Source organism: Microvirga sp. KLBC 81 (genome assembly GCF_003075415.1).
Classification (GTDB): domain Bacteria; phylum Pseudomonadota; class Alphaproteobacteria; order Rhizobiales; family Beijerinckiaceae; genus Microvirga.
In genome coordinates, this window is sequence record NZ_QDAH01000036.1 from 1 (window position 1) to 57,671 (window position 57,671).

Here is a 57,671-nt window from a genome sequence, read left to right on the forward strand (position 1 = left end):
CGAAGCCTCGTATTTCGCGCGGTAGCCGGCATCGTCCAGATAGGCGCGGTGGCTCCACTCGGACGGTACGTCGTAGATCTTCTCTTCCATGACGCTTCTCCCAGACTCGTCGTTATCGAGTAATTAGGTCTAGGTTTACGGAAAGAGAGAGGGTCCGGGCAAGCGGGGCAGGGATCGGACTTTGGTCTTTGCTACTTTTGGGTGCCTGCGCCCTGTCATCCCCGGCGGCCCGCAGGGCCGAGAAGGGAATCCATGGAGTCACAGCGCGAGTGAATGGCTTCCTCCCCCTCCGCTACGCTCCGGCCGGGAATGACACCGGGACTAAACCCCGCCCATCCGGCAGATGATGGCCCATTCCTCGTCCGTCACCGGCTGCACCGAGAGACGGGAATTGTTGACGAGGATCATCTTTTCGAGGCCCGGCTGCTTCTTGATCTCGTCGAGCGTGACCGGGCGCTTGAGGGCCTTGACGGCCTTGATATCGACCATGCCGAACTTGCCGGTCTCGTCGGTGTGGTCGGGGTAGTATTCCCTGATCACCTCCACGATGCCGACGACGGCCTTGCCCTCGTTGGAGTGATAGAAGAAGCCCTGCTCGCCTTTCTTCATCGCCATCAGGTTCTGCTTGGCGACGTGGTTGCGCACGCCGTTCCAGAACGTGCCCTTGTCGCCTTGTGCGACTTGGGCATCCCAGGACCAGACGGAGGGTTCTGACTTGTAGAGCCACTTGGCCATCGTTTGCTAACTCAATGCTCGGACTTGATGGGACGGTTCATGAGCGCATCGACCGCCTGATCGAGGGTCCATGCGCCGGACAGGATCTGCTCGACGGCTTCCGCAATCGGCATGTCGATGTGTTTTGCTTTCGCCAAGGCGACGAGAGCGCTCGCGGTGGCAGCACCCTCCACCAACTTGCCGCCGGAGGCGGCCTCGACGCTCAGGCCCTGGCCGAGATGCAGGCCGAAGGAGAAGTTGCGCGATTGCGCGGAGGAGCAGGTGAGCACGAGGTCCCCGAGGCCGGACAAGCCCATCAGCGTCTCCGCCTTAGCCCCATGGGCGCGCGCGAAACGCAACAGCTCCGCGAAGCCGCGCGCAATCAGCGCTGCCTTTGCGCTCTCGCCAAGACCGCGCCCAACCACAGCGCCGCAGGCGATGGCGAGCACGTTCTTAGCAGCGCCGCCGATCTCGACGCCGCGCACATCGGTGCGGTGATAGACGCGAAGGGTGGGGCCGGAGAGGGCCGTCGCGAGATCTTCGGCCAGTGCGGCATCGCGGCAGGCGAGCGTCACGGCGGTGGGCAGGCCGCGCGCCACATCGTGAGCAAAGCTCGGGCCCGACAGCACGGCGACCGGTGCGCCGGGTCGAACCTCTTCCACCACATCGCAGAGGAACGAGCCGGTGCTGCGCTCGATGCCCTTCGCACAGAGAACGAGCGGCGTCTCGTTGGGAAGAATGGGCGCGAGCGCCGCCGTCATCTCCCGCGTGGTCTGCGCGGGCGTGACGAGAAGCACGGCGCGGCATGCGGCAAGCTGGTTCCGATCGGCAGTCGGCGTGATGCGATCCTGCAGGCGCACGCCAGGCAGGAAGCGCTCGTTCGTGCGGGTCCTGGCAAGATCCTCTGCCTGCTCGGGCGAGCGCATCCAGAGGATGACGTCATTGCCTGCGATGGCGGCCGCATTGGCGAGCGCCGTCCCCCAGGCTCCGGCTCCGGCAATGCCGATGGGCTTCACCATCAGGCCTTCACTCCCACCGCCTGGCCGCTGGTGTCGAGCGGCCAGCGGGCGCGGGCGGGCGCATTGATGTCGTCGATCAGGCCAAGGCGCATGCGCTCGAGGCCCGCCCAGGCGATCATCGCAGCATTGTCGCCGCAGAGCGCCAGGGGCGGGGCGACGAGCTTGAGGCCGGTCTCGACGGCCAGACGCTGGAGGGCCTGGCGCATGGTCTGGTTCGCGGCCACGCCGCCCGCCACCACGAGCGCCTTCGGCGTGCCGGCGATCGCGCGGAACTGGCGCAGGCCCACGCGGGTGCGGTCCACCACCACGTCGACGATGGCGGCCTGGAAGCTGGCGCAGAGGTCGGCGATGTCAGTTTGGGTGAGTGGTGCGATCTTTTCCGCTTCGAGCCGCACGGCAGTCTTGAGGCCGGAGAGCGAGAAATTCGGCTCAGGTCTGCCCTGCATGGGACGCGGCAATGCAAAGCGCTCCGGATTGCCTCGTGCTGCCTCGCGCTCCACATGAGGCCCGCCGGGGTAAGGCAGCCCCAGCATCTTCGCCACCTTGTCGAAGGCCTCGCCGATGGCGTCGTCGATGGTCGTGCCGATGCGCACGTAATCGCCCACGCCCTTCACCGCCACAAGCTGCGTGTGGCCGCCGGAGGCGAGAAGCAGAAGGTAGGGAAAACCGATGCCGTCGGTGAGCCGGGCGGTGAGTGCATGGGCTTCGAGGTGATTGACCGCCATCAGGGGCTTGCGGGTCACGAGCGCGATGGCCTTGGCCGTGGTGAGGCCGACCAGAACCCCGCCGATGAGGCCGGGGCCTGCGGCTACCGCAATGCCGTCGATGTCCCTGATCGTGCAGTTGGATGCTTTAAGGGCGCGGGCGATCAGGCGGTCGAGCACCTCCACATGGGCGCGGGCCGCGATCTCCGGCACCACGCCGCCATAGGCCGCATGCTCGGCGATCTGGCTCAGGACCTCGCTGGAGAGGATTTCGCCCCGTCCGTCGAAGCCGACGCCCACCACGGCGGCCGCGGTTTCGTCGCAGGTGGTTTCGATACCTAGGATGCGCATGGTCTGTCGGGTGCCGTCGCTACGTGATCTTTCGGGCTTTCGGCCCGGCTGTCCTCCCCCTATAGTCCGCCCCGCCGCACAAGATCAAACGCGGATGTTGTTTAGCAGGAGTACGCAGCGGGAATGATCTCTTCACCGACCCTGGTCATCGGCACGCGCGGCAGCCCCCTGGCGCTGGCGCAGGCCCACGAGACGCAAGACAGGCTGGTCGCCGCCCATGGCTGGACTGTGGAGCATCTGCCCCTGTCGATCATCAAGACCACGGGCGATACCATTCAGGACCGGCCGCTCTCGGAAGCCGGCGGCAAGGGGCTCTTCACCAAGGAGCTCGACATCGCGCTGCTGGAGGGCTCCATCGATCTCGCCGTTCATTCTGCGAAAGATCTGCCGACCACCCTGCCGGAGGGCATCGTGATCGCGGGGTTCCTGCCGCGTGAGGATGTGCGCGACGCCTTTATCAGCCAGCGCTACAAGAGCCTGGCCGATCTGCCGCCCGGCGCCGTCGTGGGCTCCGCGTCCCTGCGCCGCCAGGCGCAGATCCGCCGCCTGCGCCCGGATCTGAAGGTTACGCTGCTGCGTGGCAACGTGCAGACGCGGCTTGCCAAGCTGGAGCGCGGCGAAGTGGATGCCACGCTCCTTGCCATGGCGGGCCTGCGCCGTCTCGGCCTCACCGATCACGTGACCACCACGCTCGAGACGGATGATTTTCTTCCCGCCGTGGGGCAGGGGGCGATCGCGATCGCTATCCGCGCCGAGGATGACCGGGTGCGTGACGCCATGCAGCCGATCCTCGATGCCGCTACCGGCCATGCGCTCGCCGCCGAGCGCGCCTTCCTGACCATTCTCGACGGCTCCTGCCGCACGCCGATTGCAGGCCATGCGCGCATGGTAGGCGATGAACTCGAAATCCGCGGCCTCGTGCTGCGCCCGGATGGGTCGGAATGCCTGGAGGCCATCCGGCGCGGCTCGCCGGAGGATGCGGTCACGCTCGGACGGGAAGCCGGAACCGAGCTGCGCACCCGCATGCCGGCCGGATTTTTAGGCACCTGATGCGGGTTCTCGTCACACGGGCGAAGGAGGATGCCGAGCGCACGGAGCAGAAGCTCGCGGCCCTCGGCCACGAGGCGCTGATCGCGCCGGTGCTGCGGATCACGCCGACAGACGATCCCGCGCCTGCGGGTTCCTGTGACGCGGTTGTCGTCACCAGCGCCCATGCAGTGGAGGCGCTCTCCTCACATGCCGATAAGAGCGTCCCCATCTTCGCTGTCGGCGAACGCACGGCGGAGGTGCTGCGGGCTGAGGGCTTCGCCTCGGTCATGGCGGCGGAGGGCGATGCAGCGTCATTGTCCAGGCTGATTCGAGAGACGCTTCAGCCCCCTCTCACGCTTCTTCATGTCACTGGTCGCCATCACAAGGAGGAGCCGGCTTCCTCCCTTCGCGCAGCGAGATTCAAGGTGCTGACCTGGGAGGCCTATGAAGCGCAGGCCGTCGAGAGCTTGCCTGACGAGGCCGTGGAGGCCTTTCGGACTGGCGAAATCGGCGCTGCGCTCCATTATTCTCGAAGGAGCGCGGATCTTCTCGTCCGGCTGGCCGAGAGGGCGGGTCTCCACACCGCAATCCGTGAGTGTCCGCATCTTTGCCTGTCGGCGGATGTGGCAGCCCCTCTTAGAGCGGCGGGCGCAGCCATTCGCGTCGCCGATCAGCCTGACGAAGATGCGCTTCTCAAACTGGTGATGAGCCTTTCGTGACCTGCGCTACGGCTTCGTTTAGGATATTCGATTAGGGATCTTTGCCGAAGGAAAGGATCGTGGTCCGATGAATCCAGTCTCTCCTTTCAGGCTCCAGCCTCACGGGGGAACCGAAACGCTGCGCTCAAGCTTGCCTCAATTGCATTCCATTCTGACCTTTCCTGTTTGCCTCGCCACGAGTGACCTGTGACCGATCCATCCGATCCCAAAGCTCCCAAGAACTCCCGCAAGAAATCCGCCCGCGAGCCGGCCACCATCGATCTGAAGGCGACCGTGATCGATGATGGCGCGCAGCAAGACAAAGCCTGGGACGACGTGAAGCCCGAGGAGACGATTCTGCCGGAGCCCGATGTGCGGGCGGAAGACACGGTCGGCTCGCCGGAAGCGACGCTCGATTCCGGCACCAATGCCGATTCGATCGAATCGGGCGCATCCGCTGATGGGCTGCCGCCGCAGAGCGAAGAGCCGAGCCAAGAGCCGAGCCAAGAGCCGAGCCAAGAGCCAGGCGTCGTGCCTCCCGGTCCGCCCCCCGCTCCCGAGCGCCGCACCTCGTCGGCTGCCCTTGTCGGCTCCAGCCTTCTCGGCGGCTTGATCGGCGCCGGTCTCGTCTATGGTCTTCAGGTCTGGCAGCGGCCGACATCGACGCAGGAAGATCAGCGCCTTGCCCAGTTGGAGCAGCGCGTGAACGCGCTGGGCCAGTCTCGGCCACAGGGTGTGGACCTGTCTGCCGTCGAGAGGCGGTTGCAGGCGCTCGAATCCGCGCGGGGCCCGCTCGACCAGCGGCTTCAGGACATCCAGGCGGCAGCCGATCGCGCCGCTGCCCGGGCGGAGGAAGCGTTCAACAGGCCGCTGCCCCAGCCGCCTGCGCCGCAGAACGAGGCGGCGATCAATGATCTTTCGCAGCGCCTCTCTGCTCTCGAGAGCGAGGTGCGGACGAATGCGCAGAATGCCGCCAATGCTTCGAATGCGGTTCAGGGCCTGGATCGCCGCCTGGCTGAGCAGGATCAGCGCTTGGCGGCTCTCTCCCAGCAGGTCACTCAGAGCAGCAAGAGCGCGGAGGCGGCGGGCCAGACCGGAACCCGTGTGGTGCTCGCCGAGCGCCTGAACGATGCGCTGCGCAGCGGCACACCCTTCGCGAATGTGCTGGAGGGGCTGAAAAAGACCGGAACCGACCCCGAGAAGGTGAAGGCTCTGGAGCCCTTCGCCGACAAGGGCGCGCCGACAGCCTCCACGATGCTCGACAGCTTCGAGCCGCTGGAAGCGCAGATCCTGCGCGACGAGCGTGCCGCCTCCGGCGAATGGTCCGACCGGCTGCTTCGCATGATGGACAAGGTGGTCACCGTGCGGCCCGTGAACGAACCGGGCGCGACGGGCGTTTCCGCGACGCTCGCCCGCATCCGGCAGGCTCTTTCTCAGGGCGACATGGGCGGAGCGGCCGCGGCCTGGGCATCCCTGCCCGAGCCGGCACGACGGATATCGGAGGAATGGGGACGGCAGATCACGGCTTTGGCCGGAGCGCAGCGGGCCTCCCGCGAGATCTCCGAAGAATCTCTCGCCACCCTCAACCGTTCGACGCAATAAAAGGAACAGCCCAGAATGTGGCGCGCTCTCGTTTTCATTGGTCTTCTCTGCGTCGCAGCCTTCGGGGCGGTTTGGCTTGCCGACCGGCCAGGCACGGTCCTGGTCACCTTCGGCGGCTATGAGGTGCAGACCTCCGTCGCCGTGGCGGCAGTCGCTCTTGTCGGCCTTGCACTGGCGCTCGCTCTCCTCTGGTCGGCGGTGAGCACGATCCTGCGCCTGCCTTCGCGCCTCACCTTCGCCTCCCGGGCCCGCCGCCGCTCCCGAGGCTATCAGGCCGTCTCGCGCGGCATGGTGGCCGTGGGGGCGGGTGATACGATCGCCGCCCGCCGCTATGCCAACGAGGCCGAGCGCCTTCTGGGCAGCGAGCCCCTGACGCTTCTTCTGAAAGCCCAGGCCGCCCAGGTCTCCGGCAACCGGGAGGCTGCAGAGGCCGCCTTCAAGCTGATGATGGACGAGGACGAGACCCGGGTGCTGGGCCTGCGCGGTCTCTTCGTGGAAGCCCGCCGCCGGGGCGATGCTCTGGCGGCCCGCGAATTTGCCTCCGAGGCCATCCGCATCGCTCCCGCTGCCGCCTGGGCGAGCGATGCGGTGCTGGAGGCGCGCTGCGCCGAGCGCGACTGGCGCGGAGCACTGGAAGCCATCGAGCGTCGCACCTCGCTGGGCCTTCTCGACAAGGCAACCGCCAAGCGTCATCGCGCGGTGCTCTTGACCGCCGATGCCCTCGATCGGGCCGAGCACGATCCAGAAGGTGCGCTGAGGAGCTCCCAGGATGCGGTGAAGCTCGCTCCCGATCTCGTGCCCGCCGCCGCTCTCGCCGGAAAGCTCCTGTCCCGCCGGGGCGATCTGCGCCGGGCCGCCAGGATCGTGGAAGCCGCCTGGCGGAGCCAGCCGCACCCGAATCTGGCGGAGGTCTATCTCAACCTGCGTCCCGGTGATTCCGGTCTCGATCGCTTGAAGCGCGCCGAGACCCTGTTCAAGCTCTCGAATGGCGCGCCGGAAGGGCGGCTCGCGGTCGCCCGCTCGGCCCTGGAATCACGCGAGTTCGACCGCGCGCGCGATGCGCTCGAGCCGCTTCTGGCGGATCGGCCCACGATGCGCGTGTGCCTCCTCATGTCCGATCTCGAACAGGCGGAGCATGGTTCTACGGGCAAGGGGCGCGAATGGCTCGCCCGCGCCACCCGTGCTCCGCGCGATCCGGCCTGGATTGCGGATGGCGTCGTTTCCGACCAATGGGCGCCGATCTCTCCCGTCACCGGCCGTTTGGACGCCTTCGTCTGGCAGGCCCCGCCGGATGTGCTGATCGCACCCGAAATCACCATGCACGACGACGTGACGGCGGATATCGACGACGAGCCCAAGGCGCTGCCCGTGGCGGCTGCCGAGGAGCCGCAGCCTGCAACGGCTGTCGCCTCCGCACCGGAGCCAGTCCCTGCTCCGGCGGAACCCGTCAGCACGGTGGAAGCCGCTTGGCCTGAGCCTGAGAAGGAAGAAGAGACGCCGCAGCCCAAGCCGGAGCCTGTGGTCTTTCCGGTGACGCCGCCGGATGTTCCCAAACTCGAGGAGCCAGCGTCGGCTCGCCGCAGCGTTTTTTCCATCTGGTAGGCGAAATTCCGCTCGGCCCTGCCCTTGCCAAGCGGCAGGCGAGAGGGTATGACGACGCCCTCTTCGATCGCATGATCGGTAGGCCGCAATAGCTCAGCTGGTAGAGCACCTCATTCGTAATGAGGGGGTCGGGGGTTCGAATCCCTCTTGCGGCACCATTCCCAGGCGATGTAGCAAAGGCGGCCTTCGGGCGGCTCTTGGCTGTCGAGTGGGAGGCAAGGTTAAGGGGCCATAGCTCAGCTGGGAGAGCGCTTGCATGGCATGCAAGAGGTCGGCGGTTCGATCCCGCCTGGCTCCACCATCCTGCCAGAAGAGACGGAGCGTGCGGGTGTAGCTCAGGGGTAGAGCACAACCTTGCCAAGGTTGGGGTCGAGGGTTCGAATCCCTTCGCCCGCTCCAATTTCCAAAAAGGCCGCCTTCGGGCGGCTTTTTTGCTTTTCAGCCCTTCACCCGCAGCACCACCGGCTCGCGAATCCTCTCCACGATGACCGGCGGGCAGGCCTTGCGCAGGCCGCCGAGCGGCACATGGGCCACATAGGGCTTCCTCAAGCCGCCGAGCGGCAGGCGGGAGCATCTCACACACGCATATCGCTTCGTGATCACGCGCTGTGCAGGCCGCACGACAATTAGCTCGTCTACTTCTTCAACGGCGGGAGCGGAGGGCAGCGAGAGATCGGCAGCCCAGGCGCCGGGGATTGCCGTGATTACGAACATTGCAGCTGCCAGAACTCTCATCCCGATACCCTCAATGACATCATGGAAGGTAAGCTAGGCCGATGAGCGGAGGGGAAAAGGCCGATCGGCATGGATGCTTCCTGACAATAAGCCCGCACCCAAGCAAACGGGCCCTTGCCAGGAGAGGGAGGGCCCGTCGTGACCACAAGGGTCATGCATCATTGATGCTCATCCGGTTGAACCGGTTCGTGTGACATTCAGATTGTCGAGCTGGGAGTCCCTCCCCATGCTCAATCCGGCATAATGGAGGGTGCTTTCAGCCCAGGCGGTGTCGCGATGTCAGCCTCCATTCCTTCAAGGCCGGGGCGGGTGCCCGGCCGGCTATCCCACGGTCGGCTGCGGTTTTCAGGAACCCGCACAGCACTATCATGCCGATCCGCTGCTTCTGACAGGCTTTACCCAGAAGCGCGGGCAGACCTGTCATTGTTGAAAAGGTTTCCGGGAGGAACTTGTTTCAGCGTGGCGGAAAAGAAAAAAGCCCGGCATCGCCGGGCCCTCGGGTTCGTCCCTTACGGGAGCAGAGCGGATTACGATCAGGCGGCTTTGACACCGGAGAGGAAGCTCGAGACCTCCATGCTCAGCTCGTTGGAGTGGCGTGCGAGGTCCTGGGCCGCTCCCAGCACCTGGGATGCTGCCGCCCCCGTGTGGTCCGCTCCCTGCTGAACGTCCACGATGCTGCCGGTTACTGCCTCCGTGCCGCGGGCGGCTTCCTGGACATTGCGCGCGATCTCGGCCGTGGCTGCGCCCTGCTCCTCCATTGCGGCTGCAATCGAGGTCGAGATCTGCGACATCTCGGTGATCGTGCGGGCAATCTCGTGAATGGCCGTCACCGTCTCCTGGGTGGCCTGCTGGACAGAGGTAATCTGCGCGCTGATTTCTTCCGTTGCCTTGGCCGTCTGAGAGGCGAGCTCCTTTACTTCCGTCGCCACCACGGCAAAGCCCTTGCCGGCCTCGCCGGCGCGCGCCGCCTCGATGGTGGCGTTCAATGCCAGCAGGTTGGTCTGGCCCGCGATGGTGTTGATGAGCTGGACCACATTGCCGATCCGCTCGGCGGAGGTCGCCAGGGCCTGCACTGTCTCATTGGTGCGTTGCGTTCCCTGAACGGCGCGTTCTGCCACCTGCGAGGACTGCCCGACCTGGGTCGCAATCTCGCGGATGGAGATGGAGAGCTCTTCGGTGGCAGCGGCAACCGTCTGAACATTAGCCGAGGTCTGCCGGGCCGCAGAGGAGACGGTCATCGATTGCTGGCTGGTCTGATCGGCCACGGAGGTCATGGACTGAGCGGTGGCTTCCATCTGCGTCGCAGCGGAAGAAAGGCCCTGCGTGAGAGTGGAAACTTTCGTCTCGAAACGCCTGGTGAGTTCGTCGAGCATCTGCGCCCGGCGCATCTTCGCCTGCATCTCGGCCTCCTGCTCGGCCGCCAGACGACGCGCTTCGATGGCGTTGTCCTTGAACACCTGCACGGCATTCGCCATCACGCCGATCTCGTCGCGACGAGAGATGCCCTCGACCGTCACGGTCAGATCGCCGCTGGCGAGGCTGCGCATGTTGGTCACGAGCTTCTGGATGGGATTCGAGATGCTACGTCCGAGGCCGAATGCGATGGCAATCAGAACGATTGCGGCGGCTGCAACCAGGGCAAGGAAGATGTTGCGATAGGAGGCGTCAATCACTTCAAGATCGTCGATGTAGACGCCTGTGCCGATCACCCAGCCCCACTTGTCGAAATTGACGGCGTAGGAAAGCTTCGGGGAAGGCTCGGTTCGATTGGGCTTGGGAAAGAGATACGGAACGAAGCCTCCGCCTGCACGCCCCACCGTCACCATCTCCTTGAGGAAGGCGACGCCGTTGGCGTCCTTGAGGTTCGAGTTGTCTTTCCCTTCCAGCGCCTTGCTGAAGGGATGCATCAGCATGACGTTCTGATAATCCATGATGAAGAAATATTCCGAGCCGCCATAGCGCAGAATGCGGAGCTCATAGGATGCACGCTTCTTGGCTTCGTCTTCGGACATCTCCCCCCGCTTCGAGCGAGCCTCAAAATCTGCGACGATGCTGACGGCCGCTTCGACCAGATTCTTGAGTTCAGTCTTTTTCTGCTCGGTCAGAATGGTTGAGATCGTCATGGAGCCATAGATGGCCAGCACGACCAGCGCGAGAATGCCCGCTGCCATTCCGGCATAGAATTTTCCGGCGACGCCAGCAAAAGCATTTGCCCATTTCGAGCGTGTGTTGAAAGCCTCTCGGGACATTTTTATTCTCATCTTCCTTCCGACGTCATCCTGGCGTGCGGATTTGCAGGTCGATGAAGAAGTAATTTGAAAGGCTTGCTCGAAGATGTCGTAGGAGCCTTGTCCTTCCAAGTCCGACAGCTTACCTATCGTGATCTTGGCGCAGGAAGCCCTTTACAGAACCACGATGCCCGCGTGCTTCGCCTTGTTGTCGGGCTCCACATGGATCGTGATGAGCGCGTCCTCGACCTCGTCCTTCAGCGCCCGCTCCAGGCGGTCGCAGATGTCATGCGCATCGGTCACGCTCATGGTGCCGGGCACGACGAGATGGAAGTCGATGAAGGTCATCTTGCCCGCATGGCGCGTGCGCAGGTCGTGCGCCTCGATGGCGCCTTCCGCGTTGCCGGAGATGATCTCGCGCACACGCGAGAGCGTCGCCTCAGGCAAAGCCTCGTCCATGAGACCGCCGATGCTTTCCTTGATCAGGCCCCAGCCGGACCAGAGGATGTTGATCGCAACGAAAGCCGCCAATACCGGATCAAGCCAGGTCCATCCCGTGACGGGAATGAACACGAGGCCCACGAGAACGCCCGCCGAGGTGAACACGTCCGTCAACAGATGACGGCCATCAGCCGTAATGGCAGGCGAGCGCAGACGGCGGCCTTGGCTGATCAGCATCCAGGACCAGATGCCGTTGATGACGGTCGCGGCCGCATTGATGGCGAGGCCCATGCCGGGAGCATCGAGCATCCTGGGTGTGAAGAATCCGAAGTAAGCCTCGCGCAAGATCATCAGGGCGGCGACGATGATCAGAACGCCCTCGAGAACGGCGGAAAAATATTCCACCTTATGGTGGCCGTAAGGATGATTGGCGTCGGCGGGCGTGGCGCTCACGCGAACGGCCATGAAGGCCGCAATCGCCGTCACGACGTTGATGATGCTTTCCAGCGCATCCGAATAAAGCGCGATACTGCCCGTCACGTAATAGGCCGCATATTTGAGCGCGAAGACGAGCGCGCCGATGAATATGCTGCCGATGGCAAGCTTTTGAATCCGGCTCATGGCTGACATCGACAAACAGGGCAGTGGGTTCAAGCGAAGCCGCCCTTATAGTGACTGCTCCCTCAAGCGCAAGTCCCTCAATTTACTTGCAATTCGCTCGCAAGAGCGATGGGCCTATTCCTGGATCTCGGCGATCTTGTGCATGAGCGTGCGGTAGTAGCCGGCCAGGGAAGGCGCGAGGGATTGGCAGCGCACGACGAGGGTGAGCGCTTCGTTCCGCTGCCCTTTGCGAATGCTCTCGAGAGCCTTGGCATGGGCGGTCGTCAGCTCCGCGATCGTCGGGTCCTGCCGCTGCGAGGCCGGAGCCACGACGGTGAAGATGGCCGACTCCGTTGCGCGCCCCCGCACGGCAATGCGGTCGAGCTCGATCAGGACATAGTTGTCACGCACGGCCTGCGCTGTCGCGGGACCGAGGATCAGCGAGACCCTGTATTCCTTCGACAGGCTTTCCAGGCGCGAGGCGAGGTTCACCGTATCGCCGAGGACCGAGTAATCGTAGCGCCAGCGCGAACCCACATTGCCCACCACGCAATCGCCTGTGTTGATGCCCACGCCGACCGCGAAGGTGGGCGCATTGTCACCTTCTTCCTGGCGCAAGGTGACATTCAGCGCGTTGACCGCCTCCATCATGCGCATGGCCGCACGCACTGCGCGCTGCGGATGATCCGGGCTCGGCAGCGGCGCGTTCCAGAACGCCATGATGCAATCGCCCATGTATTTGTCGATGGTGCCGCCTTCCGCGAGCACGGCTTCCGAAAGGGGGTCGAGCAGGCGGTTGATGAGCGTGGTCAGGCGTTCCGGCTCGTCCTTCAGTTTTTCGGAGAGCGTGGTGAAGCCACGCACGTCGCAGAACAGGACGGAGAGGTTGCGCCGCTCGCCGCCGAGTTTGAGCGCGCTCGGATCGCGCGCGAGCTTTGCGACGAGATCCGGCGAGAGATAGCGCGAGAAGGCTTCGGACACGGCATGGCGCAGCTGCCGCTCGCGGGCATAGTCGAGGCCGAAGCGCGTGCCGAAGACCGCAAGGGCCGCAGCAACTGGCAGCACGGGCGGCATCCATACGCGCTCGATGCGCAGGACAAGCCATGCACCCGCGATGAGGAAGACGACCACGAAGAGCGCGGCGAACCCGGTGCGCCAGGATACACCGTGAACGGACATGGCGGCTGCAAGAAAGGCCGCAGCGATCAGCAGCGCCATCACGGCAATACGCGGAACAGGGATGACGAAGAGGTTGTGGCGCAGGTTGTCGACGATCGTCGCCTGCACTTCCACGCCCGCCGTGAGCTCGCGCGTGGTCAGGGTATAGGCCGTCGGGAAGGTATCGGGTGCGCCCGCATCCGCTGACGTCGCCGCTTTGAGGCTCAAGCCGACCAGCACGATCTTGTCCTTGAAGCGTCCCGGCTGGAGAAACTCCTCCGGATCGAGCGCCTGGTAATAGGATACGGTGGGATACGTGCGGGTCGGGCCGAAATGCTGGATGAGAGCCCCGTCAGGCGGCGGCTGTACCGGCTCTCCTGCGAGACGCAGGATCTCCGCCGCGAAACCGTCCGGCTGCAGCGGCATGCGGCGCAGATACACGTCGCCATCGGGATCGACAGAAGCAACACCCGGAACGGCGCCCGCATCGAGGAAAGGATCAATGGGATTGACGCGCGTGATCTGAATGCCGTGATCGAGCTTCGTCATCACGTCGTCCGATGCCAGCACGACATCGGGTCCGAGCGCTGCGGCGAAGCGCTTGTCGGCCTCTTCCGTCGAGGGTTCGGAAAAGATGATGTCGAAGGCGATGATCTTGGCGCCTGCCGCACGCAGGCGCTCGATGAGTTCGGCGTGCAACGCGCGGGACCAGGGCCAGCGCTGGCCGATCTCCGAGAAGGAGGGCTCGTCGATGGCCACCACTTCCACACCGTAAGGATTGGGTCGCGGCGGATCGATGATCGAGAGGACATCGAAGAGCCTTGCTTCGATGAGCGCAAAAGGCGGGAAGAAGACAAGCGGTATCAGGAGGACCGCGATCAGCCCCGCCATGACGAAGTGCCGCCAGAGCGGCTCTCCGGTCTGCGTCTGCATGGCGGGGTTGGGTGCGTTCACTCTCAGAACCGTGCCTTCAGGCTCGCCGCGACAGTGCGGCCCATCCCCGGAACATTGGGGGCAAACTCGTACGTCTCGTCAAAGAGGTTGAGCGCCGTCACGCCGATGAGGAGATGGCGGTCGGGCGTTTCCCACGTGATCGAAGCGTCCGTTGTCCAGTAATCGTCAAGGGGCTGGCCCGCCAGATTCCCTGTGATGTCGCCGAAGAAGGTCTGCACCAGGGTGAACTTGAGCCTGCTCGGGTGAACGAAGGTGAATCCTGCCTGGGCAAAGCGTTCCGCAACGAAGGGAATTTGACCGCCATAGTAATCACCAGCGGTCAGATTCTCCGTATCGGAGAATCCCACGGTGCCGAACAGGCCGATGCCATGCCCAAGCCAGATATTGGTCGTTGCGGAGATGCGCTCGATCCGTCCTTGTTCGAGATCCAAACTGCTGAGCGTGTTGAGGATCGGCAGGTTGAGACCTTTCACATCCTGCCTCTGATATTCCACGGCCGTGAAGATCCGGGGACTCCATTCTGCATCCCAGCGGGCCGCAAGCGTTTCAGTGCGGCTGCCAAGCGTCGTCGGAAGCAGGTTGGGAATAAGGCCGACTGTCGAAACAGGAGAGAGCGTCAGGCCGAGCGGGAACTCCGTGTCGTAGCGATAGGCTGCACGCAGCCAATGTCCTTCGACAGGTGAAAAGGCTGCTCCCACCCGTGGGTCGAATGTAGAGCTCTCCTGTTCCACGGAGACGGGGCGCGTTGTCGAGACCGAGCGCTCTATGGGGCCAGACAGAAACGGGATGAGAGGATCGGCATTGTAGAAGTCTACAAAGCTTCTGGTTCTGACCTCGCCCCGCGTGTCGAAATTGTAGAAGGCATATTGGCCGCCGGCCTGAAGCTCAAAGCGGTCGGACGGACGCCAGAAAAGATCCGCATAGCCACGTGCGGCGTTGAAGGACGAATCGAGAAGAGATCTTTCTCCGTTCGACAGAATGAAATCGAGAAGCCCGGCGAACGTGCGTGGCGCTCTCTCCTGAAACAGTCCGGAGCTTGCCTCTCTGTTGTCAGCTTCTGTCTCGCCCTTCTGGCCTTCGATGCCGTAGCGCAGGGTGAAATCACCAATGCCCAGGGTATGGCCGAGGGCCGCCACAGTACCTTCGGTCTCGGACCGGCGGCGTGTATCCTCAAGCGTCTGGTAGCTATAGGGGAGCGTCACACCAAGTGGATCCGGGAAACCGAAGAGGACGGGATCTGCGTCGATGATTCCCGCGTCTTTGCGCGACTGCTCCTGGCGCGACTTGCCGCGGCTGTAGAAGAGCGCCGCGGTCAGCACGTTGCGATAGCCGAATGTATGGCTCCAGCCACCTCCCGCTTGGATGTTGATGTCGTCACGACGCTCGAGGAATGGCGCGGGTGGAGGCAGAGTGACCAGACCTGGTCTTCCCTCCGAGGCAGTGCCGAACACCAGAAACCGGTCGGCCGCCGAGGGTGTCATGCCGATGAAGAACGCCCCGCTGTCAGCCTCCTCCTGGAACAGGACATTCTCATCATTGCCGCGGGTGCGGCTGGCACTGAGTGAGAAAGACGTCGGCATCGGATCGTTGACGAAGCCGGCGACGTTCGCGTCCGTTTTCCAGCCGAGGCGACCCTCGCGATCGACGATCTCGCCGCCGACCTGAGCATCGAGGAAGGGGCGGCGAATGATGTCCGTCCGCCCAATGCGGCCGGCAACAGCCAGTGGATCGAAGAACAAGCCTTGAATCGTCAGGTTCAGGGAGGTCAAGTCGAGACCGGAATCGTTGACTTCATCCAAGTCCGGCTCGGCCAGAGTGATTCGTGGGCGCAGCGAAGCTGCTTGATCGAAGTAGCTCGCGCCTTCGAACGGATTGAAAACTCTGTCGCCGTAGAACCGTCCCCATTCATGAAGGCCGATGAAGCGGTAGGCATCGGCCGTATAGGAACCGCCCTGCCTGTTCACCGCGAGCGGGGCGAAATAGCCGCCACGGGCCCGATACCGCCTCAGGGCTTCGCGTGAGCTGAGGATGGCCTCGTCGGCCTGATACTGGTCGATGGCAAAGGCCGTGCGGGCGACCGAGACGACGGGATCGTTCGGGTCGAGCCGGTCGGCATTGTCGAGAGCCTGCTGTGCAAGCTCGTAATCACCGTTCTGGTAATAGGCCGCTGCAGCGATCAGCAATCCCTGCGAATAGGCAGGGTTAGCGGCCAGTCCGGCGAGGGTTGCCTCGATGGCCTTCGCATTCTCGTCCGTTTGCATGAGGTAGCGGCCACGATAGACATAGCCCGCATGGAAACCGGGGTCGAGTTCGAAGGTCCTGTCGATTAGTGCACCTGCTTCGTCGACGCGATACTGGTCGAGAAGATGGATGGCGAGATTGGCATGGGAAACAGGATCGTCCGGATCCTCCGCGATGGCGCGCTTGAAGGCGGCCTCTGCTTCAAGGTTTGCGTCGCGGTCGGACTCGACAAGGCCGAGGCTGTTCCAGACCGATGACTTGCCGGGGGCGATGGCCGCCGCCTTGCGCAACTCCGAAAGGGCGCCCTCGAGGTCACTCTCCAGGGCCGCCTTGACCGCGGCGCTCGCCGCCAGAACATCCGGATCCTCCGGATCGATGGCGCGGGCGCGATCGAGGGAGGCGCGCATCTCGTCCCGGCGGTCGAGCAGGAAGGCGACCTGTGCCGCGAAGATGGCGAGCCGGGCGTCGTCGGGATATTTCCTTTCCGCAGCCTTGATGACCTCGGCCGCAGCCTTGAGGTCCTGTTTGAAGCCCACCACGAAGGCATGAGCCATCGCGGCAAGTGCACTGTCTCTCTGGGCTTTGGGTTCAGACAGGGCGCGTTTCGGGTCGGCCATCGAGGCTGCGATGTAGCGGCCATAGGTCGCCGTGACACGCCTGTCGCCGCTCACGCCCTGCTCTGCGCGGCTGAAATGGGCCTCGGCTTCGCTCCAGCGGCGTCCCAGACCGGCGAGAAGTCCGGCTACGAGATCCGCCCGGGCGCGCTGGCTTGCGCTCAGAGCATGGCGCTGTGCCTCTGCCAGGGCCTTCGCAGCCTGCATGCGGCCGTCAAGCTCCAGTGAGACCTCGGCAAGGCTGAGCCAGTCCTCCGCCCCGCGCGCTTCTGGCGGGATGGCCGTGAGGCGGGCCCGCTCGGCCCGCATGGAGGGGCCTTTCAGGGGCGTGGCGGGAAGCCCGATAAACGCGTCGCGCAAGCCGTAGTAGAACAGCATCTGCTCGCGGTCATTGGGCTTCACGAGCACGAATTTCGTCGGGGCCTGGCCGATGGCGGCCACGGCACCCTCGCCCTGACGCACCGTGACGGAGCCTTGCGCATTCCTCAGCTCCACCACGCCTTCCAGCACGATGAGAGAGGTCTTGCCCGAGCCGTCGACCGAGAGGGACCAATCCGTGCCCCGGATGGCCGCGACCGCTGCAGGTGTTTTCACGTCGACGCCCGTGCCGCCACGGGCTGCGCGGGCCCACACTTGGCCCGATTGCAGGCTCAGCTGCGTGTTGCCCTGGGTGGAGGCGACCTCGTTCACGACAAGCGTGGAATTCCGCCCGACGCGGATCTGGGTCTGGTCGGCGAACAGAATGGCGAGATTGCCGATGGCGTTGGTGCGCAGGGTATCGCCACCGATGACATCCTGCCTGATCTGAGCTTCGCGCCAGGCATCTTCGCGCACGAAGCGCATTTCCTCGCCGCCCTTGGCAGCCACGATCGAGCCCACGGCGGGGATAGGCCGGGGAATGGGTGACTGGGCATGAGCCTCGGCCAGGCACAGCGCGAGAGAGCTCGCTGCCGCAAGGAGCCGGAGTGAAGATGCTGGCATGGGGATAGCTGTGATAACGTTGCTTTATTCTGCGGAATTTAAGCTTAGCAGGAATAAGGCAGGATCAAAGCTGATTCAGAAGGACTCCTCTGTGCTCTACAGCACAGTGGCTATTCCGCAACGGAAGAAGCTGGAAAAGTGAAGCGCAAAACCTGCTCCGAGTTCTCAGGAAGCGCTCTTGTTCCGGGCCAGGATCAGCTTCTGCTTCAAATCATGCTGGGCAAATGGCTTCTGGAGCACCGGGCGGTCGCGGAAGGAGTCGCGGATGCCGGCGCTGCCGTATCCCGTCGAGAACACGAAGGGAACGGAGCGCTCAGCCAGAGCCTCGGCCACCGGATAGATCGGTTCACCCGCCACGTTCACGTCGAGAATGGCAAGATCCACCTGCTCGCGGGCGACGGCATCGAGCGCTGTGGAAAGGCGCGCGGCCGGGCCGATCACCTCGCAGCCGAAATCGAGGAGCATGTCTTCCAGCAGCAGAGAGATCGCCGCTTCGTCCTCCACGACAAGAATGCGCAGGCCGGTGAGATCCCCTTCGCTTGTCACGCTGTCAGTCACGATTTCTCTTTCTTTCACGCAAGGCGCCACAAGGTCGTCATTCGCAGCACCGGACCTCTCCCAGGTGCCTGCAAAGGCCGCTTCGGGAATCAGAAGGTTCTATCATCCTTGCACGAGGGTGCAAAAGGCGAAGGAACCCGTCAGAGCCCCCTATGCTTATAGCCGAGTTGATCTTAGAGCGGCCGGTTCGAATTGCATAGGTCCCCAAGAGCCTGAGTTTACTCGAAAAAGCGATGGTGAAGTCCGGACTTGCGTAAGTTTTGTGCGACTCTTCGCCTTAGGTCTTGATCTGGGCTTTCACCAGCGTTCCGGGCTTGGCTCTGAGGCGGTCCCAGGTCGTCATCGGCTCGAGAGCCGACACCGAAGGAGCTCTGCTCGGCAGTTCCCTCACAATAGACAAACTCCAAGCCCCCAACGCCAAGATTGCTATTGAGGAAAAACCGGCGCGCGATGCGGCGAGGCGTTACCTCGGCGCGTTGGGAGTTGTACCGAAGGCAGGCTCAGGAACATCGCCATAGCCCTTGCGGAAGACAGGCCTCCTCTGAATAATCGCGCCATGTTCAGTCGATTTATCCTCGCGTTCACCCGCCGCCCGCCCCAGGACTCGAAGGCCGATGCAATGGAGCAGGGCCATGGCTAGAGGCGGAGCCAAGGCGCCGATCCTCATCGTCCTTCATCAGGAACATTCGACACCGGGCCGCGTCGGACGGCTGCTCGCGGAGCGCGGCCATCGGCTCGATATCCGCCGTCCCCGCTTTGGGGATCCGTTGCCTGAGACGCTGAGCGAACATGCGGGCGCCGTGATCTTCGGCGGCCCCATGAGCGCCAATGATCCGGACGATTTCATCAAGACCGAGATCGGCTGGATCGGCATTCCCTTGAAGGAGAACAAGCCTTTCCTAGGCCTCTGCCTCGGCGCCCAGATGCTCGCAAGTCACTTGGGCGCCGGCGTGTGGCAGCACCCGGAAGGACGCGCCGAGATCGGCTATTATCCTCTGGTGCCGACGAAAGCCGGAGAACGCCTGAGCGAGGTCTGGGGCGTTCCCTGGCCGAGCCATGTCTATCACTGGCATCGCGAGGGCTTCGATTGCCCCTCGGGTGCGGAGACGCTGGCCACCGGCGACGATTTTCCGACACAGGCCATCCAGGTCGGCGAGAAGGCTTTCGGCCTGCAGTTCCATCCGGAAGTCACGCACGCCATGATCTGCCGCTGGACCGTGGTGGCCGAGGAGCGGTTGTCCACGCCCGGCGCACAGGATCGCGTCCGCCAGCTCGACGGGCGCTTCCAGTACGATCCGCATGTCTCGCGCTGGATCGACCGTTTCCTCGATCACTGGCTCGATGAGCCGCATGCGGCGAATGCCGGATGTTAAGTCGCGTCGAACTCGAACGGCGAAACCCCGCGCCTCATCTCGTCCACGATCAGCGCGTGCATCATTGGCGGCGCCGCGCGCTGTGGGCAGGCAACGCGCTCGCAAAGGCGGCAATTGATGCCGATGGGCGTGGCGTCTGCGGAGGACAGATCGAGGCCGCGCGCATAGACGAGGCGATGGGCGTATTTCAGCTCGCAGCCCAGACCCACCACGAATTGCGGATCGGGCATCCCCCAGGGATTGAAGGCGCGCTTGACCGAACGGGCCATGGAGAACCAGCGTGAGCCGTCGGGCAATTCGATGATCTGGGTCACCACCTGCCCCGGCGTTCTGAAAGTCGAATGCAGGTTCCAGAGCGGACAGGTGCCGCCGAATTGCGAGAACGGGAAGCGTCCGGACGAGAAGCGCTTCGACACGTTGCCCGCCGCATCCACACGCACGAGGAAGAAGGGAATGCCGCGTGCGCCGGGGCGTGCCAGCGTGGTGAGGCGGTGCGCCACCTGCTCGAAACTCGCCCCGAAGCGCGCACCCAGCACTTCCACGTCGTAGCCCAAGGCTTCCGCCGCCGTATGGAACTTGCCATAGGGCATCATGAGCGCGCCGGCGAAGTAATTGCCGAAGGACACGCGCAGCAGCCGCCGCGCCGGGCCATCGGTCGGCTCGAGTTTCGCGGCGAGTGCATCGATTGTCGTGCGCATCTCGGCGAAGGCGAGCTGGTAGGCGGCCTGGAAGGTGCGGCCAGACGGATCGACCAGTTCCGAAATCAGGAGCTGGCGGCGGTGATGATCGTAGCGCCGCAAATTGTCCGACATCACGTCGATGGGCATGACGCGCACGCGAATGCCGTGCTTCGAGCGCAGGCGTTCCGCAATGGCGAAGAAGGGCTCGTGTCCGGTGACGGCAAGATCGGAAGCAAGCGACTCGGCGGCCTCGTCCAATTCCGGAAAATGGTTCTTCGCCTCGTGGATCAGCTCGCGCACCCGGTCCACCGGGTTGATCTGCGGCGCATCCTCGGCGCGATCCCGGTCGTTCAGGTTGGGCGTCACCACCTCGCGCGCCCCGCGCATGGCCTGATAGGCGCGGTAGAGACGGTTGACCGCATCCACGAGGGTAGGGGCGCTCTCGATGGTCTCGCGCAACTCGATGCGGGAGACCGGAGCGCTGCGGAAGAGCGGGTCGGCGAAGATCTCCTCCAGCTCCGAGACCGTACGCTCGTGATCGTCATTGGCGAATTCGCGCGGGTCCAGGGAATAGGCGTGGGCGAGGCGGATCAGCACCTGGGCCGTGATGGGGCGCTGGTTGCGCTCCATGAGGTTCAAATAACTCGGCGAGAGCCCGAGCTCTTCGGCCATGCGAGCCTGGCTCAGGTTGAGGTCCCGCCGCAGGCGCTTGAGGCGCGGGCCGACGAAGAGTTTTCTGCTCTCATCCATTAGTAAATCTTTTTACAAGTTTACTCACCAATCTCTGTCGGCGATTTACAAGGTCACTTTTCTTTCGAAATCAGCCATTGAAACAAAGACATCTTCGAGGATTATACCCTTCAGACATCACGCCGACGCACAGAGTTTGTGTCTCAGGCGGTCCTTTTGTCAACAGATGTAAACTTTACGACGAGGGCTTTCCCCCTCGAGTCACAACGGAGAACGACCATGCAAAAGTCTCGTTTCTGGGTGGTTGGCGGTGAGTACACCTCCTGCGAATGCGAAAGCCTGATCCAGGGGACCGAGCGCGTCGTCGGTCCCTTCGAGAGCCGCACCGAGGCCGAGCGCATCTGGCGCACCCTCTCCGAGGATCACCGTCCGCAGGCGCAGGTGCGCTTCACCATCGCCCAGGAGCCTCCGTCGGCTCTGAGCGCTTAAACGCCGGCAGGTCCGTCCCTCTTCACGTCATCCACTGCCGGCTCTGACCGGTGGTGGATGCTGTCGTTTTGACACGAAGTTTTGAGCCAGAAGGCCGGGACTCACGATGCGCCCTCTGCTTAAATGCCAAGCGTGACCTAGAAATAGCCTAGTGCTCGTCTGATCACGCTGAGGGGACCAATATGAAACCCGTTCTGAATGCCTTTGTTGCTGCTTTGGGCCTAGGCCTTGTGGCCTTGAGCCCTGCCAAAGCCGATGTTGTCGTCTCGTCGAAGATCGACACGGAAGGATCGGTTCTCGGCAACATGATCCTGCTGAGCCTCGAGGCCAACGGCATCAAGACGCAGGATCGCATCCAACTCGGCGCGACGCCGGTGGTGCGCAAGGCGATCACGGCAGGCGAGATCGATATCTATCCGGAATATACCGGCAATGCAGGCTTCTTCTTCAACAAGGCGGACGACCCGCTTTGGAAGGATGCGGCCAAGGGTTTCGAGACTGCCAAGAAGCTGGATTATGAGGCCAACAAGATCGTCTGGCTCGATCCCGCGCCCGCCAACAATACCTGGGCCATCGCATTGCGCAGGAATGTGACGGAAGGCAACAAGCTCAAGACCCTCTCCGATTTCGGCAGATGGGTGTCCGGCGGCGGCCAGGTGAAGCTCGCGGCCTCCGCCGAATTCGTGAATTCGGAAGCGGCTTTGCCGTCCTTCCAGAAGACCTATGGCTTCACGATGAAGCCCGAGCAGCTTATCGTGCTCTCGGGAGGCGATACGGCGGCGACCATCAAGGCGGCGGCCGAGCAGACCAATGGCGCCAATGCCGCCATGGTCTATGGCACCGATGGCGGCATCGCACCGTCCGGCCTCGTGGTGCTGGAGGACGACAAGGGCGTGCAGCCCGTCTATGCGCCGGCGCCCATTATTCGTGAAGTCGTGCTGAAGGAGAACCCGAAGATTGCGGACATCCTCAAGCCCATTTTCGCCTCGCTCGATCTGACGACCCTCCAGAAGCTGAACGCCCGCGTGCAGGTGGGTGGCGAAGCGGCGAAAGCGGTTGCGGCCGACTATCTGAAATCCAAGGGCTTCATCAAGTAAGCGTCTGACGTGTCGCGCAAAGCGAAAACAGGGTGGCCAAGAAAAGACCAAGGTTCAACGTGAGTTCCGTGACATCCCGGACGAGCGCGCTCGGCATGATTCCGCCACGCCCCGCGTTCTCCCTCGACCGGCTCGGGAGCGTGATCGCCATCCTCATTGGCATCGCGCTCTTTTCCGCTCCCTTTGCCACCTATCGCGCCACCCGCATCGCATCCGGTGAAGCACGCCTGCTGATCGAGGCGCTGCCGATCACCATGGGCGCGGTCGTGGTGGCGGTGGCGCTCGGCGTTGCCGTTGGGAGCGTGCTGGTGCGCGATCCGCTCGGACGATTGGGATCGGCCGTGATCGGTCTTGCCATTCTGCTCCCGTCTCTGGGCCTTTCCGCCGGTTTCCTGACGCCGGCCGACAACAGCTTCGCCCGCGTTTCGCCGTCGCTTGGCTTCTGGCTCCTGGCCTTGTCGTTCTCGCTGCTGGCCATCGATGCCTTGGCGCGCATGAGGCTGGGACCTTACGGCCGATTGATCGCTCTGGCTGTCGGAGCAGGCGCTCTGGCGCTTCTGCTCGTTTCAGGGATCTGGAACGATCTCTCGATCCTCAAGGAATATCACACCCGCGCGGACAGCTTCTGGCGCGAGGCGCGCCAGCACCTTCTGCTTGCCTTCGGCTCCATGGCGGCAGCCTGTCTCGTGGGCATTCCGCTCGGCATTGCCGGCCATCGCACGAGAACGCTGCGAGTGGCCGTGCTGCAGGGCCTGAGCATCGTGCAGACGATACCGAGCATCGCCTTGTTCGGCCTTCTCATGGCCCCGCTCGGCGCGATCGCTGCCAGCGTGCCCTTGGCCGCCGCGTTAGGCATCCGAGGCATCGGGGCCACACCGGCTTTCATCGCCCTCTTTCTCTATGCGCTCCTTCCCATCGTCGCCAACACGATTGCCGGCTTGAACCAGGTGCCTGCGGCCGTCGTCGATGCGGCGCGCGGCATGGGCATGTCGGCGCGCCAGCGTCTGATGCAGATCGAGATGCCGCTTGCTCTTCCGGTGATCCTTGCGGGCATCCGCATCGTGCTCGTCCAAAATCTCGGACTTGCCACGGTGGCGGCGCTCATCGGCGGAGGGGGCTTCGGCGCCTTCGTCTTCCAGGGGATCGGTCAGACGGCCATCGATCTCGTGCTCCTGGGTGCGATTCCCACGGTCGGCCTGTCCTTTGCGGCATCCATCATCCTCGATGCGCTGGTCGATATCGCCAAAGGGGCGCTCGCATGATCGAGATCGACCGTCTCACCAAGCGCTATGGCGCGACCACCGTGGTCGACAACGTGTCCTTCCAAGTGGAGGAGGGCACGATCACCGTGGTCGTGGGCACTTCCGGCGCGGGCAAGTCGACCTTGCTGCGCATGATCAACCGTCTGGTGGAGCCGAGCGCGGGACGGGTTCTCATCGATGGGGATGATACGCGCTCGATCCCGGAAGATGAGCTGAGACATCGCATCGGCTATGTCATTCAGGGCTATGGGTTGTTCCCCCATCGGACGGTCGCTGCCAACATCGCTACCGTACCGCGCCTGCTCGGATGGGATCGCAAAAAGATCGCGCAACGCGTCGAGGAATTGCTCGATCTGTTCCAGCTCGATCCGGCGGAGTTCGCCCAAAAATTTCCGAATGAACTATCCGGCGGGCAGCAGCAGCGTGTCGGTGTGGCGCGTGCGCTGGCGGCACGGCCTGCGCTTCTTTTGATGGATGAGCCGTTCGGCGCGCTCGATGCGGTGATCCGCTCCAAGGCTCAGGATGATCTTCTCGCCATTCAACGTCGCTTGGGAACCACCATCGTTCTCGTCACCCATGACATGAACGAGGCGTTCCATCTCGGCGATCGCATCGCCGTCATGGACCAGGCGCGGCTCTTGCAGCATGCGACGCCCGCCGAGTTGCTGATGCGCCCGGCCGATGACTTTGTCGAGCGACTTGTCGGAACAGCGGAACGACCCTTCCGGCTTTTGACCCTCACCAAGGTGCAGGACGCTCTCGAACCGGGCAGCGCCGAGGGCGAGCCGATTGCGGCTTCCGAGAGCCTTCACGATGCGCTGTCGCGTCTCATGTGGCTAGGGCGAAAAGCCCTGCCGGTGGCGGATGCCTCGGGGGCGATCATCGGCAAGGTGAGCGTCGGCGGCATCCTGGAGCATGGGCGACCTCTCCCATGAATCTGGCCTCGCTTCTCCGGTTGACGGCTCTGATCCTGCTCGTGGTCTTCATCGCGATGCCGCAGGCCTTCGCGTTTCTCTTCGAGCCTTTGACGGCTAATCGCGCGCCCGCCATCTACAATCAGGGAAGCCTGCTCTTTCTGACCCTGCAGCATCTGCGGACAGTGGTTCTTGCGACTCTTGCCGGCACGGTTCTTGCCGTCGCGCTTGGCATCTTCGTCACCCGCCCTTCCGGGGCCGAGTTCCTTCCGCTCTCGCGCAGTCTCGTGAATATCGGGCAGACCTTTCCGCCCATTGCGGTCCTCGCCATTGCGGTGCCGCTCGTAGGCTTCGGCGAGAAGCCGACATTCATCGCGTTGTTCCTTTATGGCCTTCTGCCGATTTTCGAGAATACGCTGACGGGCCTGACGCAGGTTTCGCCGCAGACCTTGGAGGCAGCGCGAGGCATGGGGATGAATGCGCGACAGCGCCTCTTTCAGGTCGAGCTGCCTTTGGCCTTTCCGGTGATCCTTGCCGGCATTCGTCTCTCCGTCATCATCAGCTTGGGCACCGCCACTATCGGTTCGACCGTTGCCGCGAAGGGACTCGGCGAGGTGATCATCGCAGGATTGCAATCGAACAACATCGCCTTCGTTCTGCAGGGTGGATTGGTGGTTGCGCTGCTCGCCATTCTGATCCACGACGGGCTAGGCCTTATCGAGCGCTTTGCCGCCAGAAAGCTGGGCCGTTCCTTGGACGAGGTGTCATGACGCTGCTTGAACGGCTGAAAACGGAGACCAGACCCGCTCACGACCGGATCGAGAAGGCGATGGACTTTGAACGCCGTATCGCCACACGCGACGGCTACACGAACCTGCTGATCCGCTTCTACGGTTTTCACAGCGCATGGGAGGAAGCGGCCAGCGCCCTCGCGTCTGACAAGGCTTTCTTCGAGAGCCGGTGCAAGACGAAGCTTCTGGTGAAGGATCTCAAGGCGCTCGGACTGTCCTGCGACGAGATCATCCGGTTGCCGCAATGCGATCCTCTCATGCCTCTGCCGTCGCCTGCAGCCGTGCTCGGCAGCATGTATGTGGTCGAGGGCTCGACGCTCGGCGGCGCGATCATCGCGCGCGAGGTGGAGCGAACGCTCGGGCTCGATGACAAGACGGGTTGTGCCTATTTCAAAAGCTATGGGCGTGAGATCGCCGTCATGTGGAAGCAGTTTGGAGCGAAGCTGTTGGAGGCCTCCTCTCCTGAAGCCGACGGTGTGATCGTCGAGACCGCCCAGAAAACCTTCGACGTCATGCATGACTGGCTCTGCGAGGCCGCATGAACAGCCAAGTACCGCAAGAGATTGACTTGACCGCATGCGAGCGGGAGCCGATCCACATCCCCGGCAGCATTCAGCCGCACGGTGTCCTGTTCGCGATGTCCGGCACAGACCTGACGATCACGCACGCGAGCACCAATACGGTGTCGGTCTTCGGGATCGATCCCTTATCAATTCTGGGAAAAACCTTCCGCGAGGCTCTGCCTGAGGTGGCCGCGCGGCTGGAGGGGGATCTGGCCGAGCCGATGCCACTGGGAACGGCGCGCTATGTCCGTACGATCGTGCTGAAAACGGCCGCGGGCGAAACGGCTTTCGATGCCGTGCTTTCCTGCTCGGGCGGTCATGTGATCCTCGAGCTGGAGGCGGTGCCTGAAGACAGGATCTCCAGCATCGATGCGCTCTGCCCGACCCTGCGTCGTTTCGTGGAGGAGCTGCACGGAGCCTCCACCATCGACAGTCTCTGCCAGCTGGCGGCGGAAGACATCCGCCGCATGACCGGATTCGACCGGGTTCTCATCTATCGCTTCGACGAGCAGTGGAACGGCACCGTCATTGCCGAAGACCGGAACGAGGCCCTGCCGTCCTATCTCGATTTGCGCTTTCCCGCCTCCGACATCCCGGCCCAGGCGCGGGAGCTCTACCGCCGCAATCGCCTGCGCATCATTCCCGATGCGAACTACACGCCCGTGCCGATCCAGTCTCACGATCCCACGCCGCTCGATTTGAGCGACTCGGTGCTGCGCAGCGTTTCGCCCGTCCATCTCGAATACATGCGCAACATGGGCACGCCCGCGTCCATGTCGATCTCGATCCTGCGCGATGGCGCGCTCTGGGGGCTGATCTCCTGTCACAACAGCGAGCCTCAGCGCGTCTCGCTGCCGGTGCGCAATGCCTGCGACTTCCTCACCCAGATCTTCTCGTTGCAGTTGGAAGCCCGGGAGAATACGACGCTGGCGGAAAATCGCGTGCGGCTCGGCGCCGTCCAGGCGCGGCTTCTCGCCTACATGGCAGGAGAGAACGTCTTCGTCGACGGGCTCGTGAACCATCCGGCGGACTTGATGCTGCTCGCAGGTGCGCAGGGCGTTGCCATCGTCACGGACGAGCATTGCTGGCGCCTGGGCGAGGCTCCGGGCGAAGAAGAAGTCAGGGCGCTCTATGCCTGGCTCTCAGAGCATCATCAGGAGGACGTATTCGCCACCGATCGCTTGGGCGAACTCTTTACGGCAGCTCAGAGCTATGCGGGCAAGGCGAGCGGCCTTCTCTCCATCTCCGTCTCGAAAATGCGCTCGAGCTACATTCTCTGGTTCCGGCCCGAAATGATGCAGACGGTCAAGTGGGGCGGAAATCCCGAGAAGCCCGTTCGGGAAGAGGCCGGCACATTGCGCCTCCACCCCCGGCGTTCCTTCGAAATCTGGAAGGAGACTGTGCGCGGGCGCTCGCTTCCCTGGGATCAGAGCGAGATCGAAGCGGCGAAGGAGCTGCGCAATGCCATCGTTGGCATCGTGCTGCGTCGCGCGGAGGAATTGGCGGCTTTGGCCGAAGAGCTTCGCCGCTCCAACAAGGAGCTGGAGGCCTTTTCCTATTCCGTGTCCCACGATCTGCGCGCGCCGTTCCGCCATATCGTCGGTTATTCGGAACTCCTGAAGAAGCAGGAGTGGAGCGGCCTGTCCGAGCGCGGCAAGCGTTATATCGATACGATCATCGAGGCGGCCTACACGGCGGGAACGCTCGTCGACAATCTGCTGCGCTTCTCGCAGATGGGCCGCACGGCGCTCAAGCCTCGCCCTGTGAATGTGAGGGAGCTTGTGGAGGAGATCCGCCGGAAGCTCGTGGAACATGCGGGGGACCGCCGGATCGAATGGATCGTTGGTGACCTCCCGACCATCGTGGCGGATCCGGTGCTGATCCGTCTCGTTTTCGAGAATCTTTTGGATAACGCCGTCAAATATTCTCGGAAAAGGGATACATCCCGCATCGAAGTGGGTTCCTATAGGGATGGCGGGGATATCGTCTTTTTCGTGCGGGACAACGGCGTCGGCTTCGATATGAAGTACGTCGACAAGCTGTTCGGCGTTTTCCAGCGACTGCACCGGATCGAGGACTTCGAGGGAACCGGGATCGGGTTGGCCAATGTTCGCCGTATTGTCGAGCGACATGGGGGCCGCAGCTGGGCCGAGGCTCAGCCGAATAGGGGCGCAACCTTCTTTATTGCCCTGCCCGAGAATGAAGGAGCGGCATGAATGCCGGAATTGAAACCGATCCTGCTGGTTGAGGACAACCCGAAGGATCTCGAACTGACCCTGGCCGCCCTGGAGCAGAGCCAGCTTGCCAACGAGGTCGTCATTGTGCGCGATGGCGAGGAGGCGCTCGACTTTCTCTACCGGCGAGGCGCCCATGAGAATCGCAACACCAGCGACCCCGCCGTGGTGCTGCTCGACCTCAAGCTTCCGAAGATCGACGGGCTCGAGGTGCTGGAGAAGGTGAAGGCCGATCCGCATCTGAGGCAGACGCCCGTGGTGATGCTCACCTCCTCGCGGGAAGAAAGTGATCTGATCCGCAGCTATGAGCTTGGCGTCAACGCCTTCGTGGTGAAGCCGGTGGGCTTTCGCGAATTCTTCGATGCGATCCAGGATCTCGGCGTGTTCTGGGCCATCCTCAACGAGCCGCCACCGAGGCGGGCTGATCGCTAGGTTTTTGCCCATGGACCAGCCGGCCGTTCACCAATCCCGCCGATCGCTCCGCATCCTCCTCCTGGAGGATAGTGCGCTCGATGCCGAGCTGGTGACGGAGGCTTTGTCCGCAGCCGGTCTGTCCGTATCGATGGAGCGCGTCGTCCTGGAGGAGGATTTTTCCCGGGCGCTTCGCGATGGTGAATGGGACTTGGTTCTGGCCGATTACCTTTTGCCCGGGTTCGACGGGTTGAATGCTCTCGCCCTCGTGCGGGGGCAGCGTCCGGAACTGCCCTTTGTGTTCGTCTCCGGCGCACTCGGCGAGGAGATAGCCGTCGAGGCGCTCAAGCGTGGGGCGACGGATTACGTCATCAAGGACAGGCTGGACCGGTTGCCCGGAACGGTTCTGCGTGCGCTCGCCGAGGCGCGCGAACGGACCGAAAAGCGCCAGGCGCAGGAAGCCCTGCAAAAGCTGCTTGATGAGCGGACTGCACTTCTGCATGAGCTCGACCACCGCGTGAAGAACAACCTGCAGCTTCTCATGTCGTTGATTGGCATTGAAATTCGGCATGCAGAGGATGAGGCGACGAGCCGGGTGCTGGAGCGCATGAGAGAACGCCTCCAGGCTCTCGGCGCAGCGCATCGCGATCTCTATGACAAGAACGGCTCGTCCCGCTTCGACGCCAGCAATTTCGCGCGAGGGATCTGCGAGGAGCTGACGACCGCAGTTTCCGGTGTGACGATCACTCCCGAGTTCGATGTCGAGAATATCGAAGTGGAAGCGGCAAAGGCCGCGCCCATGGCGCTTCTGTTCAACGAGATCATCGTGAACGCACTTAGTTATGCTTACAAGGAGCGGCACGGCAAGTTGAAGCTCGTCATGCGTGTGCGTGATGGCCGGCTGCTTTTTCAATTATCCGATGATGCCTTCAGCCCCGAAGAGAAGCAGGCGGCGCAGAACGGTGCTTCGGGCACCATCCTGAAGGGCTTGGCGCGGCAGCTCGATGCGAACGTCGAATGGCCGTCCGACAGGCCTGAGGTGCTGGTGCGCATTCTCATGCCGATTCACGAAATCAGCTGACATGGAGAAGCGCGTAGAAACCACAGCAGAAACAGCTCCCACGGGACGAGGCCCTCCCATCGTGCCTCGCACTTCGCTACGGCAGGTTCTCTGGGGGCTTGTGTTCGCTCTGACCTTGCCGGCCATCCTCATTGCAGCGGCCGGGTTCTATTCCGGATATCACGCCGAGCGCGTGGCGACGGATCTGCGTCTTCAGGAAACGTCTCGAGCCTTGAGCCTGTCTCTCGATCGCGAGATCGAGAAGAGCGAGATGGCCCTGCGGGTGCTCGCTCTGTCGCCTCACCTCCCCAATCGAGATTTCGCTGCGTTCCACCGGCAGGCCAGCGCGGTTGGACTTGCAAGCCCGTCCTGGGTTGCCTTGATCGACCCCGGCGGAAAGGTTCTTCTCAATACACGGGTGCCCTATGGCACGCCCTTGCCGGACAGCATCCGGCAGAAAGAGCTGTCCCGGGTTCAGGAAACGCGCAAGGCACAATTGTCGGATCTCTATGTTGGGCCGGCGACGGGGCAGTTCCTGCTCACTCTCGACGTGCCCGTCGTCATCGATGGCAAAGTCGTCTATATTCTCTCGGCAGCCATTGGAACCGAGATTTTTCAGCAGCTCATCCGTGATCAGCGGATTGCGGATGGCTGGAACGCCGCCGTGCTCGACCGCAATGGCAGGATCGTCGCCCGTTCCCGCGCGCCTGAACGGTATGTGGGACAACTCGCAAATCCCGTCGTGCGGGATGCCGTCGCATCGTCTCGTGAAGGTCATGTGCAAAGCGTGACGCTGGATGGCGTTCCGGTCCGCACATATTTCAGCAAGTCGCCCACCTATGGCTGGACGTTCATCATCAGCGTGCCATCCACGGAACCCGCCGCATCATTCGAGCGCTCCCTGTTCTGGCTTCTGGTCATGGCAGGGTGCATCCTCGTCGGCATTGCTCTGGCTGCCATCCTCTCACGTTTCATCGCGAAGCCTGTCGACCAGCTCGTCGCTGCGGCGCAGGCCCTTGGCCAAGGCCATGATGTGGCTGGAGCGACCACGAATGTTCAGGAGTTCGACACCGTCCAGAGGGCGCTCATGGATGCGGCTGCTGAAATCCGAAAGCACGAACGGGAGAGGGAAGAGGTTCTCGCATGCGTCGCCGAAAGCGAGGCACGCCTGCGCCTGGCGCTCAATGCGGGCGATCTCGGCTCGTGGGAGTACACGCCCTCCACCGGCACATTCGTGACCTCACTCACCTGTCGCGCCAATTTCGGTCGCAGACCCGACGAGCCCTTCTCCTACGAGGATCTGATCGCCGCCATCCATCCGGATGATCGGGCAACACAGGCCCGGGCTGTCGCTCAGGCCGTGGAGAACCGATCGGACCTTCATGTGGAATATCGCGCCATCTGGCCGGATCACAGTGAGCATTGGATCCGCATCAGCGGACGCGTGCGCGTGGGTGCCGATGGCCATCTGTCCTTGGTTGGGGTCTCGCAGGATATCACGGAGCGCAAGCTGGCAGACGAGCGCCAGGCGATTCTGCTGCATGAGCTCAATCACCGGGTCAAGAATACGCTGGCCACCTGCAATCGGTCGCTTCGATGACGCGTCGATCCGCTCAGGATGGCGATATGACAGTATGGGACGCCTTCCTTGGCCGGGTGCAGGGCCTTTCGAAGACGCACAATCTTCTCACCGCCTCTCAATGGCAGGGCGCGCTGCTGGAGGATGTCTTGAGAAACGAGCTGGAACCCTACCAGGATACGATGCTCCAGCGCATCCGCCTGCGCGGACCCAGGATCAATTTGCAGCCGAGCGCGGTGCTGGCGCTTGGCCTTGCGGTTCATGAGCTTGCCACCAACGCAACGAAGTATGGCAGCCTCACGGCGCCGGAGGGCAAGGTGAACGTCATGTGGGCGATGACACCCTCGCTCAACCCGCCGGTCCTGATCGTGGAATGGGTCGAGAGTGGAGGCCCGCCCGTGACGCCACCCAAGCGTCAGGGCTTCGGCACCAAGCTGATTCAACGCGGTCTCGCGCAGCAGCTCGGCGGCGAGATCAAGCTCGACTTCCGCCCTGACGGCGTCCGCTGCGTCATCACCTTCCCGATCAAGAACGTGATGGTGGATGGTGATGGGGCGGGCGAGGCCATCGAGCGATATGCTTCCTAGCGCCTCGTCAGCGAAAAGTGGACCCGGTTTTCCGCACGATGCGCTTTGTATAGAAAGGGGCATCGGATTGATCCCAGAAGTGCATCCCACTTTTGGGTCCGAAGCTCTAGCGCTGGGCTGCAGAAACGTCGGGCAGCTTGGCTCTTCGCCGCGGCCCGGATGGTGGCAGAGACAACAGACCTTCAACTCGGATACCCCCATGATGACGGTGCGTGACAAGCTCGAAATGATTCTGGCGCGGCTGACGGCCCGGGAGGACGACGAGAGGATCTTTCTGAACCTTTATCCCGCAGCCGCTCGGGCTGCCGCGGATGCCGCCGATGCGCGACGGCAGGCCGGAATCTCCTTAAGCCCGCTCGACGGCGCACTCATCTCCATCAAGGATCTGTTCGATGTGGCGGGTGAGGCGACGACCGCAGGCTCCATCGTGCTGCGTGATGCCCCGCCTGCCGCACGGGATGCCACGATCGTCCGCCGCCTGCGCCAGGCCGGTGCCGTGATCCTGGGCAAGACCAACATGGTGGAGTTCGCCTTCTCGGGGCTCGGCCTCAACCCGCATTACGGCACCCCTGGCAACGCGGTTGATCGGTTGCGGATTCCCGGCGGCTCTTCCTCCGGGGCAGGGGTCTCGGTAGCCGAGGGAACGTCCGAGATTTCCATCGGCAGCGACACGGGCGGCTCGGTGCGCATTCCGGCTGCGCTCAACGGTGTCGTGGGCTTCAAGCCGACAGCGAAACGCGTACCGTTGGAGGGCGCTTTTCCGCTCTCGCCCAGTCTCGACTCCATCGGCCCGCTTGCCCGCTCCGTGCAGGATTGCGCTTTCGCTGACGCGATCATGGCAGGGGACGAGCCCCGCACGCTCGAACCCTATCCGCTGACGGGATTGCGGATCGGTATTCCACGTGGGCGTCTGTTCTCGCGCAGCGAAGCGATAGTAGAGGAGGCGTTCGAGAGAACCTTGGGTCACCTCTCGCAGGCCGGTGCAATAATCGTCGATTACGCAATCGACGATCTCCTCATGGCCATGCGGGAGACGACCGCAGCAGCCTCCATCGCCTCCATCGAAGCTGCGGAGGTACATGCGAACTGGCTCGAAAGCCGCTCGGCTGAAATCGATCCGCGCGTTCATTACTGGCTCGCACGGAGCAGCGCGGTTCCGGCTCACGTTTATTTGCGGATGATGCGCCGCCGCCGCGCATTGGTAGAGGCCATGGATCAGCGCCTCGCTCCTGTCGACGTGTTGGCCCTGCCCACGACCGCCATCACGGCGCCTCTGATTGCGCCACTGGAGACTGACGAGCAGCTCTACAACGAGACTGATGGTCTGATCCTGCGCAACACACAAGTGGCCAACCAGTTCGATCTGACGGCGTTGTCGCTGCCGTTGCCGGATCGCGAGCGCCCAGTCGGCTTCATGCTGATGGCGCGGCACGGCCAAGATCGCAGACTTCTGGACATCGGAGCGCGCATGGAGCAGGAACTGCTGCGCTGATGAGTCGTCAGACACGATCAGAAGAGGCGCGCGTTCTTTCTCTATCATGGGTAGGCAGCAGTAGGACAGGAAGCATGCGCAGGTTTCACCTCGCTCTCGGCTATACGAGCCTTGTGCTCGGTATCATCGGGATCGTGCTGCCGCTGCTGCCGACAACCCCCTTCGTGATCCTGGCCGTATGGTGCTTCGCGAGATCCAACCCGGCACTGGCCGAAAGGCTTTATGAACATCCCCGTTTCGGCACTCTTCTGACCACCTGGCGCGACCAGCGCGCAATCCCTTCGCGCGCCAAGGTCTATGCGCTCCTGACGCTTGCGCTGTCCTACGCCATCACCGTCTGGCTGACCCAAAGCCCTTACGTGCCTTTCATCCTCGCCGCCATCATGGGCAGTGTTGCTCTCTACATCGTCACCCGTCCGAGCCCACGGGAAACCGCAGAGGATCAAGAAGCAAGCCGCGACTAGAGCATCGTGCGGAACTCCGGTTCCGCTTTCAACGATGCTCTCATTGACGGAGAAAGCATCGGATCGGTCCCAAAAGTGCAAATCCACTTTTCACGTCCGATGCTGTAGAGTTGTTTACACTTGCGTCGAAACAACTCTGTTCTTTGGTGCGGCGCATTTTAGTACGAGCCGAGGTTCACTTCACCGAAAAACGTTCTAGACGATGAAGATGTCGGCATTGGTCATCGCGAGACCCTTTTCGAGATTCGCGATGGCGACCTTTCGCGTACCACCGATGCCATCCGGGTCATAGGAGAGAACCCCGTGGACGGAATCGTAGATGACCCGGTCGTCGGCATCATGTGCGGCGGTCCCGATCCAGAATGCCGATGGTGTCAGCGACTGCCATGCCGACCCGAGGGCTGTGAAGACGTTGTTATCCAGCCAGATCGTGTCGTCGACGACGGAGAAGTCCAGAAGGGTGTCGCGGACCCCATTCGCTTGTGTGTTGAACACAACGGCATCCTTCCCTGAACCGCTGCGAACAAGGTCGCTGCCATCACCACTGTAAAGACGGTCGTTGCCAGCGCCTGCTGTCAGATAATCGTCGCCGCTTCCTCCGTGCAGCCTGTCGTTTCCGTTCTCGCCGGCGAGTCTGTCGTTTGCCGGACCGCCGTAGATGACATCATGTCCAACGCCACCGAGAATCCGGTCGTTGTGCACTGTCCCGTAAAGAAGGTCGTTCACCGTCATGTATGGGAGCTGACCATAGAGGGGCGCCTCTCCAGGGCGAATGCCGATGGGATAGGTCACGGGCCAGTCGATGCCGACGCTATGAAGCACGGATGCAATGACCGAGTTGCTGTTGAGGTCGCCTCCCGGAAGCTCCTTATAGATGTCGAAGCTGTAAGGAAGGTGGGCGGCATCGATGTTCGCCGCATGCTGGACCATTATCCTCCAGACATCCTCAGGATCACGGCCGCCTAGATCGAGAACGGTGTGATGCCGTTCCGCGAGGGTATCCGATCCTCGTCTGTCGGGGGAAGATGCCAGATCGACATTTGCGAGGGTCCCGAGACTCCCATCAGATTCGAGGCTGCCCCGGATCACCGTCTCCGATAGCACGTTGCCTTGGCTATCGGTGACCCTCTTCACCAGGTAAAGATGATGAAACTCGCTGTTGATGTCTCCGACGCCGAGGGGCTTGGCTTCGATGGCGATGACCGTTGGCATGGCAGGGCTCTCCTCACGCGTCAGACAGACAATGGAGACATACCAACGGCGTCCAGAGCTTCACCGTTCCGTGCGCTCGCGCAAATTCGCATCTGGTCTCCCGACGCGCGGCATCGACGATCGTCTAGATTTGCGGCCGAGCCTTCTCTGTTGATGTCCTCGCATGGGTGGTTCATGCTGCGCGATAGGAACGCTGTTCCTCAGCAGGCTACAGCGAAGCGGAGGACTGATGATGAGCAAACCTGAGCAGACGAGCAGGGTTGACGAGCTTGCAACCGAGCTGACCCGCGAGCAGGAAGCGGCCGTGCGGATCCTGGCGAACGAGTTGCACAGGGTGAATGCAGCGGTGCAGAACTGTGTCGAGCAGGGCCTCTCGGTGGAGCTGCAGCGTGTCATGCGCCACCATTCGGAGGATGGCTTCTGGGGTGACATGATCGTGCCGATCATCGTGAAGCGGAAGTAAGCGGCTTTCCGCACCATAAAACGCGATTGTAGGGCTGGCCTGGATCGCCTTCGGGGCGATCTGGCGCCAGCCTTTTCAATGACGAGCCGGCTTGTCATTCCTTTGCGGAGATAGCGTCTCGAGCGTGTAGATGTTCGATAAAAGGTCGCGTTTTGTAAGCTCTTTACATTTTGCTGCAAGATTGCCTCGAAGGCTCTGCACCCGTCTGACAAGGCTGACAAGAGGTGTCGCTTTTTCCCAAAAAACCATAGACTTAAGGTGTATCTCTTTCTAGGCGCCGGGATCCCGTTGCGTCGAAATCCGACAATTTCGCAATGGAATCAATTGCATGGCCTCTCCGAGAATTTGTCAATAATTTACATACTGACAGACGTTGTATTGTAAAGCTTCACACCTGGACCTTAACTCGCCTTCCCGGTTCCGAACGCCCCGGCTACTTCCTCGTTCAACCTTCCCGAAAGCGAGGATACGAAAGTGGCTTATCAAGATCAGATTGCACAGGCTCACCGCATCATCGAAACCGCCAAGACCTGGGACGGCATCAATGCGGAATCGGTTGCGCGCATGCGCCTGCAGAACCGCTTCCAGACCGGGCTCGACATCGCGCGCTACACCGCGAAGATCATGCGCGAGGACATGGCCGCCTACGATACCGATCCTTCTCTCTACACGCAGTCGCTTGGCTGCTGGCACGGCTTCATCGGCCAGCAGAAGCTGATCTCGATCAAGAAGCATTTCGGCTCCACCAAACGCCGCTATCTCTATCTCTCCGGCTGGATGGTCGCGGCTTTGCGCTCCGAGTTCGGTCCGCTGCCCGACCAGTCCATGCACGAGAAGACCAGCGTTCCCGCGCTGATCGAGGAGCTCTACACCTTCCTGCGTCAGGCCGATGCCCGCGAACTCGGGCTTCTGTTCCGCGATCTCGATGCCGCGCGCCAAGCCGGCAACGCGATCAAGGAAAAGGAGATCCTCAACGCGATCGATAATTACCAGACCCATGTCGTTCCGATCATCGCCGATATCGATGCGGGCTTCGGCAATGCGGAGGCCACTTATCTTCTCGCCAAGAAGATGATCGAAGCAGGTGCCTGCTGCATCCAGATCGAGAACCAGGTGTCGGACGAGAAGCAGTGCGGCCATCAGGACGGCAAGGTCACCGTTCCGCACGAGGACTTCCTCGGCAAGATCCGCGCCGTGCGCTACGCCTTCCTCGAGCTCGGCGTCGATGACGGTCTCATCGTTGCCCGCACCGACTCGCTGGGCGCGGGCCTCACCAAGCAGATCGCCATCAGCCACAAGCCGGGGGACATCGGCGATCTCTACAACAGCTTCCTCGACTGCGAGGAGATCACTCCCGAGAACTGCGTCAATGGCGATGTGGTCATCAACCGTGACGGCAAGCTCATGCGTCCGAAGCGCCTGGCGAGCAATCTCTTCCAGTTCCGTCCCGGCACGGGTGCGGATCGCTGCGTGCTCGACTGCATCACCGCCCTGCAGAACGGCGCCGATCTTCTCTGGATCGAAACCGAGAAGCCGCACATTGAGCAGATCGCCAGCATGGTGGGCCGCATCCGCGAGGTCGTCCCGAACGCGAAGCTCGTCTATAACAACTCGCCGTCCTTCAACTGGACGCTCAACTTCCGCCAGCAGGTCTACGATGCTTGGGAGAAGGCGGGCAAGGACGTGTCGAAATACGACCGCGCGAAGCTCATGAGCGTGGATTATGACGACACCGATCTTGCGAAGGAAGCCGACGAGCGCATCCGCACCTTCCAGGCGGACGGCGCGAAGCGCGCGGGCATCTTCCACCACCTCATCACGCTGCCGACCTACCACACGGCCGCCCTCTCCACCGACAATCTCGCGAAGGAGTATTTCGGCGATCAGGGCATGCTGGGCTACGTCCGCAACGTGCAGCGCCAGGAAATCCGCCAGGGCATCGCCTGCGTGAAGCACCAGAACATGGCCGGCTCCGACATCGGCGACGACCACAAGGAATACTTCTCCGGCGAGGCCGCGCTGAAGGCTGGCGGCGCGCACAACACGATGAACCAGTTCGCTGCTTGAATTCGGCGGGCGTGGCGGGAGCCGCTTCGCCCGCTGAGCAGCGAAGATCTCTCAAGGGCGGGCTGCAGTGTGAAGCTGCAACCCGCCTTTTGCTTTGATGGAGGAAGGGTGCGCTTTCCAACGGAGGTGTCGTGTTTGCCAGATCAAGCTCGCCGGAAGTAAGCGTCGCATTCAAAACGAATTTCTTTCCTTCAGCCGCGAGGTGGCTCGTGCCGCATTGAACAGGAGAGCCATTCGGCATCGTGATGCAGGTCTCGTTGGGGCAAAGAATCTCATGGATCGAGATAAAACCCTTTCCGCTCTTGCGGAGGACGAGTTCTTCCGGACCCTGACGTTCGCACCACTCGGGAGTATCATGCAGCAGACGAGGAGGGATGTTCCATGAGCATCCATCCCGGACTGGCATCTTGCAGACGACTGTTTCGACATCTGCAGTTGCGACATTTCTTGCTCCTGCGAGTTTGCTCAAGCACCCACCAACAACGCCTGCCAAGGTATGCTCGCCTGGCACATCCGGAGCGGCCATTTCGGTACTGTCCCTCTTGACGATCTGAACCTGCTCGCGCTGGGGCTTTCGAGGGCAATCTGCGGGCCGGAGAGGCGAAGGCGATCATGGGGCTGTTCATCGACGAGAGAGCCGATGAGCGGCAGCGCGAGGCGCTATAATCCATCTTCGCAGGCCAGGCCGGCGGCTGGCCGGCGAACTTTGCTGCCGATATCGGTGAATTCCGAGGGGTCGAGTTCGTCCCGGTCACGTTTGAAGTGGCCAACGACTTGGCTTTCTGGCGAGCCGAGATCCCGGGCAAGGTCATAGGACGGGCAGGGGCCCTGACCGGACCGACAATGCCACCAGGGCAGCGGGTCCAGACGATCAATCCACCTCGTTAGCCATCTGCTGGTCTGGCTGGTTTCCGGTCTGTTGGTCTACCCACTTGTGCAGTTTGGCCGTGACATGGCTTCACACCCGGCGGCTCCAAGCCATGGTGTTGGGCTGGGGGCGTTCTGATCATGGCAGGGCTCTATCAGCTCACCCCGCTCAAATGCCTGTGCTTGCGCCACTGTCGCTCGCCACTGGCCTTTGTCGCGCTTCTCTGGCGCGAGGGCCCGGTCGGGGCTCTCAGGATGGGTGTACAGCATGGGCTCTGCTGCCTCGGCTGCTGCTGGGCCCTTTCGGGGCCTTGGTGGCTGCGGGTGCGATGAGCCTGGCCTGGATGCTATCGCTGACCTTGTTGATCTTTGTCGAGAAGGTCTTCCCCCCCCGGGCCAACGTCTCTCCGCCGTGATCGGCTCGGCTTTAGTTGCGATTGGGCTAGCGCATCGTGCGGAACCGGAGGTCCGCGTCAGCGAAAAGTGGATCCGGTTTTCCGCACCCAACGATGCTCTGCTTGAAGGAGAAAGCATCGGATCGGTCCCAAAAGTGCAGATCCACTTTTCACGTCCGAGGCTGTAGTGACTATCGGTGGGATCTTGCCGCCATCCTGGATCGCGTCGTAAGAGCACCGGACCAGCCTGCCTATGTAACCGACAGTCCTGCCCCGCAGCCATGACCATTAGTTTGCCGCTTTTCCGCGAAAACTAGGGAGATCAGGAGCGTTTGACGAGCATTCCGTCTCGCGGCTGCGCTGGAAGCCTCTGCTTGAGGTTCCAGCTCGATACCCAAGTGCCTTGCGCATATCGGCCTAACCGTCACCTTAGTACATCGTCTTGGTATTCCTGCAGTAATTCGTTTGCCGGTAAGGGAGTCGAACATCGCGATCTCTGGATGGGGCGTACTCTCTGAACTCAAATTGACGTAGACGACGCTCCCTGCCTCCTGATGGTGTTCTCCATCGCAGGGCTGATTGAGCAACGTGCGAGCCTTAAGAGGACCAGGCCCTCGCCAGCCCATCAAGGCTAAGCTCGCGGGAGGTATGCCATGGAAATGCATCAGGTGCGGTACTTCCTCGCCCTGTGCGAAGACCTGAACTTCACCCACGCCGCTGAGCGCTGCCATGTGGCCCAGCCCTCCCTGACGCGGGCCATCCGGCAACTGGAGCAGGAGCTTGGAGGGCTACTCTTCCATCGGGAGCGCTCCCATACGCATCTGTCGGAGCTCGGCCGTATCGTCCGCCCGCATCTGGAGCAGGTCTATCGCGAGATGCAGGAGGCGAAGCGCCAGGCAGTGGATTTTGCCAGGCTGAGGCATGCTCCCTTGAAGCTCGGCATCATGTGCACCATCGCTCCTGATCAGATCATCGGCCTCATCAGCGCAGTTCGGGCGCGGCACGATGGCATCGAGCTGAAGATGGCCGACGCCAATGCCTGGGAGCTTGAGGAACGTCTTCTCCAAGGTGACTTGGAGGTGGCCATCTACTGCATTCCCGGCCATGAGCCGGACGAGCGCCTCCACATACTTCCGCTTTTCCGGGAACAGATCGTTGCGGCTCTGGGAAGGCAGCATCGTCTGGCGAGCAAGAACGCCGTCCGGGTGAAGGATCTGGACGGGGAATGCTACATCCATCGCACGAACTGCGAGTTCGCGGGCTTCGCCGATCCGGTATTTCAGGCACAGAATGTCAAATGTACTGCCGTTTATTGGAGCGAGCGGGATGACTGGACGTTGGCCATGGTCGCGGCTGGACTCGGCTGGGCTTTCATGCCGGCAAACTCTGTCAATCATCCGGCTGTCGTCGGCCTGCCGATCATCGAGCCCGAGTTCTGGCGTGAGGTGAACCTCGTCACCGTGCGGGGCCGGCCGCACTCGCCGGCCGTTGGAGCACTGGTGCACGAGGCGATGAGCACGCGCTGGTTCGGGGAGCGTGCCCTCGCGGTCGAGCGGACCACGTTCAACGAATCTCCGGTCGATGACAGCGTTCAGGCGTAGGATCTCGTCTCAGTGAGCTGTCCAGCCGCCGTCCATGGGGAGCGCCGCACCAGTGATTGAGGCGGCGGCATCGCTGGCCAGGAAGGTGGCGAAAGCCCCAATCTCCTCGGCCATGGCAAAGCGTTTGTTCGGCTGCTCCGCCAGCAATATCGTCCTGATCACCTCTTCGCGTGGGAGACCATGCACCTTCATCTGCTCCGCGATGCGTTCTTCGGCAAGCGGTGTCCAGACGTTCCCGGGGCAGATGGCGTTGCAGGTGATGTTCTGTTCCGCCGTCTCCAGCGCAACGACCTTGGTCAGGCCGACGATTCCGTGCTTGGTCGCCGCATAGGCTGACGTGAGCGGCAAACCGACGAGCGCGAGCGCCGAGGCGATGTTGATGATGCGCCCCCCGCCCTGGCGGTGCATTGCCGGAAGCGCCAGACGGATCGTGTGAAAAGCAGAGGACAGATTGATCGCGACAACCGCATCCCACTTCTCGACCGGAAGCTGATCGATTGGGCCGACATGAAAGATGCCGGCATTGTTCACCAGGATATCCAGTCGTCCAAAGGTCTCCAGCGCGAGGTTCACCATGCCGGCGATCTCGTCCGGCTTGGTCATGTCGGCAGCGGAGTAGACTGCCGCTACGCCTGTTTCCCGCTGCAGGCTTTCGATCGTGTTGCCGATCTCATCCTGCTTGCCAAACCCATTGATGACGACCGATGCGCCGGCGGACGCGAAGGCGTGGGCAATGCCAAGACCAATGCCGCTGGTGGACCCGGTGACGATAGCCACCTTGCCGTTCAGGACTCTTGCAGAACCAGTCATTGCTTGGAGAAGGGTAACGTTCATGAGAATTCTCCCGCGGCAGCTCGGTCGGATCTGTTCATCGGTGTGCGGAGCCGGTTCGCATGGCCGATGCCTTACCCTGCGGTCATCATCACTCCAGGGCGCGCCTCGTGCAGGATAAAGCCTTCGACCGGATCGAATTCCCCGGACCAGGGAGCCATCTCGAGGACACGGCTCGTGTCGGCGTATCCGGCCTTCCAGCGCTTGCGAATGCCGCTCGGGCTGAAGTCGATATCCTTCGTGTGATCCTCGCCATCAAGCGGCGGCGCCAGCAGCCGGACCACATGCATCCGGGTCAGGCAGCCATAAGCAGCCAAGTCCTTGACGGCCTGGGTCTTTTGATCCGCTTCCGGCAGGCGACGGACGAGCTCGGCGATCACATGCCGGAGACGATGGATCTGCTTCTGCCGGGCAATATGACTGACCGCACGGCTCGAGTACTGGATGTCCTTCTGCCGGTTCATCACCTGCCAGATCGTGTCCGGCTCGGGCCCCTGCGGATTCCAGATATGGACAGCAAAGATGACTGAGTTCTTTCGCGGGTTGTCGTCGAACACCGCCTCGACGGGCGTGTTCGACAGGATGCCGCCATCCCAATAGAGGTCCCCGTCGATGCGCACGGCCGGAAAGGCCGGAGGGAGCGCGCCGGACGCCATGACGTGCCGGACATCGAGATCCATGTCGCGGCTGTCGAAATAGCGCATCTCGCTGGTGCGCACGTTCGCCGCCCCGACCGTCAGCCGCGTCTCCCGACCGTTGATCCGGTTGAAATCGACAAGCTCGGAGAGAGTCCGGGCCAAAGGGGATGTGTCGTAGTAGCCGGCAGATTCGGGTCCCAAGGGCATGTGGAGGCCGAGGAAGGCCGGAGGGTTCGGGCGGAAGAAGGCCGGAATGCCCTGGGTAATCGTCGTCAGGTTGGTCGCCAAGGACCCCATCAGAGGCCAAGCTCCCAGGAGTTCCGCCCAGGGGCTGTGCTGCATGCGGCTCCAGAACTCCCGGAGTCGCTCCAGCCGGTCCTCCGGCGCATTGCCGGCGATCAGGCTGGCGTTGATCGCCCCGATCGAGGTGCCGATGACCCAATCCGGCTCGACCCCAGCCTCGTGCAGGGCTTGGTAGGCGCCGACCTGATAGGCACCGAGCGCACCGCCGCCCTGCAGAACGAGAACGATCTGGCCGAGCTCCCTTGGGACACGGCGCAACCGGGTCGGCACCGTCTCTGGGAGCCGTTGTTCGGTGATCGCTTCAGGCGGGGTTCCCGCCCGCTCGAGTTCGCGGATCACCGCCTCGTCGGAGCCCTTGTCCGTTCTGAGGGCTTGAGGCGTGACGTGTCTCATCATGGCGTCCTCCTCAATGGGCCGTCCAGCCGCCATCGACCGGCAGAGCGGCCCCTGTGATGGAGGCGGCGGCATCGCCGGCCAGGAAAGTGGCGAAGGCACCGATCTCCTCGACAGTGGCGAACCGCTTGTTGGGCTGCTGCGCCAGGAGAATGTCCCGGATGACCTGCTCTCGCGGGATGCCGTGGGACTTGGCCTGGTCGTCGATCTGCGCCTCGACCAGCGGGGTAGAGACGTAACCCGGGCAGATGGCGTTGCAGGTGATGTTCTGTTCTGCGGTCTCGAGAGCCACGACCTTGGTCAGGCCGACGATTCCGTGCTTGGCAGCCACGTAGGCAGCCTTGAATGGGGATGCGACCAGGGCATGGGCCGAGGCGATGTTGATGATACGGCCTCCGCCCTGCCGACGCATCGCCGGAAGGGCATGACGGATCGTGTGGAAGGCCGACGAGAGATTGATGGCCAGAACCGCATCCCATTTCTCGACCGGGAACTGATCAATCGGGCTGACATGCTGGATGCCGGCGTTGTTGACCAGAATGTCGAGGCGCCCGAACGTCTCCAGCGCAAGATTGATCATACCCGCGATCTCATCCGGCTTGGTCATGTCGGCGGCGGAATAAACGGCCTTTGCGCCTGTTTCGCGCTGCAGCCTTCCAATTGTGTTGCTGATCTCATCCGATTTGCCGAAACCATTGATGACGACAGAGGCTCCGGCGGACGCGAAGGCATGGGCAATGCCAAGACCAATGCCGCTGGTGGATCCGGTGATAACGGCTACCTTGCCGTCCAGGATTCTTGCCGAAACTGTCGTTGGTTGGGCGAGGGCGACATTCATGATGATCCTCCTTGGTTGTGTTGCTTTGCTTGGGCGAAATGCCAGGTTGCTGCCGGTTCATAGGGGGCTGCTATCAGCCGCAGGACACGCGCACTTAGTGGACAGCAGCCGGAGACGGAGGCGGAACATCGCGCTCTGCATCGGGCAATGGTCTCTCGGCCGCAGGTCGTAACCGCACGGCCAGAAGCGCTGCGACCAAGAGCGAGATTCCGACGCCGGCGACGCACGCGGCCCAGCCATACTGGTCGAAAACCTGGCCCAGGACCGCGCTGCCAACGAGGCCGCCGAAGAAATACGACGCCAGGTAAAGCCCACTCGCTGACCCCCGGTCCGTCGTAGCCGCATGGCTGACGAAACCTGTAGCAGTCGCCTGGGCGAAGAAGGTGCCGATCCCAACGAGCATAAGTCCTGCCAACACAGCCGATAAGTTGGGAAAAACGAGGAGCGGCAGACCCAATCCTGCGACAGCGAGGGAACCCCAGAAGGTCACTCTCGTCCCGAACCGCTGCACAGCGTGGCCGGCGAACAGGGTCGTGACGATGGACGGTGCGAAGACGAGATAGACGAAACCGAGAGCCATCTGGTCAAGCGAGATCGGCTCGCCGACGAGAACGAAATTGACATAGGTGAAGGTGCCGATGAAGGCGAACAGGATGCAAAAGCCGATTGCAAAGCTCGGGCGCAGGAGCGGGTTGCGCAGATGCTCGGCCCAGACGGAGAAGGGTGAACGGCTCGGCTGGTCCTGCGCCATCATGGGTGCGGCTTGCGTCAACCAGAAATAGACGATGGCTGCGCCGAGCAGGTTCAGTCCGGCAAGCGCATAGAAGGTAGGCTGCAGGCCAAAGTGATCGGTAAAGCCGGCAGCGAGAAGCCGGCCGAAGAGATTGCTGGCGACATTGCCGGTGATGTAGGCCGCGAAGGCTCCACCTGCGTCCATGGCGCTGCAATGCTCACCCAAATACGCCAGGGTGAGCGTAAACGCGGAGGCCATGCATAGGCCCTGAGCGATGCGCAGGACCGTGAAGGTGCTGAGATCGGGCGCTACGGCAAGGAGAGCGGTCGGGATTGCGAGCACCGTCAGGCTGACGAGGATGCCGCGCCGCCGGTCGATGCGATGGCTGAAATAAGCAACAGTGAGGCCGGCAACCGCCATACCGATCGTAGTCGCGTTGACAGCAAACCCCATTGCGGCTGGCGTCACGTCATAAGCTTTGGCCAGCGCCGGCAGGATGGCTTGGGTCCCGAACAGGTCGATGACCGTCAGGAACGCGATCAGACCAATCAGAAGTGTCCGTTCCAGCGTGCCGGCGTGGTGGCCATGCATCGGCATGGCATGATGTTCACCAAGATCCGTCATGACTATCTCCTCGCGAGCCGGGTTGCGCCCAGTGCCTGGGGACTGGGCGCCTCCCATACGACGAAGGTGCTCACATCATGTGCTCGTCCTCTTTCCTCATCTCGTGGAAGACATCGGAAGACAGCAGGACCGCCGGAGCCTTGCCGGTGTTCTTCCACCAGTGCTGGACACCGAGCTTCTCGACAGAGACCTCGCCGGCCTTGTGCACGATCGGCACGGTGCAGTTGCTGGCATATTCCTCGATCGTTCCCGAGACGATGTAGATCAGGGCAGGGCGGTCTTCATGGCTGTGCCAGGGAACGACGCCGCCGGGCTGGACCACCAGTCGCCGGATCCGCATTTGCCGGTCTTGCAGGTTGACCTTCTCCTTGGACAGGTCGATTGAGGCGAGGACGGTGTCCGTGACGCCCTTGGGCCGTGTTTCGCCCTGGGTGCGGGCGCTTGTCTTGACCTTGTCAGCGGGGCACTCCCCGGCATTTGCGGGAGCGGCCAAGACGGCGCCAGCCAGGAGAGCGACTGCACACAATCCATGCCGGAGCATAAAGGGGCCTTGAATTCGGTTCAGCATATCAATGTCTCCTCTGTTCCGCTGCGCCCAGATGGAGGCAATCCGATGTAGCCGGCGCGATGCGGTAGCCTCATGGTCGGTCAGGCCAGGCCTGATTGAAAATGCCGAGTAGGCCTCGATTCCATAGCCGGAAGCTATCACCGCAACAGGCTGATCGACGGTAGAGCCGATTTGCCAACGGGGAGGAGGACTCCGATGGAGATGCACCAGATCCGGTACTTCCTGGCCGTTTGTGAGGAGCTCAATTTCACGCGGGCAGCAGAGCGCTGCAACGTCGCGCAGCCCTCCTTGACGCGAGCCATCAAGCTGCTTGAGGAGGAGCTTGGCGGCGTTCTATTCCATCGCGAGCGGAGCAACACTCACCTGTCGGAGCTGGGGCGCATGGTGAAGCCGCATCTTGAGCAGGTCTATGCCCAAGCGCAGGAGGCCAAGCGGCAGGCCTTCGACTTTGCCAAGCTGAAAAAAACGACCTTGAAGTTAGGTGTGATGTGTACGATCCAGCCGGATGAACTCGTCGAGCTCGTCAGTGGCCTGCAGGCGCGACATCCCGGGATCGAACTTGAGATTGTCGATGCAAGCGCGGCGGACCTGGAGAGCCGGCTCATCAACGGCCAGCTCGAGGTTGCGATCTATTGCATCCCGGGTCGAGAGCCTGACGAGCGCTTGCACTACATGCCCTTGTTCAGGGAACAGTTCATGATCGTCGTCTCGCCCAACCACCCGCTTGCGCCTCGGGACGTGATCACGCCGCGCGACCTCACGGGGGAGCGCTATCTCAACCGTATCAATTGCGAGTTCAACGGCTATGCCGGACCTTTATGGAGAGAGCATGGTTTTGCCGGGTGCGACACCGTCTATCGCAGTGAGAGGGATGATTGGATCCTCGCCATGGCCGTAGCTGGGCTCGGCTTTGGCTTCATGCCCAAGAGCTGTGCGAGACATCCGATGGTCGTCGCACGTCCCATGGTGGATCCGGAAATCTGGCGCGAGGTCAATCTGGTGACGGTCCGCGGGCGGCCGTATTCCCCGGCGGTTGGAGCTCTTGTCCGCGAGGCCATGCGGGCTCGATGGCTCGGTCAGCCGGCCCTCGCCATCGATCTGGAGAAGGAGCGCCAAAGAGCGGAGGAGCCCGCCTAGGGCAGGCTTCTACAGCATCGGACGTGAAAAGAGGATTTGCACTTTTGGGACCGATCCGATGCTTTCTCCTTCAATGAGAGCATCGTTGAGAGCGGAACCGGAGGGCCGCGTCAGCGAAAACCGGATCGACTTTTCGCTGACGCGGCCCTTCGGTTCCGCACGATGCTCTAGACCAGATAAGCAGAGCCGTAGCCGCATCGGGTGGCCTCGGCTATTGTCTGCTATTCGGGCGGGCGTTTCGGCGGCGTCAGGGCTGCCATGCAGCTGCTGGCGATACTTCGCGAACTCGGGATGCCAAGCATTCCATCCCTGCTGCCGATACCCAAGATCGGCATGGCTCTCAGCACTGAGAGGTCTCCGGAGAAACCGAGGCTCGATCAATCAGCCGGGCGCTTCGTCGACGAACTCGTCTGGTATGCCGAGGCTCTGCGGCGTCAGCGCGCCGAGGACACGCCGTACGAGAGCCTCGGACGTGAAAAGCGGATTTGCTCTTTTGGGGTTCGATCCGATGCTCCCTTGTTTAACGGCGCATCGTTCGGGCGGAAAGCCGGGTCCACTTTTCGCTGACGCGGCCCTTCGGTTCCGCACGATGCGCTAACGCGGTCAAACCCAACTGGCTGAGCACGTCTTCCTGATGGGGCTTCGACGAATTCTGGATCGGCATAACGCGAGCAACCAGCAGCACCCGCGGTTTTCCAGCTCAGCTCATTGAGAAGCGTGTGAGTTGAGACGGACGAGAAGGGATGGGCAAGGAGCGCTACGACTCGTGACGAGATCAACCGCGGGTTGACCGTGGCCGCGTCGTCTGCTGCCTCCGCCGCAGGTAAGCCTCACACCGCGCACGCCAGTTGCGCCACCATGCAACGATAGCTGATGGGTATCGATTTGGGAGTCGCTCGGTATTTCAACATGAACGTGGGTTCCTTCATGCTGCCATGGCTCACGTGCGGTGCGTGAGCAGCAACTCGGAGGAGTGCCCGATGGCTACCCGCATTGCAGGCTTGTGTGCCACTGCCCTGATCCCCTTCACGCTCGCTCTTTCGCCCGCCATGGTCAGAGCCGAGGAAGTTGGCCGGCAAACCCTTGAGAATGGCATCGTGAGGGTGAAGAGCGCCTATCCGATCAGCGAGACGGTCGATCGGATCAAGCAGGACGTCTCGTCAAAAGGCATCATGTTCTTCTTGGCAGTCGACCAATCGAAGCTTGCCTCTGATGCCGGGATCAAGCTTCGGCCATCGACGCTCCTTGTCTTTGGTAATCCAGCGCTTGGGTCGCAGTTCATGACATCGAATCCACTCGCCGGCATCGACTGGCCGGTGCGCCTGCTGGTTCTGGAGGACGAGAAAGGTGAGGTCTGGGCGGTTTACAACGACTTCGGCTACATCGCCCGCCGCCACGGTATTACCGACCGGGATGCGGCCTTCCAGAAAGCCTCAGAGGTGATCGCATCAATCACCTCAAGCGTTTCCAAGTAGAGGCGGACGCGACTGCTTCCTGCGCCAAATTGGTTGAGGACCGGAGGCTATAGCATCGGACCCAAAAGTGGATCTGCACTTTTGGGATCGATGCTCACTTGCTTAAGTGAGCGCATCATTCGAGCGGAAAACCGGATCCACTTTTCCGCACGAGGCGCTGACGAACATGTCCTGAGAGCCGTCGTGAGATCCGCCGGTGTCGGCAGACCAGGGCTCTCCGTACCACTATTGGTTGTCCCGCTGGTCTCGGAGCCGGGGCTTCTTCGTTCATGAATGTGCCTTTGGTTGACGTGCGAAAAGCCGCCGAATCTGTGCGGCTCCCACGGCCCATCCGTCTGCAATCTGACAGCTGGTACAAGGCAGGCGTTCTGTCGCCTCCCTGAGTTAGCGTGGCGTCGCCGATCAAGAGGTTGCCTACGCCATCACGAAGCCGTCTAGTCTCCTTTGGGAGACATCCCATAAAATGTTATTTTAGCAGCCACCGACTCCTATCTGGCTATCTGGAGTGGATCTCATGCCACACCGTCAAGCTCCACCGCGTGCGACTGCCGAAGAGCCGATCATATTCGTTGTCGAAGATGATGAATCTCTGCGCGAAGCGCTGAGAAGTCTGTTTCGATCCGTTGGCCTTAAGGCCGAGATGTTTGGTTCGGCGATGGAAATGTTGCATAGTAGCTTGCCTGACGTAGCCAGTTGCATGGTGCTCGACGTCAGACTGCCGGGCATGAGTGGCCTCGACTTTCAGGCCGAGCTGGCTAGGGCAAACGTTCATATTCCCGTCATTTTCATGACGGGCCACGGCGACATTCCAATGTCGGTGAAAGCCATGAAGGCTGGAGCTGTTGATTTCCTGCCCAAACCGTTTCGCGATCAGGACATGCTGGATGCCGTTGCCATAGCGCTTGAGCGTGATCGCCAACGGCGGCAGGCCCAAAAGCACTTGTCGGACTTGCGGGCACGTTTCGACACCCTGACCCGGCGCGAGCAGGAGGTGATGGGCTGGGTCACAACCGGAATGATGAATAAGCAGATCGCGAGCAAACTCGGGGTCAGCGAGATTACCGTCAAAATCCATCGCGGTCAGGTCATGAGAAAAATGGGCGCTCGCACACTGGCCGATCTGGTGAGAATGGCCGAGGTGCTCGGAGCCCGTTCCCCCTCCTCCCCATAGGGTCCGCGGTGCCTCCGTTGGCGCGGAGGAACTCGACCGGCCGCGGTCTAAGCCTCGCACCAGGGTCTGTTCCTGTTGACTGATGGGCCATGTGAGGACTGCCGGAAACGCCCTCAAGGCCAGGAGGCCCCGCGTGCCTCCTAAACCAGACAGGCAGAATCTCCCGCGAGAAAAGGAGGCCAGCTGCCCCGACGAGGTCAGGATCCTGCAGGATGGGCCCCCTATTCGAAACCCTTATCCATCTGAGCCAATTGGTGTAAGATTATCGAGGAAGTGCACGCCCTGCGGCCCGGAGGCGTATCATGAACCGCAGAAGTGTCATGTTCGCCCTCGCCCACGCCGGCTTGCTGGCTCTGGCCCGCCCGGTTTCAGCCCAGAAACCGCCTCGCATCGTCTTTCTCAATCCCGGCGAGCCGGTCGACCGTGGGGCCGGTCCATATTGGCAGATGGTCAGCGACTCGATGCGTATGGCCGCGCAGATGTTCGGGATGCAACTCGAAGTACTCTTTGCGGAGCGAGACCACCTGCGGATGCTGCGCCAAGCCGAGGAGGTGGCGCAACGGGCTGATGCCCCAGACTACATCGTCATCGTCAACGAGAAGCTGGCCGCCCAGCAGATCCTTAATATGCTGGCGCAGTCGCCAGCAAAGATCCTCCTCATCCATAACGATCTCACGCCCCAGCAACGTCGCGAGGTCGGCAATGAGCGTCAGCACATTCGGAACTGGATCGGAACGGTCACAGCGGACGCCACACGGGCCGGCTACCTGCTGATGGAATATCTGTACCATCGGCTCGGTGACCGTGAGCCGCGAGTCGTCGGTATTACGGGAGATCCCAACACGCCGGTCTCGCTGGAGCGGGCTGAGGGCGTCAGGGACTATATCGTCCAGGCAGGACGCGGCACAATCCATCAGCTCGTGTACGGGGACTGGAGCTACGCGGATGGCGAAAACAAAGCAACAATTCTACTCGCCCGCTACCCGGACACCAACATCATCTGGGCCGCCAACGACTCGATGGCGTTGGGTGCGCTGCGCGCGGTCAAGGCCCGTGGGGCCTCCGTGCTCGTGGGTGGTATGGGGGGCTGGCCGGATGCCCTCTCAAGTGTGGCCGAGGGCGGACTGACAGCCACCGCTGCGGGCAACTTTCTCATCGGAGCCTGGGCGATCATCTTGCTCAACGATTACCACAATGGGCATGATTTCGCTGCGCATGGCGGGGTTTCCCAGAGTTTCGACTATCTCGTCGTTGGCCATGAGAACGTCGCCCGATACGATGACATCGTCATGAAGCGAAAAGACATGCTGGACTTCCGCAGCTACTCGAAGGCACTGCATCCGCGGCCCGGGCCCTACGACTTCAGCCTTAAGGGCCTCGTGGAGAAACGGAACTTACCTTGATCTCTCGATTCCCCGCAGGCTTGCAGCTGCACGCTGTCAGTTTGCACACCAAGCTGATGCTGGCGCTTACCATGCTCGTAGCGGCAGTGGTGGCTGGATCCGCTTATCTCGAGATCGAGCGAGAGCGGGGCCGCAGACTCCTCGAACTGGAGGGACGTGCCACGGAGTTCGCGGACCTGCTCAGCCGTTCACTGGCCCAGCCGCTCTGGAATGTGGACTTCAAGGCAATTGACCATCAGCTTGCTGCACTCTCGGATAATGCCGAGGTTGTCGAGTTCAGCGTGACCGCAGTCAATTACGGTCTGGTCTCCACCGTGACTAAAGCGCAGTCGAGGGGCACTTCCGACACTATCGTCCGCATGCGGCCGATCGAGTACGCGGCGTTCCCAAGTTCCCCAGCAGAGAAGATCGGTGAAGTTCGCGTCGTGCTAAGCCGTGCGCTCACTGATGCGGCGATTGCTTCGTTCCGACGGTCCATTCTTCTCATTGCGGTCACTACCATCATCAGCCTCTATGTGGCGACCTTCGTGCTGCTCAAGTGGATGGTGCGCGGCCCGATCAACCGCCTGGAGGTGATGGTTGACCGCATCGCCAGTGGAGACCTGGATGCGCGTTGTGCGGTTGAGTCCGAAGACGAGCTGGGCCGCCTTGCGATGCGCGTCAATGCGATGGCGGCCCGGTTGCGTGAATCGACGGCACAACTGCGCGAGAGCGAAAGAAAATATCGCGGCATCTTCGAGACGGTCGGCGTATCGATCTGGGAGGAGGATTTCTCCTGGGTCAAAGCCGCCATCGATCAACTGAAGAGCCGGGGGTTCCGGGACATTGGCGAATACCTGACCGAGCACCCAGATTTTGCACGGGACGCCATATCAAAGGTGAAGGTTGTCGACGTCAACGACACGACCATCAGGCTCTTCAAGGCTCAAGACAAGGAGGAGTGCCTCGTCTCACTTCACAAGATAATCACGGAGGAAACGATCAAAGTCTTTGAGAAGGTGCTCGTTGCCCTCGCCGAGGGCTCGGCGCGGTTCGAAGCCGAGACACCTCTCAAAACGCTGACGGGAGAAAGATTGACTGTGCTGTTCACGATTACGTTCCCGCCGCAGTCTGATCCTTTCGACAGAGTGCTCGTGACCGTGACGGACATTACAGAGCGCAAGCGGGCGGAGGAGGAACTGCGGCGCAGCGAGGCCTACCTTGCGGAAGCGGAGTCGCTGAGTAAAAGCGGCAGTTGGGCGTGGAACCCCACCACGGACGAGATCACCTATTGGTCTCAGGAACGCTACCGCCTGTTTGGCTTCGATCCGAAAGCAGGTATCCCGTCCTTGGAGGCGCTTCTCCAGCGGATTCATCCGGAGGACCGGGCAAAGTGGCTCGAAAACGCGGAAAGCGCAATTCGTAAGAGGGGAGATTCCGAGATAGACTTCCGGGTCGTTCTTCCGGACGGCGAGATCAGACACCTTCACGGAATAGGCCATCCCGTTTTCAGCGAATCCGGCGACCTTGTTGAAATCATCGGGGCGGCCATGGACATCACCGAGAACAAGCGGGCCGAAGAGGCGCTGCGGGAGAGCGAGGAGAAATGGAAGGCGGTTTTCGAGAACAATCCGACCATGTACTTCATGGTCGACGCAGAAGGCACGATCCTGTCGGTGAATCCCTACGGGGCTGAGCAACTCGGCTATACCGTCAGCGAACTTATTGGCTCCTCGGTTCTGGACATTTTTCATGAGGCGGACCGAGAGGCCGTGCAACGGAATACCGTCATGTGCCTCGAACAACTCGGCAGGACGATGAGCTGGGAACTCCGCAAGATCCGCAAAGATGGCTCGCTGCTCTGGGTTCGCGAAACAGCCAGGGCTGTGCTGATGAAGAACCAGCCTGTCATCTTGATCGTCTGCGAGGACGTTACCGAAAGAAAGCGGGCGGCTGAAGCCTTGCGGGAGGCGCAGCAGGAACTTGCGCGCGTCAATCGCATCACGACGATGGGGCAGCTAGCGGCTTCGATTGCCCATGAAGTCAATCAGCCCATCGCCGCGGTCGTTACCCATGCACATGCTGCTTTGCGCTGGCTCAGTGCCACTCCCCCCGATCTGAAAGAGACCCGGCAGGCTCTTGGCCATATCGTCAAGGACGGCAATCGCGCCAGTGAGGTCATCGGCCGGATCCGGGCTCTGATCAAGAAGATTCCTCCGCGAAACGATCTGCTGGACATCAACGAAATCATCCGCGAAACCATCGCCCTGACCCGTAACGAGTTGGTGAGGAATGGCGTTTCGCTGCAAACCCAGCTCGCAAAGGGGTTGCCGCTCGTTCAAGGGGATCGGGTTCAGCTGCAACAGGTGATTCTGAACTTGATCCTGAACGCCGTCGAAGCAATGAACAGTACCGAAAAGGGTGCGCGGACGTTGCTGATCCGCACCGAAGAGGATCGGTCACGGGGAGTGCTCGTCGAGGTGCACGACACCGGACCGGGACTGGAGTTGGAGCACTTGGACGAGTTGTTCAATGCATTCTACACGACTAAGCCCGGCGGCATGGGCATGGGGCTTTCGATTTGCCGGTCAATTATCGAAGCGCATGGCGGGCGGGTGTGGGCTACCGCGAACAAACCCCAGGGTGCGGTCTTCCGGTTCACCTTGCCTCCGCGCCAGGACGTTGCGTCGTGATCTGGCACCTGGCGTCGCCAAGTGGCCCGGCAACACTGAATGTCCGAGATGATGTGGCCGCAATCTTTGACGCCGTTGAAGCCGGTTTCTCCCAGTCCGGCATATGGTCGATCATCGGGCAATCCTCGGCTCCCGGCTGATCAGTCCATCCTCGGAAGATCGCGGTGTCGGCTTTCTGATTGGGGTGAGGACGCTCGCCACCGCGGAGCCTCGCGGATGGAAGCAGCCAAGTTACTCACGGTCACCAAAAGAATTGCACCGATGACCTTCTGTGCTGAATCGCCATTGTTGCACAAGACTTCGATCCTGTGACCGGAAACAGCAGCTCCATTGGGATAGTCGGTGAGAGCGGTTGAACCACTTGGAATTCAGGCAAGGTAGGGGGATCCATAAACCTAAGTATGATTTCACCCGAATATATTCGGATCATACTCGTCCCGCTTACGACGGCTTCGCAGCCGCAGGGGTTCTATCCTCAAAGGCAGGAGGGCGGGCCACCTTGTCGAATCTCCCGGTCATTTCGATCATCGATGATGACGAGTCCGTTCGCGTTGCGATGAAGAGTTTCGTGAGTTCGCTCGGATTGGCCGTTCACACTTTTCCGTCGGTCGAAGAATTTCTGCAGTCCCCACACATGCACGAAACGTCATGTCTGATTACCGACGTTCAAATGCCGGGCATAAGCGGGGTCGAGCTGCAAAGCCTTTTGATCGCCCAGGGTCAGTCTATACCGATCATTTTCATTACGGCCTATCCCGAAGAGAGACTTCGGGCACGCCTGCTCAAGGCTGGAGCTGTTGGCTTCCTGAACAAGCCATTTAATGAGAAAGCCTTACTTCAATACATCGATATGGCCCTGAAGAGGAGCCGGGGGTGACCGTGCCGTGCGAAAGCTTTCCGGTTGTCGCGTGTTTCCGGCGGTTGTTGCGGCGTCGAGGAAATGCCAATCGAGGGGGATGGATGGCATTATGTATATGGAGGCTCAATTCCGAGAGCCCTTGCACACGAATTCATGATTCCTGGTCAGGACGAGCGCTCGCACATGACGGCACTTACAGTATAAGTCCTCTTAAACCAACGTATAGTCGCTCCAATCTCTCTCGATAGCCATCCCTTCCGTAAGGACAATCGAGTTGTGGCAACGAGCGTGCTAGCTTCGGATCACTCAGAACATTTTCTACTCGAACTCTGCCGAGAGGCGCCCGTGAGGCGAACTGGCACAAGAGGCTGCTATGAGTGCGACCGGGGGGAATACATATTTGTTGCGGACAGCAATCCGATTCTTCGCGAGGAGCTTGCGCGGGACTTATCGGCCGCTGACCACAAATTCGTTAGGGTGGATACGAGCGAACAAGGTTCCCTCGTTTCAAGGCATCGGCCGCATCTGATCGGTCGGCCGTATAGCCGTGCCGACTTCCTTGGCCCGGTCGATGGGTGGACTCTCGCGGATCATTATCGCGACGTCACCCCAGCCGCCCTGTAGTAATCTTCGCCCGGTGTCACATCGTCCTGAGGAAACCGACAACGACCACCGTGCTAAAAACGATGGAGCCCGTGACCGACGGGGTGCGGCCCGCCCACGAAGCCGCTCATCCCAACCTCGGCGAATATCGGCGAGCGGCACAAAGTGGGGCGGTCGCTCGGCCATGACTTGTCGGCGAGCCTCACATTCGACGTGAGTTCACGCGGAGCATAGTCCGCTACTGAATACAGATCTCGTACCACAGCGAAGGCATTCGTCAGTCTGGAGGGCAACGTGCGAAGGTACAGTACAACTCATACACTTAGTCGGCTCTGGCTCGAACCCTGTCCTGACGAAATCGAGCAAAGGATAATTCGTGCCTATGTTCAGCTTGTGTTTACCGCCAGTGATGCGGCTGGATTTAGAACGATCGTAGTTGCCCGGTTCGGCTCTCTTGACGTTCGTTTAACTGAAATTCCTTGCGAGAATGAAGCAGATGGCCGGCCGCTGTTCTGGCTGGAGATCTACTCGCATGCCACCGGCGCGACAGTAGATAGCTGCGGATGTTCCGAGTTCGACGAGCCCGAACTAGCCGCTGCCGTGGAACTGATGCTGGAGGCAAAGCGCCGCCACGAGCTCTATCATTAAGCGGCATGGAAATCCTGGGCTGATGGCCAGGAACCAAGATTCAGGTTCATCCGCTTTGATGAACACTTTTCAACCATACTTCCAGAAGCAGGACAATTCCGGATGAGCCTGAGCCGACATGTTTTCATCGACGAATTTAAGCACCAAATTATTGCCCTTCCGAAGACAAGTCGGCAGCCGCAGGTGGTGAACAGCACTACGCGAACGCTCCAGCGACATTGCCGCTGTGATTCTTAAATATGCAATGGCTGAGCCATCTGGATTCTGGTGTCCGTATTATGGTGCTTCGTGGTTCATGAAACGGCTGCTGCGCTCCTCGATCAGGCAGCATTTGCTGGCGTTCAGCATTGCTCCGATACTCCCGGTTCTCGTGTTTGGCTTAGTGCTTGTTTGGTGGTTCGCCGACACCGAAAGCCGCCGCTATGAACGTGACGCGCGTGATGCCGCACAGCGGATCATCTCTGCCGCTGATCGCGAGCTTACTGGGGTGCTTGCAACAGCCCAAGCGCTTGCCGCGTCGGAATCATTGACCGACGGCAACTATGAAGCGTTCTACCGACGAGCTCTTGTCACCTTGCGCTCGTTGTCTCCTGATCGATTTGACATCTATGCTATTGTGGTGAGAGACCGCACGGGCCAGCAGGTCGTGAACACGCGCCTTCCCTGGAGGGCTCCTCTGCCGCAGGATGCCAATCATCAGATTGATGAAGAGGTGATCCAAACAAAGCGTCCCTTCGTGCAGGATCTCTCCGTCGATCCGTTCTCAAGTGAACCGGTTGTGTACGTCCGGGTGCCGGTGCTGAAAGAGAACCAAGCCACTCACGTCCTCTCTGTCGCCCTGGAGCCGAAGCTCTTTGCCGAATTGCTCCAGGCACAGAGTCTTCCAGCCGACTGGACAGTGGCCCTGATTGACCGTGCGGACCGGATCATTGCTCGCTCTCGGCAGCATGAGACCTTCGTCGGTAAGCTCGCCACGGAAGATCTGCGCAGGAACGCGGTTTCCGACGAGGGGGTCTGGGAGGGATTTACGCAAGAAGGTTTCCCGGTCCTGGCAGCCTATGCTCGATCCAGGCTGTCGGGCTGGAAAGCGGCTGTCGGGGTGCAAAAGGAGACTATCCAGCGACCATTGAAGAGATCGTTGTGGACGATTGCTGCCCTGGGCCTCGCACTTATCAGTCTCTCCTGCCTCCTTGCACTGTGGCTGGGGAGACGCATTATCAATCCTGTTCAGGCCTTGGCTGATCAGGCCCGGGTGCTTGGAACGGGGGCACCGGTGGTGCGGCTGGGCACCGGATTGCGCGAGATCGATGATGTCGACCGTGCGCTCTCGATGGCCTCCTCGGAGCTGCGGCAGCGGGAGGCGTGTTTACGCGCAAGTGAAGGTCGTCTACGGGCGACGCAAGAGAACGCGGCCGTCGGAATTGCCGAGGTGGATCAGGAGGGGCGTTTCGTCTATGTGAACGAGGCGCGCTGCCAGTTGACTGGGCATACCCGGGAGGAACTGCTGGGGCTGCACTTCACGCATGCGAACGATGGCATTGAGCTGACGGCAGATCGCGAGTTGTTCGAGCGACAGGCCGCCGGCGAGTTTGGTGTCTACACGATCGAAAAGCGGCACATCCGCAAAGACGGAGCAGAGGGGTGGACCCGAGTCTCCAGCAGTGCGGTACGGGATGACCACGGTCGCTTTCTCTATGCGGTTCGGGTCGTGGAAGACGTCACAGAGCGCAAGCGAGCCGAGGAGCGCCAGAAGCTTCTTATCGACGAACTGAATCACCGGGTGAAGAACACCCTCGCCACTGTTCAATCCCTTGCATGGCAATCGCTTCGCCAGGGATTGCCTCCGGAAGTCGCCCGTGAGCGGTTCGAGGCTCGCCTCCTGGCTTTATCCCGGGCTCATAACCTTCTCAATGAGAGCGGCTGGGAGGCAGCCTCACTGCGCAAAATTCTCAAGGTCGAGCTTGAACCCTACGGGATCGAGTCACAGCGGTACGTTCTCGCCGGGCCAGATGTGGATCTGCCTCCGAGAGTGGCTGTCGCCCTCGGTATGGCCGTCCACGAGCTTGCGACGAATGCCGTCAAGCACGGTGCTTTATCGGTCCCGGACGGCCACGTCCTGGTGGAATGGAGCGCGGAGGTTCAAGACGGAGGGACGGCCCTGGGCATCACTTGGCGCGAGGCCAGCGGGCCTAGAGTTGAACTGCCGACGTCCACAGGCTTCGGTACACGTATGCTGAAGCAGATCATCCAGCGTG

The 57,671-nt window shown here is 61.8% G+C and carries 48 protein-coding genes, 3 tRNA genes and 1 pseudogene (1 of these 52 running past the window's edge); 36 read left to right on the plus strand and 16 right to left on the minus strand.

What is annotated here, in order from left to right; all coding sequences use genetic code 11:
• Positions 1–321: 321 nt before the first annotated feature.
• The 3 genes from DC522_RS19700 to tsaD are packed head-to-tail and all read right to left on the minus strand — an operon-like array spanning position 322 to position 2,788.
• Complete coding sequence (locus tag DC522_RS19700; protein WP_116530360.1) at positions 322–735, minus strand: EVE domain-containing protein; 414 nt, start codon at positions 733–735, stop codon at positions 322–324.
• 11 nt (positions 736–746) lie between these two features.
• Positions 747–1,733 carry an NAD(P)H-dependent glycerol-3-phosphate dehydrogenase gene (locus DC522_RS19705; RefSeq protein WP_116530361.1) on the minus strand — a complete coding sequence of 329 codons (987 nt, stop codon included), beginning with the start codon at positions 1,731–1,733 and terminating at the stop codon, positions 747–749.
• A complete protein-coding gene (tsaD, locus tag DC522_RS19710) occupies positions 1,733–2,788 on the minus strand; it encodes a tRNA (adenosine(37)-N6)-threonylcarbamoyltransferase complex transferase subunit TsaD (protein ID WP_116530362.1) in 1,056 nt (351 codons plus the stop codon). The genes DC522_RS19705 and tsaD overlap by 1 nt, the downstream gene beginning before the upstream one ends.
• 123 nt (positions 2,789–2,911) lie before the next feature.
• Between tsaD and hemC the strand changes: the two genes are divergently transcribed.
• From hemC to DC522_RS19745, 7 genes are all read left to right on the plus strand, one after another.
• The gene (gene hemC, locus DC522_RS19715) at positions 2,912–3,838 is read left to right on the plus strand and encodes a hydroxymethylbilane synthase (RefSeq protein WP_116530363.1); all 927 of its coding nucleotides are present in this window, start codon (positions 2,912–2,914) and stop codon (positions 3,836–3,838) included.
• Positions 3,838–4,536: a uroporphyrinogen-III synthase gene (locus tag DC522_RS19720; RefSeq protein WP_165820221.1), complete on the plus strand. Its 699-nt coding sequence runs from the start codon at positions 3,838–3,840 to the stop codon at positions 4,534–4,536. The genes hemC and DC522_RS19720 overlap by 1 nt, the downstream gene beginning before the upstream one ends.
• Before the next feature lie 186 nt (positions 4,537–4,722).
• Entirely contained in the window at positions 4,723–6,117 is a 1,395-nt protein-coding gene (locus DC522_RS19725; RefSeq protein ID WP_116530364.1) for a COG4223 family protein, read from the plus strand.
• 15 nt (positions 6,118–6,132) lie between these two features.
• The gene (locus DC522_RS19730; RefSeq protein ID WP_116530365.1) at positions 6,133–7,719 is read left to right on the plus strand and encodes a heme biosynthesis protein HemY; all 1,587 of its coding nucleotides are present in this window, start codon (positions 6,133–6,135) and stop codon (positions 7,717–7,719) included.
• Positions 7,720–7,801: 82 nt separating this feature from the next.
• Positions 7,802–7,877 (plus strand) — tRNA-Thr (locus DC522_RS19735).
• A 67-nt stretch (positions 7,878–7,944) separates the two neighbouring features.
• Positions 7,945–8,020: transfer RNA gene (locus tag DC522_RS19740), tRNA-Ala, on the plus strand.
• A 23-nt stretch (positions 8,021–8,043) separates the two neighbouring features.
• Positions 8,044–8,118: transfer RNA gene (locus tag DC522_RS19745), tRNA-Gly, on the plus strand.
• A gap of 39 nt (positions 8,119–8,157) precedes the next feature.
• On the opposite strand, the gene DC522_RS19750 is transcribed toward DC522_RS19745, so the two are convergent.
• The 6 genes from DC522_RS19750 to DC522_RS19775 form a co-directional block, all read right to left on the minus strand.
• Positions 8,158–8,454 carry a hypothetical protein gene (locus DC522_RS19750; protein ID WP_133239321.1) on the minus strand — a complete coding sequence of 99 codons (297 nt, stop codon included), beginning with the start codon at positions 8,452–8,454 and terminating at the stop codon, positions 8,158–8,160.
• Between the two features lie 533 nt (positions 8,455–8,987).
• Positions 8,988–10,703, minus strand: coding sequence for a methyl-accepting chemotaxis protein (locus DC522_RS19755; RefSeq protein ID WP_245444335.1), 1,716 nt, complete (start codon positions 10,701–10,703; stop codon positions 8,988–8,990).
• A 153-nt stretch (positions 10,704–10,856) separates the two neighbouring features.
• The gene (locus DC522_RS19760) at positions 10,857–11,744 is read right to left on the minus strand and encodes a cation diffusion facilitator family transporter (protein WP_116530404.1); all 888 of its coding nucleotides are present in this window, start codon (positions 11,742–11,744) and stop codon (positions 10,857–10,859) included.
• Between the two features lie 114 nt (positions 11,745–11,858).
• A complete protein-coding gene (locus tag DC522_RS19765; protein WP_245444337.1) occupies positions 11,859–13,835 on the minus strand; it encodes a CHASE2 domain-containing protein in 1,977 nt (658 codons plus the stop codon).
• A 2-nt stretch (positions 13,836–13,837) separates the two neighbouring features.
• Positions 13,838–17,671, minus strand: a complete 3,834-nt coding sequence (locus DC522_RS19770; RefSeq protein WP_116530367.1) for a FecR domain-containing protein — start codon at positions 17,669–17,671, stop codon at positions 13,838–13,840.
• A gap of 165 nt (positions 17,672–17,836) precedes the next feature.
• Entirely contained in the window at positions 17,837–18,229 is a 393-nt protein-coding gene (locus DC522_RS19775; protein ID WP_371680029.1) for a response regulator, read from the minus strand.
• A gap of 632 nt (positions 18,230–18,861) precedes the next feature.
• Here DC522_RS19775 and DC522_RS19780 point away from each other — a divergent pair.
• On the plus strand, positions 18,862–19,602 hold the full coding sequence (locus tag DC522_RS19780; RefSeq protein ID WP_116530368.1) for a glutamine amidotransferase: 741 nt from the start codon (positions 18,862–18,864) through the stop codon (positions 19,600–19,602).
• Here the strand turns inward: DC522_RS19780 and DC522_RS19785 are convergent.
• Complete coding sequence (locus DC522_RS19785) at positions 19,599–21,032, minus strand: short-chain fatty acyl-CoA regulator family protein (RefSeq protein ID WP_116530369.1); 1,434 nt, start codon at positions 21,030–21,032, stop codon at positions 19,599–19,601. The genes DC522_RS19780 and DC522_RS19785 overlap by 4 nt on opposite strands.
• A gap of 219 nt (positions 21,033–21,251) precedes the next feature.
• Here DC522_RS19785 and DC522_RS19790 point away from each other — a divergent pair, with 219 nt between their 5' ends.
• The 13 genes from DC522_RS19790 (at position 21,252) to DC522_RS19850 (ending at position 33,915) form a co-directional block, all read left to right on the plus strand.
• Positions 21,252–21,461 carry a hypothetical protein gene (locus DC522_RS19790; protein WP_116530370.1) on the plus strand — a complete coding sequence of 70 codons (210 nt, stop codon included), beginning with the start codon at positions 21,252–21,254 and terminating at the stop codon, positions 21,459–21,461.
• Between the two features lie 182 nt (positions 21,462–21,643).
• The gene (locus tag DC522_RS19795; RefSeq protein ID WP_116530371.1) at positions 21,644–22,558 is read left to right on the plus strand and encodes an ABC transporter substrate-binding protein; all 915 of its coding nucleotides are present in this window, start codon (positions 21,644–21,646) and stop codon (positions 22,556–22,558) included.
• Between the two features lie 95 nt (positions 22,559–22,653).
• Positions 22,654–23,820, plus strand: coding sequence for an ABC transporter permease (locus DC522_RS19800; RefSeq protein WP_116530372.1), 1,167 nt, complete (start codon positions 22,654–22,656; stop codon positions 23,818–23,820).
• Entirely contained in the window at positions 23,817–24,755 is a 939-nt protein-coding gene (locus DC522_RS19805; protein WP_116530373.1) for an ABC transporter ATP-binding protein, read from the plus strand. Before DC522_RS19800 ends, DC522_RS19805 begins: the two co-directional genes overlap by 4 nt.
• On the plus strand, positions 24,752–25,504 hold the full coding sequence (locus DC522_RS19810; protein ID WP_116530374.1) for an ABC transporter permease: 753 nt from the start codon (positions 24,752–24,754) through the stop codon (positions 25,502–25,504). Before DC522_RS19805 ends, DC522_RS19810 begins: the two co-directional genes overlap by 4 nt.
• Positions 25,501–26,067, plus strand: coding sequence for a biliverdin-producing heme oxygenase (locus DC522_RS19815; RefSeq protein WP_116530375.1), 567 nt, complete (start codon positions 25,501–25,503; stop codon positions 26,065–26,067). The genes DC522_RS19810 and DC522_RS19815 overlap by 4 nt, the downstream gene beginning before the upstream one ends.
• A gap of 26 nt (positions 26,068–26,093) precedes the next feature.
• Positions 26,094–28,304: an ATP-binding protein gene (locus DC522_RS19820; RefSeq protein WP_245444339.1), complete on the plus strand. Its 2,211-nt coding sequence runs from the start codon at positions 26,094–26,096 to the stop codon at positions 28,302–28,304.
• Positions 28,305–28,754, plus strand: coding sequence for a response regulator (locus tag DC522_RS19825; RefSeq protein ID WP_116530377.1), 450 nt, complete (start codon positions 28,305–28,307; stop codon positions 28,752–28,754). It abuts the gene before it with no gap.
• Positions 28,755–28,764: 10 nt separating this feature from the next.
• Positions 28,765–29,814, plus strand: a complete 1,050-nt coding sequence (locus tag DC522_RS19830) for a sensor histidine kinase (protein ID WP_165820222.1) — start codon at positions 28,765–28,767, stop codon at positions 29,812–29,814.
• 61 nt (positions 29,815–29,875) lie between these two features.
• Positions 29,876–31,393 carry a PAS domain-containing protein gene (locus DC522_RS19835; RefSeq protein WP_165820223.1) on the plus strand — a complete coding sequence of 506 codons (1,518 nt, stop codon included), beginning with the start codon at positions 29,876–29,878 and terminating at the stop codon, positions 31,391–31,393.
• A gap of 26 nt (positions 31,394–31,419) precedes the next feature.
• On the plus strand, positions 31,420–31,959 hold the full coding sequence (locus tag DC522_RS19840) for a sensor histidine kinase (RefSeq protein ID WP_245444341.1): 540 nt from the start codon (positions 31,420–31,422) through the stop codon (positions 31,957–31,959).
• A gap of 199 nt (positions 31,960–32,158) precedes the next feature.
• Complete coding sequence (locus DC522_RS19845; RefSeq protein WP_116530381.1) at positions 32,159–33,451, plus strand: amidase; 1,293 nt, start codon at positions 32,159–32,161, stop codon at positions 33,449–33,451.
• 74 nt (positions 33,452–33,525) lie between these two features.
• Positions 33,526–33,915, plus strand: a complete 390-nt coding sequence (locus DC522_RS19850; RefSeq protein ID WP_116530382.1) for a YbaN family protein — start codon at positions 33,526–33,528, stop codon at positions 33,913–33,915.
• A gap of 195 nt (positions 33,916–34,110) precedes the next feature.
• Here the strand turns inward: DC522_RS19850 and DC522_RS37095 are convergent, their stop codons facing one another.
• Positions 34,111–35,127 (minus strand): calcium-binding protein, encoded by a 1,017-nt coding sequence (locus DC522_RS37095; protein WP_165820224.1) that lies wholly within the window; start codon positions 35,125–35,127, stop codon positions 34,111–34,113.
• 232 nt (positions 35,128–35,359) lie between these two features.
• On the opposite strand from DC522_RS37095, the gene DC522_RS19860 reads away from it, so the two are divergent.
• The 6 genes and pseudogenes from DC522_RS19860 to DC522_RS19885 all read left to right on the plus strand — a co-directional run bounded on the left by DC522_RS19860 (position 35,360) and on the right by DC522_RS19885 (position 40,520).
• On the plus strand, positions 35,360–35,590 hold the full coding sequence (locus tag DC522_RS19860; RefSeq protein WP_371680045.1) for a hypothetical protein: 231 nt from the start codon (positions 35,360–35,362) through the stop codon (positions 35,588–35,590).
• 474 nt (positions 35,591–36,064) lie between these two features.
• Positions 36,065–37,657 carry an isocitrate lyase gene (locus tag DC522_RS19865; protein WP_116530384.1) on the plus strand — a complete coding sequence of 531 codons (1,593 nt, stop codon included), beginning with the start codon at positions 36,065–36,067 and terminating at the stop codon, positions 37,655–37,657.
• Positions 37,658–38,099: 442 nt separating this feature from the next.
• Positions 38,100–38,168, plus strand: a pseudogene (locus DC522_RS36930) (DUF1326 domain-containing protein); the annotation flags it as partial.
• 206 nt (positions 38,169–38,374) lie between these two features.
• Positions 38,375–38,545 carry a DUF1326 domain-containing protein gene (locus DC522_RS36935; RefSeq protein WP_256369878.1) on the plus strand — a complete coding sequence of 57 codons (171 nt, stop codon included), beginning with the start codon at positions 38,375–38,377 and terminating at the stop codon, positions 38,543–38,545.
• Between the two features lie 120 nt (positions 38,546–38,665).
• Positions 38,666–38,857: a DUF2182 domain-containing protein gene (locus DC522_RS36075; protein WP_245444343.1), complete on the plus strand. Its 192-nt coding sequence runs from the start codon at positions 38,666–38,668 to the stop codon at positions 38,855–38,857.
• Between the two features lie 715 nt (positions 38,858–39,572).
• Entirely contained in the window at positions 39,573–40,520 is a 948-nt protein-coding gene (locus DC522_RS19885) for a LysR family transcriptional regulator (protein ID WP_116530386.1), read from the plus strand.
• A 9-nt stretch (positions 40,521–40,529) separates the two neighbouring features.
• On the opposite strand, the gene DC522_RS19890 is transcribed toward DC522_RS19885, so the two are convergent.
• The 5 genes from DC522_RS19890 to DC522_RS19910 all read right to left on the minus strand — a co-directional run bounded on the left by DC522_RS19890 (position 40,530) and on the right by DC522_RS19910 (position 45,448).
• Positions 40,530–41,354, minus strand: coding sequence for a 3-hydroxybutyrate dehydrogenase (locus DC522_RS19890; RefSeq protein WP_116530387.1), 825 nt, complete (start codon positions 41,352–41,354; stop codon positions 40,530–40,532).
• 71 nt (positions 41,355–41,425) lie between these two features.
• Positions 41,426–42,688: a patatin-like phospholipase family protein gene (locus tag DC522_RS19895; protein WP_116530388.1), complete on the minus strand. Its 1,263-nt coding sequence runs from the start codon at positions 42,686–42,688 to the stop codon at positions 41,426–41,428.
• A gap of 10 nt (positions 42,689–42,698) precedes the next feature.
• The gene (locus DC522_RS19900) at positions 42,699–43,523 is read right to left on the minus strand and encodes a 3-hydroxybutyrate dehydrogenase (protein ID WP_116530389.1); all 825 of its coding nucleotides are present in this window, start codon (positions 43,521–43,523) and stop codon (positions 42,699–42,701) included.
• Between the two features lie 94 nt (positions 43,524–43,617).
• Positions 43,618–44,880, minus strand: a complete 1,263-nt coding sequence (locus tag DC522_RS19905) for an MFS transporter (protein ID WP_116530390.1) — start codon at positions 44,878–44,880, stop codon at positions 43,618–43,620.
• A 70-nt stretch (positions 44,881–44,950) separates the two neighbouring features.
• Positions 44,951–45,448 carry a cupin domain-containing protein gene (locus DC522_RS19910; RefSeq protein WP_116530391.1) on the minus strand — a complete coding sequence of 166 codons (498 nt, stop codon included), beginning with the start codon at positions 45,446–45,448 and terminating at the stop codon, positions 44,951–44,953.
• A gap of 195 nt (positions 45,449–45,643) precedes the next feature.
• Here DC522_RS19910 and DC522_RS19915 point away from each other — a divergent pair, with 195 nt between their 5' ends.
• The 9 genes from DC522_RS19915 to DC522_RS19955 form a co-directional block, all read left to right on the plus strand.
• Positions 45,644–46,585 (plus strand): LysR family transcriptional regulator, encoded by a 942-nt coding sequence (locus DC522_RS19915; RefSeq protein ID WP_116530392.1) that lies wholly within the window; start codon positions 45,644–45,646, stop codon positions 46,583–46,585.
• 201 nt (positions 46,586–46,786) lie between these two features.
• Positions 46,787–47,152, plus strand: coding sequence for an NADPH-dependent FMN reductase (locus tag DC522_RS19920; RefSeq protein WP_205769703.1), 366 nt, complete (start codon positions 46,787–46,789; stop codon positions 47,150–47,152).
• 413 nt (positions 47,153–47,565) lie between these two features.
• Positions 47,566–48,060, plus strand: coding sequence for a DUF302 domain-containing protein (locus DC522_RS19925; RefSeq protein ID WP_116530393.1), 495 nt, complete (start codon positions 47,566–47,568; stop codon positions 48,058–48,060).
• A 514-nt stretch (positions 48,061–48,574) separates the two neighbouring features.
• Positions 48,575–49,231, plus strand: a complete 657-nt coding sequence (locus DC522_RS19930; protein WP_116530394.1) for a response regulator transcription factor — start codon at positions 48,575–48,577, stop codon at positions 49,229–49,231.
• 302 nt (positions 49,232–49,533) lie between these two features.
• Positions 49,534–50,634 (plus strand): ABC transporter substrate-binding protein, encoded by a 1,101-nt coding sequence (locus DC522_RS19935; protein ID WP_116530395.1) that lies wholly within the window; start codon positions 49,534–49,536, stop codon positions 50,632–50,634.
• A gap of 71 nt (positions 50,635–50,705) precedes the next feature.
• Positions 50,706–53,306: a PAS domain S-box protein gene (locus DC522_RS19940; protein ID WP_245444345.1), complete on the plus strand. Its 2,601-nt coding sequence runs from the start codon at positions 50,706–50,708 to the stop codon at positions 53,304–53,306.
• Positions 53,307–53,805: 499 nt separating this feature from the next.
• Positions 53,806–54,183 carry a response regulator transcription factor gene (locus DC522_RS19945; protein WP_116530397.1) on the plus strand — a complete coding sequence of 126 codons (378 nt, stop codon included), beginning with the start codon at positions 53,806–53,808 and terminating at the stop codon, positions 54,181–54,183.
• An 879-nt stretch (positions 54,184–55,062) separates the two neighbouring features.
• Entirely contained in the window at positions 55,063–55,416 is a 354-nt protein-coding gene (locus DC522_RS19950; RefSeq protein ID WP_116530398.1) for a hypothetical protein, read from the plus strand.
• Between the two features lie 295 nt (positions 55,417–55,711).
• Positions 55,712–57,671 carry the 5' portion of a PAS domain S-box protein gene (locus DC522_RS19955; RefSeq protein ID WP_165820225.1) on the plus strand. 116 nt of this gene lie beyond the right edge of the window, so 1,960 of the gene's 2,076 nt are visible here — the first part of the coding sequence; the start codon lies at positions 55,712–55,714; its stop codon lies beyond the right edge, outside the window.

Coding starts and splice junctions, on each gene's coding strand:
- DC522_RS19700 (WP_116530360.1), bottom strand. CDS start 735: ATGGCCAAGTGGCTCTACAAGTCAGAACCCTCCGTCTGGTCCTGGGAT.
- DC522_RS19705 (WP_116530361.1), bottom strand. CDS start 1,733: ATGGTGAAGCCCATCGGCATTGCCGGAGCCGGAGCCTGGGGGACGGCG.
- tsaD (WP_116530362.1), bottom strand. CDS start 2,788: ATGCGCATCCTAGGTATCGAAACCACCTGCGACGAAACCGCGGCCGCC.
- hemC (WP_116530363.1), top strand. CDS start 2,912: ATGATCTCTTCACCGACCCTGGTCATCGGCACGCGCGGCAGCCCCCTG.
- DC522_RS19720 (WP_165820221.1), top strand. CDS start 3,838: ATGCGGGTTCTCGTCACACGGGCGAAGGAGGATGCCGAGCGCACGGAG.
- DC522_RS19730 (WP_116530365.1), top strand. CDS start 6,133: ATGTGGCGCGCTCTCGTTTTCATTGGTCTTCTCTGCGTCGCAGCCTTC.
- DC522_RS19750 (WP_133239321.1), bottom strand. CDS start 8,454: ATGAGAGTTCTGGCAGCTGCAATGTTCGTAATCACGGCAATCCCCGGC.
- DC522_RS19755 (WP_245444335.1), bottom strand. CDS start 10,703: ATGTCCCGAGAGGCTTTCAACACACGCTCGAAATGGGCAAATGCTTTT.
- DC522_RS19760 (WP_116530404.1), bottom strand. CDS start 11,744: ATGAGCCGGATTCAAAAGCTTGCCATCGGCAGCATATTCATCGGCGCG.
- DC522_RS19770 (WP_116530367.1), bottom strand. CDS start 17,671: ATGCCAGCATCTTCACTCCGGCTCCTTGCGGCAGCGAGCTCTCTCGCG.
- DC522_RS19780 (WP_116530368.1), top strand. CDS start 18,862: ATGGCTAGAGGCGGAGCCAAGGCGCCGATCCTCATCGTCCTTCATCAG.
- DC522_RS19785 (WP_116530369.1), bottom strand. CDS start 21,032: ATGGATGAGAGCAGAAAACTCTTCGTCGGCCCGCGCCTCAAGCGCCTG.
- DC522_RS19790 (WP_116530370.1), top strand. CDS start 21,252: ATGCAAAAGTCTCGTTTCTGGGTGGTTGGCGGTGAGTACACCTCCTGC.
- DC522_RS19795 (WP_116530371.1), top strand. CDS start 21,644: ATGAAACCCGTTCTGAATGCCTTTGTTGCTGCTTTGGGCCTAGGCCTT.
- DC522_RS19800 (WP_116530372.1), top strand. CDS start 22,654: ATGATTCCGCCACGCCCCGCGTTCTCCCTCGACCGGCTCGGGAGCGTG.
- DC522_RS19805 (WP_116530373.1), top strand. CDS start 23,817: ATGATCGAGATCGACCGTCTCACCAAGCGCTATGGCGCGACCACCGTG.
- DC522_RS19810 (WP_116530374.1), top strand. CDS start 24,752: ATGAATCTGGCCTCGCTTCTCCGGTTGACGGCTCTGATCCTGCTCGTG.
- DC522_RS19815 (WP_116530375.1), top strand. CDS start 25,501: ATGACGCTGCTTGAACGGCTGAAAACGGAGACCAGACCCGCTCACGAC.
- DC522_RS19825 (WP_116530377.1), top strand. CDS start 28,305: ATGCCGGAATTGAAACCGATCCTGCTGGTTGAGGACAACCCGAAGGAT.
- DC522_RS19830 (WP_165820222.1), top strand. CDS start 28,765: ATGGACCAGCCGGCCGTTCACCAATCCCGCCGATCGCTCCGCATCCTC.
- DC522_RS19840 (WP_245444341.1), top strand. CDS start 31,420: ATGACAGTATGGGACGCCTTCCTTGGCCGGGTGCAGGGCCTTTCGAAG.
- DC522_RS19845 (WP_116530381.1), top strand. CDS start 32,159: ATGATGACGGTGCGTGACAAGCTCGAAATGATTCTGGCGCGGCTGACG.
- DC522_RS19850 (WP_116530382.1), top strand. CDS start 33,526: ATGCGCAGGTTTCACCTCGCTCTCGGCTATACGAGCCTTGTGCTCGGT.
- DC522_RS37095 (WP_165820224.1), bottom strand. CDS start 35,127: ATGCCAACGGTCATCGCCATCGAAGCCAAGCCCCTCGGCGTCGGAGAC.
- DC522_RS19860 (WP_371680045.1), top strand. CDS start 35,360: ATGAGCAAACCTGAGCAGACGAGCAGGGTTGACGAGCTTGCAACCGAG.
- DC522_RS36075 (WP_245444343.1), top strand. CDS start 38,666: ATGGCAGGGCTCTATCAGCTCACCCCGCTCAAATGCCTGTGCTTGCGC.
- DC522_RS19885 (WP_116530386.1), top strand. CDS start 39,573: ATGGAAATGCATCAGGTGCGGTACTTCCTCGCCCTGTGCGAAGACCTG.
- DC522_RS19890 (WP_116530387.1), bottom strand. CDS start 41,354: ATGAACGTTACCCTTCTCCAAGCAATGACTGGTTCTGCAAGAGTCCTG.
- DC522_RS19895 (WP_116530388.1), bottom strand. CDS start 42,688: ATGATGAGACACGTCACGCCTCAAGCCCTCAGAACGGACAAGGGCTCC.
- DC522_RS19900 (WP_116530389.1), bottom strand. CDS start 43,523: ATGAATGTCGCCCTCGCCCAACCAACGACAGTTTCGGCAAGAATCCTG.
- DC522_RS19905 (WP_116530390.1), bottom strand. CDS start 44,880: ATGACGGATCTTGGTGAACATCATGCCATGCCGATGCATGGCCACCAC.
- DC522_RS19910 (WP_116530391.1), bottom strand. CDS start 45,448: ATGCTGAACCGAATTCAAGGCCCCTTTATGCTCCGGCATGGATTGTGT.
- DC522_RS19915 (WP_116530392.1), top strand. CDS start 45,644: ATGGAGATGCACCAGATCCGGTACTTCCTGGCCGTTTGTGAGGAGCTC.
- DC522_RS19925 (WP_116530393.1), top strand. CDS start 47,566: ATGGCTACCCGCATTGCAGGCTTGTGTGCCACTGCCCTGATCCCCTTC.
- DC522_RS19930 (WP_116530394.1), top strand. CDS start 48,575: ATGCCACACCGTCAAGCTCCACCGCGTGCGACTGCCGAAGAGCCGATC.
- DC522_RS19935 (WP_116530395.1), top strand. CDS start 49,534: ATGAACCGCAGAAGTGTCATGTTCGCCCTCGCCCACGCCGGCTTGCTG.
- DC522_RS19940 (WP_245444345.1), top strand. CDS start 50,706: ATGCTCGTAGCGGCAGTGGTGGCTGGATCCGCTTATCTCGAGATCGAG.